General features: G+C 35.4%; 49 protein-coding genes and 4 pseudogenes (1 of these 53 running past the window's edge). 19 read left to right on the top strand and 34 right to left on the bottom strand.

The window, feature by feature from the left end:
- A protein-coding gene (gene dltD / locus C1H58_RS08170) for a D-alanyl-lipoteichoic acid biosynthesis protein DltD (protein ID WP_165545893.1) crosses the window boundary here: on the top strand, positions 1 to 1,114 show its 3' portion. 35 nt of this gene lie to the left of the window's left edge; only the last 1,114 of its 1,149 coding nucleotides appear in the window; its start codon lies beyond the left edge, outside the window; the stop codon is at positions 1,112 to 1,114.
- Between the two features lie 114 nt (positions 1,115 to 1,228).
- Here the strand turns inward: dltD and C1H58_RS08165 are convergent, their stop codons facing one another.
- From C1H58_RS08165 to C1H58_RS08140, 6 genes are all read right to left on the bottom strand, one after another.
- The gene (locus tag C1H58_RS08165; RefSeq protein ID WP_165545892.1) at positions 1,229 to 2,593 is read right to left on the bottom strand and encodes a TrkH family potassium uptake protein; all 1,365 of its coding nucleotides are present in this window, start codon (positions 2,591 to 2,593) and stop codon (positions 1,229 to 1,231) included.
- An 11-nt stretch (positions 2,594 to 2,604) separates the two neighbouring features.
- Positions 2,605 to 4,269, bottom strand: a complete 1,665-nt coding sequence (locus C1H58_RS08160; protein ID WP_165545891.1) for a S1C family serine protease — start codon at positions 4,267 to 4,269, stop codon at positions 2,605 to 2,607.
- Positions 4,270 to 4,520: 251 nt separating this feature from the next.
- The gene (locus C1H58_RS08155) at positions 4,521 to 5,324 is read right to left on the bottom strand and encodes a TerC family protein (RefSeq protein WP_165545890.1); all 804 of its coding nucleotides are present in this window, start codon (positions 5,322 to 5,324) and stop codon (positions 4,521 to 4,523) included.
- A 379-nt stretch (positions 5,325 to 5,703) separates the two neighbouring features.
- Positions 5,704 to 7,266 carry a peptide chain release factor 3 gene (locus C1H58_RS08150; protein WP_165545889.1) on the bottom strand — a complete coding sequence of 521 codons (1,563 nt, stop codon included), beginning with the start codon at positions 7,264 to 7,266 and terminating at the stop codon, positions 5,704 to 5,706.
- A gap of 17 nt (positions 7,267 to 7,283) precedes the next feature.
- On the bottom strand, positions 7,284 to 7,523 hold the full coding sequence (locus tag C1H58_RS08145; RefSeq protein WP_050331432.1) for a YueH family protein: 240 nt from the start codon (positions 7,521 to 7,523) through the stop codon (positions 7,284 to 7,286).
- Positions 7,513 to 9,003, bottom strand: a complete 1,491-nt coding sequence (locus tag C1H58_RS08140) for a UDP-N-acetylmuramoyl-L-alanyl-D-glutamate--L-lysine ligase (protein WP_207554627.1) — start codon at positions 9,001 to 9,003, stop codon at positions 7,513 to 7,515. Before C1H58_RS08140 ends, C1H58_RS08145 begins: the two co-directional genes overlap by 11 nt.
- Positions 9,004 to 9,546: 543 nt before the next feature.
- On the opposite strand from C1H58_RS08140, the gene C1H58_RS08135 reads away from it, so the two are divergent.
- A complete protein-coding gene (locus C1H58_RS08135) occupies positions 9,547 to 10,722 on the top strand; it encodes a diglucosyl diacylglycerol synthase (protein ID WP_165545888.1) in 1,176 nt (391 codons plus the stop codon).
- The gene (ltaA, locus tag C1H58_RS08130; RefSeq protein WP_165545887.1) at positions 10,700 to 11,881 is read left to right on the top strand and encodes a lipoteichoic acid biosynthesis MFS flippase LtaA; all 1,182 of its coding nucleotides are present in this window, start codon (positions 10,700 to 10,702) and stop codon (positions 11,879 to 11,881) included. The genes C1H58_RS08135 and ltaA overlap by 23 nt, the downstream gene beginning before the upstream one ends.
- Before the next feature lie 219 nt (positions 11,882 to 12,100).
- Here ltaA and C1H58_RS08125 read toward each other — a convergent pair whose 3' ends face one another.
- The 3 genes from C1H58_RS08125 to C1H58_RS08115 all read right to left on the bottom strand — a co-directional run bounded on the left by C1H58_RS08125 (position 12,101) and on the right by C1H58_RS08115 (position 15,132).
- Positions 12,101 to 12,610, bottom strand: a complete 510-nt coding sequence (locus C1H58_RS08125; RefSeq protein WP_060830153.1) for a 2'-5' RNA ligase family protein — start codon at positions 12,608 to 12,610, stop codon at positions 12,101 to 12,103.
- A 53-nt stretch (positions 12,611 to 12,663) separates the two neighbouring features.
- Positions 12,664 to 13,398 carry an esterase family protein gene (locus C1H58_RS08120; RefSeq protein ID WP_050331437.1) on the bottom strand — a complete coding sequence of 245 codons (735 nt, stop codon included), beginning with the start codon at positions 13,396 to 13,398 and terminating at the stop codon, positions 12,664 to 12,666.
- A 165-nt stretch (positions 13,399 to 13,563) separates the two neighbouring features.
- Positions 13,564 to 15,132, bottom strand: a complete 1,569-nt coding sequence (locus C1H58_RS08115) for an alanine/glycine:cation symporter family protein (RefSeq protein WP_165545886.1) — start codon at positions 15,130 to 15,132, stop codon at positions 13,564 to 13,566.
- A gap of 215 nt (positions 15,133 to 15,347) precedes the next feature.
- On the opposite strand from C1H58_RS08115, the gene cozEa reads away from it, so the two are divergent.
- Positions 15,348 to 16,445 (top strand): lipoteichoic acid biosynthesis protein CozEa, encoded by a 1,098-nt coding sequence (gene cozEa, locus C1H58_RS08110; RefSeq protein ID WP_165545885.1) that lies wholly within the window; start codon positions 15,348 to 15,350, stop codon positions 16,443 to 16,445.
- Positions 16,446 to 16,655: 210 nt separating this feature from the next.
- On the opposite strand, the gene fabI is transcribed toward cozEa, so the two are convergent.
- Positions 16,656 to 17,426: an enoyl-ACP reductase FabI gene (fabI, locus tag C1H58_RS08105; protein WP_050331983.1), complete on the bottom strand. Its 771-nt coding sequence runs from the start codon at positions 17,424 to 17,426 to the stop codon at positions 16,656 to 16,658.
- A gap of 260 nt (positions 17,427 to 17,686) precedes the next feature.
- Positions 17,687 to 17,841 (bottom strand): annotated as a pseudogene (locus C1H58_RS12370) (permease); the annotation flags it as partial.
- On the opposite strand from C1H58_RS12370, the gene C1H58_RS08095 reads away from it, so the two are divergent.
- The 6 genes and pseudogenes from C1H58_RS08095 (at position 17,829) to C1H58_RS12565 (ending at position 21,379) form a co-directional block, all read left to right on the top strand.
- Entirely contained in the window at positions 17,829 to 18,119 is a 291-nt protein-coding gene (locus tag C1H58_RS08095; RefSeq protein WP_241415594.1) for a recombinase family protein, read from the top strand. The pseudogene C1H58_RS12370 and the gene C1H58_RS08095 sit on opposite strands and share 13 nt — an antisense overlap.
- A 43-nt stretch (positions 18,120 to 18,162) precedes the next feature.
- Entirely contained in the window at positions 18,163 to 18,477 is a 315-nt protein-coding gene (locus tag C1H58_RS08090) for an ArsR/SmtB family transcription factor (protein ID WP_165545883.1), read from the top strand.
- Complete coding sequence (arsB, locus tag C1H58_RS08085; protein ID WP_165545882.1) at positions 18,474 to 19,766, top strand: arsenite efflux transporter membrane subunit ArsB; 1,293 nt, start codon at positions 18,474 to 18,476, stop codon at positions 19,764 to 19,766. The genes C1H58_RS08090 and arsB (C1H58_RS08085) overlap by 4 nt, the downstream gene beginning before the upstream one ends.
- Positions 19,767 to 19,783: 17 nt before the next feature.
- Positions 19,784 to 20,176 (top strand): arsenate reductase (thioredoxin), encoded by a 393-nt coding sequence (arsC, locus tag C1H58_RS08080; RefSeq protein WP_165545881.1) that lies wholly within the window; start codon positions 19,784 to 19,786, stop codon positions 20,174 to 20,176.
- Between the two features lie 36 nt (positions 20,177 to 20,212).
- Positions 20,213 to 20,487, top strand: a pseudogene (locus C1H58_RS12570) (chromate transporter).
- Positions 20,488 to 20,914: 427 nt separating this feature from the next.
- Positions 20,915 to 21,379 (top strand): chromate transporter, encoded by a 465-nt coding sequence (locus tag C1H58_RS12565; RefSeq protein WP_481864909.1) that lies wholly within the window; start codon positions 20,915 to 20,917, stop codon positions 21,377 to 21,379.
- A gap of 435 nt (positions 21,380 to 21,814) precedes the next feature.
- Here the strand turns inward: C1H58_RS12565 and C1H58_RS08070 are convergent, their stop codons facing one another.
- The 6 genes from C1H58_RS08070 to C1H58_RS08045 are packed head-to-tail and all read right to left on the bottom strand — an operon-like array spanning position 21,815 to position 27,730.
- Positions 21,815 to 23,647 (bottom strand): monovalent cation:proton antiporter family protein, encoded by a 1,833-nt coding sequence (locus C1H58_RS08070; RefSeq protein ID WP_165545880.1) that lies wholly within the window; start codon positions 23,645 to 23,647, stop codon positions 21,815 to 21,817.
- Between the two features lie 10 nt (positions 23,648 to 23,657).
- Entirely contained in the window at positions 23,658 to 25,049 is a 1,392-nt protein-coding gene (gene mgtE / locus C1H58_RS08065) for a magnesium transporter (RefSeq protein ID WP_207554628.1), read from the bottom strand.
- Between the two features lie 12 nt (positions 25,050 to 25,061).
- The gene (locus C1H58_RS08060; RefSeq protein ID WP_060830159.1) at positions 25,062 to 25,916 is read right to left on the bottom strand and encodes an RluA family pseudouridine synthase; all 855 of its coding nucleotides are present in this window, start codon (positions 25,914 to 25,916) and stop codon (positions 25,062 to 25,064) included.
- A complete protein-coding gene (locus C1H58_RS08055; protein WP_016424660.1) occupies positions 25,913 to 26,722 on the bottom strand; it encodes an NAD kinase in 810 nt (269 codons plus the stop codon). Before C1H58_RS08055 ends, C1H58_RS08060 begins: the two co-directional genes overlap by 4 nt.
- Complete coding sequence (gene yjbM, locus C1H58_RS08050; RefSeq protein ID WP_165545878.1) at positions 26,722 to 27,366, bottom strand: GTP diphosphokinase; 645 nt, start codon at positions 27,364 to 27,366, stop codon at positions 26,722 to 26,724. Before yjbM ends, C1H58_RS08055 begins: the two co-directional genes overlap by 1 nt.
- A 16-nt stretch (positions 27,367 to 27,382) precedes the next feature.
- A complete protein-coding gene (locus tag C1H58_RS08045; protein WP_050331446.1) occupies positions 27,383 to 27,730 on the bottom strand; it encodes a UPF0738 family protein in 348 nt (115 codons plus the stop codon).
- 132 nt (positions 27,731 to 27,862) lie between these two features.
- Between C1H58_RS08045 and C1H58_RS08040 the strand changes: the two genes are divergently transcribed.
- From C1H58_RS08040 to yjbH, 3 genes are all read left to right on the top strand, one after another.
- On the top strand, positions 27,863 to 28,465 hold the full coding sequence (locus C1H58_RS08040; protein WP_050331447.1) for a CYTH domain-containing protein: 603 nt from the start codon (positions 27,863 to 27,865) through the stop codon (positions 28,463 to 28,465).
- 162 nt (positions 28,466 to 28,627) lie between these two features.
- A complete protein-coding gene (locus C1H58_RS08035; RefSeq protein ID WP_016424656.1) occupies positions 28,628 to 28,999 on the top strand; it encodes a truncated hemoglobin YjbI in 372 nt (123 codons plus the stop codon).
- 16 nt (positions 29,000 to 29,015) lie between these two features.
- The gene (yjbH, locus tag C1H58_RS08030) at positions 29,016 to 29,804 is read left to right on the top strand and encodes a protease adaptor protein YjbH (protein WP_016424655.1); all 789 of its coding nucleotides are present in this window, start codon (positions 29,016 to 29,018) and stop codon (positions 29,802 to 29,804) included.
- A gap of 472 nt (positions 29,805 to 30,276) precedes the next feature.
- Here the strand turns inward: yjbH and pepF are convergent, their stop codons facing one another.
- Complete coding sequence (gene pepF, locus C1H58_RS08025; protein ID WP_165545877.1) at positions 30,277 to 32,085, bottom strand: oligoendopeptidase F; 1,809 nt, start codon at positions 32,083 to 32,085, stop codon at positions 30,277 to 30,279.
- Positions 32,086 to 32,157: 72 nt separating this feature from the next.
- A complete protein-coding gene (locus C1H58_RS08020) occupies positions 32,158 to 33,123 on the bottom strand; it encodes a competence protein CoiA (protein ID WP_165545876.1) in 966 nt (321 codons plus the stop codon).
- A gap of 253 nt (positions 33,124 to 33,376) precedes the next feature.
- On the opposite strand from C1H58_RS08020, the pseudogene arsB (C1H58_RS08015) reads away from it, so the two are divergent.
- Positions 33,377 to 34,457 (top strand): annotated as a pseudogene (arsB, locus tag C1H58_RS08015) (arsenite/antimonite efflux transporter); the annotation flags it as partial.
- A gap of 143 nt (positions 34,458 to 34,600) precedes the next feature.
- Here arsB (C1H58_RS08015) and mecA read toward each other — a convergent pair.
- Complete coding sequence (gene mecA / locus C1H58_RS08010) at positions 34,601 to 35,290, bottom strand: adaptor protein MecA (protein ID WP_050345878.1); 690 nt, start codon at positions 35,288 to 35,290, stop codon at positions 34,601 to 34,603.
- Positions 35,291 to 35,594: 304 nt separating this feature from the next.
- Positions 35,595 to 35,990 carry a transcriptional regulator SpxA gene (spxA, locus tag C1H58_RS08005; RefSeq protein ID WP_016424649.1) on the bottom strand — a complete coding sequence of 132 codons (396 nt, stop codon included), beginning with the start codon at positions 35,988 to 35,990 and terminating at the stop codon, positions 35,595 to 35,597.
- Between the two features lie 309 nt (positions 35,991 to 36,299).
- On the opposite strand from spxA, the gene trpS reads away from it, so the two are divergent.
- Positions 36,300 to 37,292: a tryptophan--tRNA ligase gene (trpS, locus tag C1H58_RS08000; RefSeq protein WP_165545875.1), complete on the top strand. Its 993-nt coding sequence runs from the start codon at positions 36,300 to 36,302 to the stop codon at positions 37,290 to 37,292.
- A gap of 80 nt (positions 37,293 to 37,372) precedes the next feature.
- On the opposite strand, the gene C1H58_RS07995 is transcribed toward trpS, so the two are convergent.
- The 5 genes from C1H58_RS07995 to opp3b are packed head-to-tail and all read right to left on the bottom strand — an operon-like array spanning position 37,373 to position 43,073.
- Entirely contained in the window at positions 37,373 to 39,004 is a 1,632-nt protein-coding gene (locus C1H58_RS07995) for a peptide ABC transporter substrate-binding protein (protein ID WP_165545908.1), read from the bottom strand.
- 52 nt (positions 39,005 to 39,056) lie between these two features.
- Positions 39,057 to 39,998, bottom strand: a complete 942-nt coding sequence (locus C1H58_RS07990; RefSeq protein ID WP_165545874.1) for an ABC transporter ATP-binding protein — start codon at positions 39,996 to 39,998, stop codon at positions 39,057 to 39,059.
- Positions 39,998 to 41,071, bottom strand: coding sequence for an ABC transporter ATP-binding protein (locus C1H58_RS07985; protein WP_165545873.1), 1,074 nt, complete (start codon positions 41,069 to 41,071; stop codon positions 39,998 to 40,000). Before C1H58_RS07985 ends, C1H58_RS07990 begins: the two co-directional genes overlap by 1 nt.
- 14 nt (positions 41,072 to 41,085) lie before the next feature.
- Positions 41,086 to 42,147 carry an oligopeptide ABC transporter permease gene (opp3C, locus tag C1H58_RS07980; protein WP_165545872.1) on the bottom strand — a complete coding sequence of 354 codons (1,062 nt, stop codon included), beginning with the start codon at positions 42,145 to 42,147 and terminating at the stop codon, positions 41,086 to 41,088.
- Positions 42,147 to 43,073, bottom strand: a complete 927-nt coding sequence (gene opp3b / locus C1H58_RS07975) for an oligopeptide ABC transporter permease (protein WP_165545871.1) — start codon at positions 43,071 to 43,073, stop codon at positions 42,147 to 42,149. The genes opp3C and opp3b overlap by 1 nt, the downstream gene beginning before the upstream one ends.
- A 248-nt stretch (positions 43,074 to 43,321) precedes the next feature.
- Here opp3b and C1H58_RS07970 point away from each other — a divergent pair, with 248 nt between their 5' ends.
- Positions 43,322 to 43,699, top strand: coding sequence for a DUF3899 domain-containing protein (locus tag C1H58_RS07970; RefSeq protein ID WP_165545870.1), 378 nt, complete (start codon positions 43,322 to 43,324; stop codon positions 43,697 to 43,699).
- A 578-nt stretch (positions 43,700 to 44,277) separates the two neighbouring features.
- Here C1H58_RS07970 and fabF read toward each other — a convergent pair.
- Complete coding sequence (fabF, locus tag C1H58_RS07965) at positions 44,278 to 45,522, bottom strand: beta-ketoacyl-ACP synthase II (RefSeq protein WP_060830170.1); 1,245 nt, start codon at positions 45,520 to 45,522, stop codon at positions 44,278 to 44,280.
- 17 nt (positions 45,523 to 45,539) lie between these two features.
- The gene (locus tag C1H58_RS07960) at positions 45,540 to 46,481 is read right to left on the bottom strand and encodes a beta-ketoacyl-ACP synthase III (RefSeq protein WP_165545869.1); all 942 of its coding nucleotides are present in this window, start codon (positions 46,479 to 46,481) and stop codon (positions 45,540 to 45,542) included.
- A gap of 149 nt (positions 46,482 to 46,630) precedes the next feature.
- Between C1H58_RS07960 and C1H58_RS07955 the strand changes: the two genes are divergently transcribed.
- Positions 46,631 to 46,813, top strand: a complete 183-nt coding sequence (locus tag C1H58_RS07955) for a DUF2929 family protein (RefSeq protein ID WP_050331461.1) — start codon at positions 46,631 to 46,633, stop codon at positions 46,811 to 46,813.
- A gap of 272 nt (positions 46,814 to 47,085) precedes the next feature.
- On the opposite strand, the gene C1H58_RS07950 is transcribed toward C1H58_RS07955, so the two are convergent.
- The 4 genes from C1H58_RS07950 to C1H58_RS07935 all read right to left on the bottom strand — a co-directional run bounded on the left by C1H58_RS07950 (position 47,086) and on the right by C1H58_RS07935 (position 54,034).
- Positions 47,086 to 47,982: a 5'-nucleotidase, lipoprotein e(P4) family gene (locus C1H58_RS07950; RefSeq protein WP_165545868.1), complete on the bottom strand. Its 897-nt coding sequence runs from the start codon at positions 47,980 to 47,982 to the stop codon at positions 47,086 to 47,088.
- Positions 47,983 to 48,210: 228 nt separating this feature from the next.
- Positions 48,211 to 50,829: an ATP-dependent chaperone ClpB gene (gene clpB / locus C1H58_RS07945; protein ID WP_165545867.1), complete on the bottom strand. Its 2,619-nt coding sequence runs from the start codon at positions 50,827 to 50,829 to the stop codon at positions 48,211 to 48,213.
- Positions 50,830 to 51,125: 296 nt separating this feature from the next.
- Positions 51,126 to 52,964 carry an acyltransferase family protein gene (locus tag C1H58_RS07940; protein ID WP_165545907.1) on the bottom strand — a complete coding sequence of 613 codons (1,839 nt, stop codon included), beginning with the start codon at positions 52,962 to 52,964 and terminating at the stop codon, positions 51,126 to 51,128.
- A 761-nt stretch (positions 52,965 to 53,725) separates the two neighbouring features.
- On the bottom strand, positions 53,726 to 54,034 hold the full coding sequence (locus C1H58_RS07935; protein ID WP_016424635.1) for a metal-sulfur cluster assembly factor: 309 nt from the start codon (positions 54,032 to 54,034) through the stop codon (positions 53,726 to 53,728).
- Positions 54,035 to 54,148: 114 nt separating this feature from the next.
- Here C1H58_RS07935 and C1H58_RS07930 point away from each other — a divergent pair, with 114 nt between their 5' ends.
- Complete coding sequence (locus tag C1H58_RS07930) at positions 54,149 to 54,970, top strand: Cof-type HAD-IIB family hydrolase (protein WP_165545866.1); 822 nt, start codon at positions 54,149 to 54,151, stop codon at positions 54,968 to 54,970.
- Positions 54,971 to 55,009: 39 nt separating this feature from the next.
- Positions 55,010 to 56,335, top strand: coding sequence for a CoA-disulfide reductase (locus C1H58_RS07925; protein ID WP_165545865.1), 1,326 nt, complete (start codon positions 55,010 to 55,012; stop codon positions 56,333 to 56,335).
- Between the two features lie 250 nt (positions 56,336 to 56,585).
- Here the strand turns inward: C1H58_RS07925 and C1H58_RS07920 are convergent, their stop codons facing one another.
- Together C1H58_RS07920 and C1H58_RS07915 are read right to left on the bottom strand one after the other, a co-directional pair.
- The gene (locus C1H58_RS07920) at positions 56,586 to 56,975 is read right to left on the bottom strand and encodes a YisL family protein (protein ID WP_165545864.1); all 390 of its coding nucleotides are present in this window, start codon (positions 56,973 to 56,975) and stop codon (positions 56,586 to 56,588) included.
- Positions 56,976 to 57,319: 344 nt separating this feature from the next.
- Positions 57,320 to 57,671 (bottom strand): annotated as a pseudogene (locus tag C1H58_RS07915) (transposase); the annotation flags it as partial.

Below are 57,671 nucleotides of genomic sequence, written 5' to 3'. Positions count from 1 at the left end.
AACAAGTATCGTATTATTTGTTGTCTTTATATTGTTACCAGCAAAATGGTTTGTTCCACCTCACCTCTCAAGCCAATTACCTAAATATCAAGTTGCTAATGACAGTAACATGTTAAAAGGTGAATATTTACAAACTGACATGCTTAAAGACTCACATTATTACCCTGTATATGGTTCAAGTGAACTTACAAAAGATGATCCTTTTCAACCAGCATTATTACTTAAAGGACATAAAAAAGATTTATTTTATATGGGTATCGGCGGTTCGACGGACCTGATTCAAGTGATGACATTGGGCGCTCAATATGATCATTTGAAAGACAAAAAAATGACAGTGATTGTTTCACCTCAATGGTTTACTAAACATGGATTAACTGAGTTAAACTATCAAGGGCGTTCTTCTAAGTTACAAATCAACAGTATTTTTGAAAATCCACATATTCCAAATGATATCAAAGTGCGTTTTGCAAAACGCTTATTGCACTTTAAAGATAATAAAGATAATGAGTTTTTAAAAAATATGGCTACTCAACATCATTCAGATGGTCATTTCTTAAATCCTTTATATGAGAACCATCTGGAAAAAATGGAAGCGATACGTGCTTATTTACCGATTCATCACACGAATAAACTTCCACAACTGTTAGAAGAACACAAGAAACAACCATTAAACTGGAATAAATTAGACGAAAACGCTTTAGAATATGGAAAAAGTCAAAGTCAAACAAATCCATATCACATTAAAGATAAATATTGGAAAAAATTACAGAAGAAAAAATCTGTAAGCCGTCAACATGAATTCCATACAAATTCAGTTGAATATGACGACCTCGCTTTACTCGTAGATACGTTAAACCACTCAGGTGCAGACGTGCAATACGTACTCTTACCTGTTAATGGTAAGTGGTATGACCATATCAATCTTCCAAAAGAAAGAAGATTGCCGGTTACTCAAAAAATAGTAAAAACAATTGAGGCTCATCATGGTCATGTCGTAGATTTATCAGATAAAGATTATGAACCTTACTATATGAGTGATGCCGTTCACGTTGGTTGGCGTGGTTGGGTTGATGTGACACGTCACATTGACGAACATATTCATTCTAAAAATTAATCATACTTCCTTAAAAGTATGAAACATAAAAAGGACCTCCAAAATAAGATGGAGGTCCTTTTTATAGATTAAAATAGATTGCTACTTTCAAAGAAATAATGCAAAGTTATCCTTTTAACCAATCTGAATTCTTTCTTTTGGATAATGATATTTTGATGGTTCACGGTTACCACTAATCATGATGATAAATGAGATTAAACCTACACGACCGATAAACATTAAAACCATCAACACAACTTTTGAGACATTGCTTAACTGCGAAGTAATCCCCGTAGATAACCCACACGTACCAAAGGCAGACATAATTTCAAAATAAATTTTAACAAATTCAATATGACTTCCTTCTGACAGAATGATTATAAACATCCCTAAAAACGTGAGCATTATCGCGATACAGAACACTGCAAATGAGCGTTGAATATCTTGATTATGGATTTCTCGATTAAACACTTTAATTGAGGATTTCTCAGCATTCGGCTTGTAATTAATCACAAATAAAATAATAATCGCAAAAGTCGTTGTACGTATACCGCCACCAACAGAACTTGGAGAGGAACCGATAAACATCAATGCACCCATTAATAAGTTGGTTGCATCTGAAAATTGAGAAACGTCGAATGTCTCTAATCCCGCACTTCGCGTTGTCACAGACTGAAACATGGCATAAAACAAAGTTTTGTGCCAAGATTCGTGTGCAAAAACACCACGACCTTCAATCATTAAAATACCGAGTACACCAGCGATCAATATCATTAAATAAGTGACGGTCGTAACTTTCGTAAATAAAGAGAATCTAAAATTAGGTATTCTATTTTTAATATAAGCTTTAATCTCCAATAACACAGGAAAACCAATTGAGCCTAATACGATCAGAAACATAACAATCGTTTGGACAAAGTAGTCATTCGCGTATGGAATGAGTGAATCACCTGTTATATCGAGACCTCCGTTCGTTGTTGCTGAGATAGAAACAAACACACCTTGTAAGATAGCCTCTTTGATGTTATGAATATCACGATAAAAATAAAATGCTAACAGTGTTGCCCCTACTAACTCAATCACTAAAATTGCTCTTACAATATCTAAAATTAACTTAACTGTCCCACTCATCGATTCTCTGTTATTATCCAACATAATGAGTTGACGCTCTCGAATTCCAATATGCTTTCCTAATACAACCCATAATAATGTACCAATCGCCATTACACCGATACCGCCAATGTTAAGGATAACCAATAAGACAATGTAACCAAAGGCAGAATATGTTTCTGAAATGTTTATCGGTGTTAACCCCGTTACACTTACACCCGAAACAGCGACAAACAAAGTATCGATGGGTGCTACTTTGACACCAGGTTTATGTACACCCGGCAAATTCAACAGTAAAAACGCACCAACGATAGCGACAAGGTAATATAAGACAATCCCTTGCTGTGGGCTTGATCTTTTCAATAAAAATTTGACTATGGACAAAGCCATTCACCCCAAAGCTAATTCAATTTATATGAGATTTGCTTAACCTCACCTTCACGTATCACTTTTAATTTTAATGCTTCTTTCAAGTTTGTATGTTCAAATAATTTTTGTCGATAGGCCAATTTATCTTTAACCGGCTTACCATCTAATTCTACTATGACATCACCCTTTTTCAACCCTGAATTTTGGGCAGAACTGTCATCGTCAATATTACTCACCATTACGCCTTCTGTTAAACTTTTATTCACGTTATAATCATCTTTTGTTGCATCTGTCACATCGATGACATTATCTAACTGAAGATGTGTATTTGGATGTTTGATTTCACCATCTTTTTCGAGCAATTTTGCTGTATGTATCGCTTGATTAATAGGAATCGCGAAACCCATACTTTGTACATTCGGCATACTAATTTTTAGTGATGCTATCCCGATCAGTTCACCATTTTGATCAACAACGGCACCGCCAGAATCACCTGGATTAATCGGTGCATCCACTTGAAAGGCACTTAATAGTGTATCGTATTCATTATCTTTATCGATGTCAACAGGTACATCTCTATTGAGACCCGATACGATGCCTTCTCCAACTGTATTTTGAAAATCTAAACTTAAAGGATTTCCTACTACAATCACAGGCTCACCTAAAATTAAAGCACTTGAATCGCCTTGTTTAATTGGCTTTAAAACATCGCCTTTAGGTGCATGAACGGTCATGACTGCAAGATCAGACCATTTGTCTTTTCCTATTACTTTACCCATTGCGGTTTGATGGTCGCCAAATGTTAATTCATGCTTTTCTCTATCACCGACGACATGGGCATTCGTCAATATATAAAGGGTGTCGTCCACTTTTTTGTAGACGACACCTGATCCGCTTTCTTTTTCTTCTTGCGTTTGTTGCTTAGCATCTTGAACTGTATCTGGTGTACTCTTACTATTATTTTCTATAGATACCACGGATTTAACTGCGAGATTCGCGTTTTCCATCGTTTTAGTAACCGTTTTGTTTGTACCTTTTTGATGTTGCTGTTCTTGAATCGCTTGTTTGACATTGTCATTTTCACTTTTATTCACATTATTAAATATTGCAAATAATAAAATGACCACTAAAATAATCGCTAATATAATGAGAATTTTAGCCCATTCTCTAGAAAGAAATTGTGTGATTTTTTCAGTCCAATCGCGCTTCGTTGAGTACTGATGCTTCGGAGGATGTTCTTGTTGATGTTTGTCAGATGTTTTAGTCATTGCGCCTTGATGATCATCTTGATTTTCATTATGATACGCCTGTTTTGATAATTGCCCCTGTTCTGACCTTTCTTGTTGTACCTCTGCATCTTTATGATTTGATTGCTCTGCTTCACTGCCATTAATTGACACAGACGATGTTTCCTGAATCGGTCTTGAAGCTTCTTTGTTTGGTTCTGTTTCGTGCTTCACTTTGTTTTGGGACTTATCACCATCATCATGAGTAATTTTTTCAATGCGTGCTTTGCGTAGATTGTCTTTCACACGCTCTTCATTATTTTTAACTTGAGCCTTTTCCTTTTCAGCTTTGAGCGCATTTTCTTCTTTTTCTGCTTTCAATCTGGCTTCACGCTCTTCATTATGAAAAAACTCACGTCTTTTTCTTTTATATAGATGTCTCGGAATCACATGTTTTTTATCCTGATCCATTGCACGCCCTCCTTATGTTGCTCTTACTCTATTATGACATATCAGCGCTTAAATTTCTGTAAAATTCACTTTTTAATATTAAAAATCCTAAATCTGTCGTTACAAAATTCATCATCAAAGCGACATGAGATTGTTGCGTTCAAGGCTCTAAAAGTAAATTTCTTTCTTTCATGTCATAACCCTTTTAATAGGAAAGGGTCCGAACAATCCTTTGTTCGAACCCTATATATCACTATTTGATTTTTAACATATTAATGTTTTTGATCTTTTTTATTTTTAACCATTGATGTGAACCATCCGATAACGACAAGTCCAATCATAACTGTCCAGAATATAATTTGCCATGTTGCTGAGTGTGGGAAATCGTGTGGAATTAATCCGATGTCATCATGTGCAAGTACTAAGATGACAAGTTTAATACCAACCCAACCTACAATTGCGAAAGCCGCACCTTCTAGGCCAGGATATTTATTTAATAACTCAACAAAGAAAGAGGCTGCAAAACGCATTAAGATGACACCAATTAATCCGCCCACAAACATAACCGCAAATTGACCGGCATCCATACCACCGAAGTGGACACCGATTTTTGGCAATGTCACGGCAATTGCTAATGCTGCGAGCATTGAATCGATGGCAAAAGCAATATCCGCAAATTCAACTTTAGCCACAGTTAACCAAAACGCTTTAGCACTCACTTTTTTCTCTACCCCCTCAGAGTCATAATGATGATCATCATTGTCAGGGTACTCGTGGCCTTTATCTTTAGTTTTGAAAAACTCATATAGATTTTTAGCGGACATATAAATTAAATAGGCTGCACCTAATGCTTGAATCCACCAGAAATTAGCTAAAATACTAATCAAGAATAAAGCAATAAAACGAAATACAAAAGCACCTAGTAAACCATAGAAGAGGGCTTTTTTACGCTGTTCTGGTGGCAAGTGTTTAACCATAACAGCCATTACGATGGCGTTGTCAGCTGCTAATAAGCCTTCTAAAAAGACTAAAACCAATATAACCCATCCGTACGTTAATAACAAACTTGGATCCATTGCAAGATCACTCCTTTGACTTTTATCAGTAATTGAAATATGACAAAAAGTTTTTATAAACACTCAATATATCAATAGACATTTGATTAAGCGTCTCTGTTACTGTCTTTATGTCACAGACATAATTAAAGAGACCCATGCTAAATCAATAGCAAAGGTCTCACTTAGCACAAACAGATGCCCGCTTCACCGGAAGAATCATTGTTCTTCGTAATGACGACAAAGCGTTATTAACGATTGACACGTTAATCAAGTTACTCCCCTCTGACCAAAGTCAGTCACAGGTATTTAATTATGATGTAAACATTATACCCAATTTTCTATCAAAATAACAATACAAAAATAATTTTTTCACTCTTTAAAGTACACGTCCCACTTCTTACAGTAAACTATACAGTTTAATTTCTGGGAACTTTTCTTCAAACCAACGTGTCGCAAAATCATTTTCGAATAAAAAGACTTTATTGTCGTAACGATCATTAACAAGAATTGAGCGACTAGTACTCATCTTGTCTTGAACATCTTCTTCGTTTTCAATCCAACGTGCAATCTTTTTACCTACAGGCTCCATGACCACGTCAACATTGTATTCATTTTTCATACGATGCTCAAACACTTCAAATTGAAGTTGACCCACAGCACCTAAAATAATTTGATTGGTATGCGGAGATTTATAATATTGAATTGCCCCTTCTTGTACCAATTGTTCAATCCCCTTATGGAAATGTTTTTGTTTCATGACATTTTTTGGCGATACTTTCATAAATATTTCTGGTGTGAATTGCGGTAATGCTTTGAAATGGAACTTCTGATTATCGGCCACTAACGTATCTCCAATTTGGTAATTACCTGTATCATATAAACCGATAATATCTCCTGCTACAGCGTGGTTGACTGTCTCTTTGTCATCTGCCATAAAGCTTGTTGAACGTGTGATTTTCTGCTTTTTACCTGTTCTTTGGAGTGTGACATCCATGCCTCTTTCAAAAGCACCACTTACTACGCGCATAAAAGCGATGCGGTCTCGATGTTTAGGATCCATATTGGCTTGAATTTTGAAAATAAATCCAGAAAATTGTGAGTCGAAAGGACTCACTTCAACTTCTTCTTCAGTTTGACGCGCATGAGGCATTGGCGCATGATCGACATACGCATTTAAGAAGTTTTGCACACCAAAATTCGCAAGGGCAGAACCAAAAAATACTGGTGTTAAATCCCCTTTCATAAGTGCTTCTTCATCGAATGTTTCGCCTGCTTCATCTACTAACATAAGTTCTTCAATCGCTTGTTCAAATAAACTATCATTCGCGATAGGATGTGACTCTTCAAGTTCATAATCTTGATTGATGTGTAACACATTTTCTTCATCTCTGAAAGGCTCAATTGTACGTGTTGCACGGTCAATAATACCAAAGAACCCTTGTCCCATACCGATTGGCCAATTCATTGGATAAGTTTCAATCCCTAGCGTCGTTTCTATTTCATCTAACAATTCAAAAGGCTCTTTCCCTACACGATCGAGCTTATTAATAAATGTAAAAATAGGAATACCTCTCATTTTACAAACTTTAAAGAGTTTCAAAGTTTGTGGCTCAATTCCTTTCGCACAGTCAATAACCATCACTGCACTATCTACGGCCATTAATGTACGGTAGGTATCTTCTGAAAAATCTTCGTGTCCGGGTGTATCGAGAATATTGATTTTAAAATCATCATAATCAAATTGCATGACTGAACTTGTTACAGAAATCCCACGTTCTTGTTCTACTTTCATCCAGTCACTTGTCGCAAATTTACCTGTTTTTTTACCTTTGACTGTACCTGCCTCTCGAATAGCACCACTAAAATATAATAATTTTTCTGTTAATGTCGTTTTCCCAGCGTCCGGATGCGATATAATCGCAAAGGTCTTCCGAGACGTCACTTCTTCTTTAATACTCATCTTAAATCTCCTTTTAATTATACTTCTTGTATCCAACGTGTGATGCGTAAAGCTAAAACTTCCGCTTCTTGTTCATCAATAACATTAAATAAATGCATCAATAAGTGTTCTGTTAGCGTTTCTCCAAACATTGTATCGTCAACTTGAATTGACCAATGTAAGTCAGGTATAGAAACGAGAATATAGCCTTCACCTTTATTATGATAAAGCCATACTTTTACTGAAAGATGCTCACTATGGCTTTCTCTAATCTTCACTTGGACCACCACCAAATTTTTGATAAGCTGCCTCTAATCCAATCAAGTCATCTCGATGCGGTACTTTGATATGACCTGGCATAATTTGATAAGGCTCTCTTCCTTTCGAAGCAAGTACAACGGTATCTCCGGGTTCAGCAACTGCAATCGCATGCCGGATGCCTTCAGCGCGATCTGTAAATTCTACGTAATTATCATGCGTTGCGCCTTTTGCGAGCTCAGCTGTTAACATTTTAGGGTCATCATTTGCTGGATTGTCAGGTGTAAAAATGACATAATCCGCTCGAGATGCGACACGTCCCATTTCAGGAGTCTTCGTCAAATCACGTTCTCCTGCCATACCTACTAGAAATATTAATTTTTGTTTTACAAAAGGTTGCACGGCATCGATAAGTTTAGACATGCCGTCAGCCGTATGCGCGTAATCAATAATTAAATCGATAGGTAATGAAGGATCTAATACTTCTAATCTGCCTTCTACAGGTTCAAGGTCAGCAACGATTTTAGAAATCGTGTCGAGGTCTGTGCCTTTAACCCAAACGCCTATCATCGCTGCCATTAAATTTGAAATATTAAAGCGTCCAACATAAGGTGATTTAACAGGATATGTACCGAAAGGCGTTACAAAATCAAACGTCACCCCTTGCAACGTTTCAACAATATTTGTTGCCATAAATTGTGCCTCATTGTCTATGCCATATGTCATACTTTCATATGGCGTTACCGATTTTAAATAGTTTGAAAAAGCGTCATCTGCATTGATAACAGCATATTTATCACGGCTAAGGTCTTGACCGAGTTGACTAAATAATAATGATTTAGCATGTCCATATGCTTCCATCGTGCCATGAAAATCTAAATGATCTTGCGTTAAATTAGAAAAAATAGCAACATCAAATTCCACACCACTTAAACGCCCTAAACTTAAGCCATGTGAGGATACTTCTAAAGTCATTGCTTCGGCGCCAGCTTCAACAGCTTCGTGTATTTTCTTAGTAAGTACAACGGTTTCTGGCGTCGTATTTTCACCTTTTGTTAATGTTTCATTAATTTGAAAGCCGTTCGTACCGAGATAGGCACTTCCTTTTCCAAGCTTTCTATAGATGTGATGAATCATTGTCGCAATTGAAGTCTTTCCATTTGTCCCTGTCACACCGATTGTTGTTAAATGTTGACTTGGAAAATCATAAATATGATGTACGAGATGACTCGCAACACGTAACGTATCCGGTACAATTACTTGTGTGACATCACCTTCTAGCTCTAATAATCTATTCACCACGACCACTTGACATCCTTGATCAACAACATTTTGTGCAAAACGATGGCTGTCAACAGTATAGCCCTTAGATGCTACAAAAATACTTCCGGCTTTCGCTGTCCGAGAATCAGTCGTAATATCATTTATGTCTCTATCTAAACTTCCTATGACTTGTTTTATTAATATATTTTCGAACAATTGTTGCGCGTTCACAGACATCTCTCCTTTTTTGATATACGCATATATTATACACTTTTCTCTCGTGAGAATGAGAATGAAAAGTTAATTTCATTTGAGATTTCTTCTTAGACAATACAAGGTTATCACTTCATGCTCAACCGTTTTGAGGCCATACTCAGCGTACATTATGATTTCAGCGCGTGAGTTAGTTCACATCGTGTTAAACATTTTAAGCGATAAAAAAGATTACCTTCTACATTTTAAGGGTAAATAAAGTTAACTTTAGTCATTGATTTTAATACGTCCGCAGCCCTAAATCTTTAAATTACTATTGTGCCGAGTTTTGTTGTATATTAAGATAATATAATGAAATTGTCGCCAATTTTAGGTGTTATTTGTTTTTTCTTTCTATTATACTATGTATTAAAAAATAACATTAAATATTTTATGGGCATACATACTGTTTATTTTAACATTTTAAGGTTTTTGTAATTAATCTTTTAATTTTTTCACAAATAGCCCAAATTGCGATACACTTACATAGAAAAATAATAAGTCTGAATATCTCGGAGGGTGGCTATCATGGTAGCTCAAAAGAAAAAAATATTGATTATCACGGGATCATTTGGTAATGGTCATATACAAGTGACAAATAGTATTATTGAAGAACTTAGTCATATGAATCTTGAACATCTTACAGTAATAGAACATGATTTATTTTTAGAAGCACATCCTATTATGACATCAATCTGTAAGAAATGGTATATCAATAGTTTTAAATATTTTCGTCGTATGTATAAAGCATTTTATTATAGCCGCCCAGACCAGTTAGATAAATGTTTTTATAAATATTACGGTTTAAATAAATTATTAAACTTACTATTAAAAGAAAAACCAGATTTAATTTTGTTGACGTTCCCAACACCTGTCATGTCAGTTTTAACAGAACAATTTAATATGAACATCCCTATTGCCACTGTTATGACAGACTATCGCATGCACAAAAACTGGATTACACCTTATTCTGCACGATACTATTTAGCAACAGAAGATTTAAAAGATGAGTTTGCGAGTGTTGGCATTCCAAAAGAAACTCTTAAAGTCACTGGTATCCCTATTTCGGCACGGTTTGAAGACCGTATCGATCGAGAAGCATGGCTGACTCAACATCATTTAGATCCAAAAGCACAAACAATTTTAATGTCTGCGGGCGCCTTTGGTGTATCTAAAGGGTTTGAACAAATGATTCAACGTATCATTGATGAAAGTCCAAATGCCCAAGTAGTCATGATTTGTGGTCGAAACAAAGAATTAAAACGTCAATTAAGTAAAGCATTTAAAGGGAATCGCCATGTTTTAATTTTAGGTTATACGAACAATATGAACGAGTGGATGGCGTCAAGTCACCTCATGATTACGAAACCTGGTGGTATTACAATTTCAGAAGCACTTACTCGAAAAGTGCCAATGATTTTCTTAAATCCTGCACCAGGTCAAGAACTCGAAAATGCTTTATACTTCGAACAAAAAGCATTTGGAAAAATTGCAGATACACCTTCTGAAGCGATTGATATCGTCACACATCTTACACGTCATCCTAATGAAATCAACGCGATGATTCAAAATATGGCAGAAGCACGTCAACCTAATGCAACACAACGTTTATGTCAGGATTTACTCGACCTACTTTATAACGCATCACAATGTGAAACTGTTTATGGAAAGGTGCCTTTATATGCAAAACTACTCGTCAAATAAAATGACTATGAGAAATTTTTATATTCTCTTAGTTATTTTATTTTTGATGGAATTTGCGCGAGGAATGTACGTACTGAGTTATTTACCCCTATTGCCAACAGCAACATCGATTGCAGTCAGTATCACTTCAATTGCAATTTCCATACATTTTATATCAGATTCTATTAGTAACTTTTTTGTTGGCTTCGTTTTAAAGCGTCTTGGACCAACAATCGTGCTCACTTTAGGTTTTATATTAGCCCTTGTGAGCCTGTTTTTAGTTATCTTTATGCCTACTTCACCTGTAGTGCTCATTTTAAGTTCTATTATGCTCGGTATTGCTGTGTGTCCAATTTGGGTGATTATGTTGGCAAGTGTCGATGAACGAACACGAGGAAAACAGATGGGCTATGTCTATTTTTCTTGGCTCTCCGGGATGCTAGCCGGTATGATTACGATGAACCTTATATTCAAATCTCACCCAACACATTTCAATTTTTTAATGTCGCTATGTGTCGCAATCGCGTTCGTCTTGTATTGGTTTGTAAAAGTTAAGTTGACCGATTACAATACGAAAAATGTGAAGCAGCAATTACGTCAAATTGTGAGTGTATCTAAACGTCATTTGATTTTATTTCCAGGTATCTTATTGCAAGGGCTCGCAATCAGTGCATTAGTCCCTGTGCTCCCGCAATATGCCTTGGATATAGTCGGTGTGACGACGCTTGAATACACGCTTGCAATTGTTATTGGTGGCGTAGGTTGCACCATTTCAATGTTATTTTTATCAAAAATCATAGATGCCCATTCGACACGTTTCATGTACTTCGTTATCTTTTTAGGGTTTGTAATTTACGGTACTTCTATTTTTATTTTAACGTTCTTAACACATATTGTGGTCGTGTGGATAATCGCCTTTTTCATTGGTGTGCTTTATGGTATCCTGTTGCCAGCTTGGAACACTTTCATGGCAAGTTTTATCCATCCAAGTGAACAAGAAGAAACTTGGGGCGTGATTAATAGTATACAAGGCTTCGGTGCTATGATAGGGCCTTTATTTGGTGGACCACTATCACAATTTTTTGGCAGTCCTATTTATACTTTTTATTTTGCAGCACTGATTATCTTTTTCTTAGCTATTTTTTATGGTAGCTATTTTGTAAAACGTCATCAGTCATAAACAATCATACTTACTTCAAGGGCCAATTTTGACTTAAAAACACATATTAAAATAATTCAACATGCTAGGGTTGGATCTAATCAAATAAAAACTGTCAATCGCCATATTCAAGGCAAATCGACAGTACGAAAAAACCTTTTAAAGTGTTTGCTTTAAAAGGTTTTTATTATTTAAGTATGCGTGATGAAGGGCCATCTTCAAAAACGCTCATAACGCGTTCTACCCCAATGAATATGTTTCAATTTCTTTCCATTCATCTTCTGTGTCATCATATTTCATCAATGAAATTTGCTCAATTGTTTCTTTATGATCAACACCTGCTAAACGAACTTGACCATAAATGTCTTCGAACTCTTGGCTCGTTAAACCTTGAGCAATTGTAAAGTGCGGAACAAATGGATGCTCTGATTTCCCATAAAAATCGTCTCCATCAAAGCGGTTAAATAAATCCACTAACGCTTCTGTTTTTTCAACTTTGAAATAGATTACATTCGTGATTGGCGCAAAATTAGAAGCTTTTGTTGCATGCATATCAACAACTTTAGCCCCTTCTAAACGTTTTTCAATTTCAGCTTTTACACTATCAATTTCTTGATCATCAATTTCAAAATGACTTTTAATAGTAATATGAGGTTTAATCTTTGTGTAGTGTTTATCATAACGTTTACGATATGCATTAACCTCATTTTGGAAATCTTTTGATGGAATTAACGCTAACCCTAGAATCATTTCAATTCCTCCTTTGTTTTCGCTTGCCTCTATTATAGCAAATTTTCTAATAATTAGTTACTTAAAAAGTGTGCGAGTATTTTTGGTAGTTCTTTTTGCCAAGTTTTCCAGTTATGTCCACCATCCAATTCCTCGTAATAATAAGTCACTTGCTCGCATTCTACTAAATCTCTGAATGCACGATTCGGTGTTAAGAAATCTGCTTGTTTCCCTGTAGTCGGTAATTTAAAATCACATTCTTCTTTGCCGATCGCATGCCAAATATTTAAATGTGATTTAAACTGACATCTTTCGAAAATCTGTTTCACAATGTCGTCATAATAAGGGCTCAAAATCCCAATTTGACTCATCACACGTGGATAACTTAAGCCAGTTAAAAGTGCAATACTACCAGCTAAACTATCTCCTAATAATAAGCGCGCATTGCCAACCTTATACGTTGCAAACTGACGATCTATCCATGGAAGTAACTCTTTAACTACGGCTTGAACCGTCTTCGCTGCTTTTTCCCCTTGTGGATGAAATTCAGTACTTCTATCTTTCACTGATTCATAATGAAAACCAATAATAATTGCACGCTCAACTTCACCTTTTTTCCTCAGCTTTTCATATACACGATGAAGTTGACCATATCTAAAGAAGTCTTGGCCATCAAAACATATGATTACTTTTGATTTATATAAATCCGAATAATCTTTCGGTAAATAGACGGATAATGTGATTTCTCTTTCTAAATAATCACTTTTAAATTGTGTTTCTGTTATTTGTCCTGGCGTAAATGATGTCATAAAAAGACACCTCCTCATACGAATTAATCTCATTGTATCAGGAGACGTCTCATGTGTTAATCTAAAAAACTTAATTTTATTATATAATTTGAATTTATCTATCAAATGATGTGCGACTTATTTGGTATGTTATTAAACGAAAGACTATATAAAATATTATATTATTTACTCAAGTTGATTCTCTTTCAATCGCTTAGGATAGTCTTCTAACCAAAATGTAGCTGTTGGAATCTCTTTCGGATCGGGTTGATAGGTTGCTGTTTTGCCCGTTCCTTTTTCTTTTTTCTGTCTTTCAAAGTCTTTTAATGCATGCATTGCAGGTTTATGCAGAATCCAAATGGCAATAATATTTAACCAAGCCATCATACCGACACCTAAATCCCCCATTGCCCAAGCAGTATCAGCAGTTTTAACTGCACCATAAGCTGTCGCAGCAATGAGTACAAGACGTGTGACATTTTGCCAAAACTTATTCTGATTTTTAGCAATTCGATTCGTTAAGAAACTTACATTCGTCTCGGCAATATAATAATAAGCGAGAATCGTTGTGAATGCGAAAAAGAACAGTGCAATCGCTATAAAGTATGAGCCGAATCCTGAAAAACTTGGGTCAAAATGATAACTTGATCCTTGAATCGCCTTATCAATCCCTGCTTGTGCATACATCGCAGTTCCAGAGTAATCTTTACTGCCATCGGGACTTTGTACGAAAATACCACCATCTTTAATTAAATTCGGCATCCCATTTTTAGCCATTGACCCATCCGTAGTATTATATGTGCCAGAAATAAGAATGATTAATGCTGTTGCTGTACAAACGAATAACGTATCAACATAAACAGAGAACGCTTGAACCAAACCTTGTTTCGCTGGGTGAGAAACTTCTGCCGCAGCAGCTGCATGGGGGCCTGTCCCCTGGCCCGCTTCGTTCGAATAAAGCCCTCGTTTCACACCAATTTCAATCATTGCACCGATAATGCCTCCAAATGCAGCTTCCATACCAAAAGCCGATTTAAAAATCAGTGCGAATAATGCAGGAACTTCTTGGATATTTAACACAATAATAACAACAGCCATTAAAATATAAATAATTGCCATAAAAGGGACAACAGCTGTTGCTACATTGGCAATCCATTTGACACCACCAAAAATAATTAATGCTAAAATGACCGCTAGTACTACGGCGATAATCCATGACGGTATTCCAAATGCATTATGCATGGAACTTGCAATTGCATTGGATTGAACACCTGGCAATAATAAACCAACAGAAATAATCGTGACAATTGCGAATATCAACCCATAAATTTTGCCGAATTTTCCTTTGATGCCACGTTCGATATAGTAAGCTGGACCTCCTCGATACTCTCCATCTTCTTCTTTTTTATAAATTTGGCCTAATGCTGATTCAACAAAAGCTGTGCCTGCCCCTAAAAATGCTGTAATCCACATCCAAAAAACGGCTCCGGGGCCTCCAATAAAAATTGCAGTAGAAACACCCACGATATTCCCTGTACCGACACGACCCGCTAAAGACAAGGCAATCGCTTGAAAGCTTGAAATCCCTGTCGGTGACTTTTCACCTTGAAACATTAATCGAATCATTTCTTTAAAATGTCTAACCTGTAAAAAACGTGTCATTAAACTAAAAGCGATACCTGTAAGTAACAAACCATAAACGAGCGGTTTACTCCACACCACTTCATTTAGCCATCCCACAATCACTTCTAACATACACATGCCCCCTATCATCCCGTTAAATTTTTAAATTTTCTGATAAATCTGCTATCAGTATACACATTTAATAAATTCCGTGCAACTTATTATTAAAATTCACATACTAAATAAAAATTGAAAAGATTTATTGTCGAGATTTCATTTTTTTCTTTTAACACGTATTCAGTTGGGCTATACTAAAATATAAGTGTTTACAAAAGGAGGAACAATTTATGACGAATAAAGTGTGGTTTCGTTCAGGCATCGCACTGTTGCTTTTATTTTTACTCATTAAATTATTCATAGATGTCAATCATATCTTTATGCCGATCGTTATCATTATTCAATCTATCCTATTGCCCTTACTATTAAGTGGCTTTTTATTCTATATTTGTTTGCCTTTTCAAAAGATGTTAGAAAAACGGCATATTCCACGTTGGGCAAGTATTACAATTATTTTACTTGGTCTTACAGCCCTTATTGGTGCTGTCATTGGTGTTATTGGACCTGTCATTGCAACACAAATTGAGAATCTGATTCACCAAATCCCGTTTATACAACGTGAAGCTGAACGTCTTATTAATTTTGCATTAGACCAACGTGATCGACTTCCATCACAAGTCACTGACAAAATTAATGATATCGTTTCTTACATTAGTGAAATGGCATCAAATATTTTATCTAACTCACTCAATATTGTAACAAGTATTGTGTCCACACTTTTCTTGTTAATTTTAGTTCCGTTTTTCTTAATCTATATGTTGAAAGATCACGAACGTTTTATTCCAGCAGTTGCACGTTTTTTTAATGGTGAGCGTAAAATATTTGTCGTTACACTTTTAAAAGATTTGAACCAAACATTAAAATCTTATATTCAAGGTCAAGTTACAGTGAGTTTAATCCTCGGAACAATTTTGTACATCGGCTATAGTATCATTGGTCTAGAATATACATTATTACTCGTCATGTTCGCCATCGTAGCAAATATGATTCCATTTCTAGGACCATGGATGGCATTTTTACCAGCAGGTATCTTAGGATTGATTCAAAGTCCTTCAACCTTTATATGGGTCTGTGTTGTCACTTTAATAGCGCAACAATTAGAAGGTAATGTTATCACGCCTAACGTAATGGGTAAATCTTTAAACATCCACCCATTAACAATTATTATTGTTATTTTAGCTTCTGGTAGTTTAGGCGGTTTCATGCTTATCTTGGTAGCTGTTCCGTTATATGCTGTCCTTAAGACAATTGCACGAAATGTTTACAAATATCGTCATCAAATTTTACACAAAGCACAAAGTAATGTAGATGATAACAGTATTCTCTAAGTCTTTTTAAAAGATATAAATGTCATATGGCTTTATAAAGAACGATTAAAAACGCCTCGAATTTCAGTTTTGAGATTCAACGAAAAAAGCAATTTCCCTCTCGATGAGCGAAATTGCTTTTTTATCACTTATTAGATTAGCGCGCTAAACTGTCAACTCAATTACGTAGGAGAAACCTGTTTAATCGCTTTTCTTCATCCTATCAATGACTTAGCGAATCGCGTGGAAACCAGCGTCCACGTGAATGTTTTCTCCAGTAACGCCTGATGAAAAGTCACTTAATAAATAAGCTGCAGTTTTACCTACTTCTTCTTGATCAACGTTACGTTTCAATGGTGCACGTTCTTCAATCTCTTTTAAAATTGTAGTGAAGCTACCGACACCTCTCGCACTCAACGTACGAATAGGACCAGCAGATATCGCGTTGACACGAATATTATCCTGACCTAAATCTGCTGCTAAATATTTCACTGACGCTTCGAGGCTAGCTTTAGCGATACCCATCACATTGTAGTTTGGTACAGCAAACTCACCGCCAATATAGGTTGAAGTCACGATACTACCCGCTTCATTCATAATTTTTCTTGCTTCACGCGCAACAATCGTGAGTGAGTATGCACTAATATCTTGTGCAAGTAAGAAACCATCACGAGATGTATCTGAAAAACGACCTCTTAACTCTTCTACACGTGCAAAAGCGATGGAATGGAAAACGCCATCAATTTTCCCCACATCTTGACCGATTTGTTCAAAGCCATTCACAACATCTTCATCGCTTTGAACGTCGATTTGATAAACGTGTTTTTCAGATTGATTTAACTGATCAATTAATTTATCTAGCTCTTTAAAGCTTCTTTCTTTTCTGTATGTAAATACTAACTTCGCCCCTAGTTGATCCAATACTTTTGCAACACCGAAACCGATGCTTCGTTTGTTCGCAATACCCATCACTACAAAAGTTTTACCTTCAAGATTCATCAATGTGATTACTCCTTTATCTTTTAATAACATGATACTTTTAATTTTACCATCTGGTCTTAAATTTTAAAACTATATCACATATTCTGCCCTACTTTGTTGTCAATTATCAAGTGGACGATTTGGCACTTTTGCTAAATTACTAACTGCTCTTACTAATTTTAAATTCTTTAAATAACATTCAAGTATATGATACCTTCCCATAGTTTTTTGACATTCTGCTTCAGGGAAAGTCAGCTACATTTCCAACCATTTAAGTACCTCCATAAAAAAGGAAACATTGGGTATGAAAACGCCCATCCATCATTTAATACTTGTTTTAAACGCAATCCTGTTTTATTAGCAAAAAGTCATCCCCTTTAACATTAACGCCTTTATAACTGTCAACAAAATTCATTTCAGAAAATACTAGAAAAGTTGAATTTCGTGAGAATGGGAGACCGTTTAGTGGTGGAATCAATTGTTAGATTAGGACGAAATTATGATGAGATTATTCAAACCGTTAACTACTTAAAAGAAAAAGGTATTTATAAGGGGCGTCCTGTACTTTATTCTCCTCGTGCTAAAGATCCATACAAACGTTTAGTTTATTATCGTGCTGTTGCATTACTTAAACTGAGCAAGTCTATTAGCGCTATAGCAAAAGAAGTTGTTATGACTCGTCAGACGATATATAGAATAGAACATAGACAGTAATCTATATAGATGTTAATCTATTTATTATCAAGGAGGTAGATTAATGTCTTATAAAGAACTATCAGCACTATTAAAAGTTTTATCAGATCCAAGTCGGTTAGAAATACTAGACTTACTATCTTGTGGCGAATTATGCGCTTGTGACTTGCTGGAGCATTTTCAATTTTCGCAACCTACATTAAGTTATCATATGAAATTCTTAGTAGAAAGTGAGTTAGTTACCTCACGAAAAAAAGGTAACAAACACATGTATCAACTTAATCATGTTATTTTAGATGATATTATTCAAAACTTAAACACCATTAATACATCTAATCAACGTTGTGTATGCAAAAATGTGAAATCAGGTGAGTGTTGATGACCATTTTAGCAATTGTGATTTTTCTTTTAACTTTAATCTTTGTAATATGGCAACCTAGAGGATTAGATATTGGTATTACAGCTTTAATTGGAGCTATCGTTGCTATCATTACAGGGGTTGTAAGTTTTTCCGATATATTAGAAGTAACAGGTATTGTTTGGAATGCTACCTTAACTTTTGTAGCTGTTATTCTCATTTCACTAATATTAGATGAGATTGGCTTTTTTGAATGGGCTGCGATACATATGGTTAAGACTTCAAACGGTAACGGTTTAAAAATGTTTGTTTTAATCATGCTATTAGGAGCGATAGTAGCTGCGTTTTTCGCAAATGATGGTGCAGCTTTAATTTTAACGCCTATTGTATTAGCAATGGTAAGAAATCTAGGATTTAATGAAAAAATGGTTTTCCCTTTTATTATTGCTAGCGGTTTTATAGCGGATACTACATCATTACCTTTAATTGTAAGTAACTTAGTTAATATCGTTTCTGCAGATTACTTTGATATTGGATTTATTGAATATTTTAGCCGAATGCTTATTCCTAATCTATTCTCTCTCATTGCTAGTATTCTCGTTTTATGGTTATATTTCAGAAAATCTATACCTAAAACGTTCGATACACAAGATCTTACAGAGCCTAAAAATGCAATTAAAGATCCTAAATTATTTAAGTTTTCGTGGGTTGTATTAGCAATACTGGTCTTAGGCTATCTTATTAGTGAGTTTATACAGATCCCTGTATCAATTATTGCTGGCATCATTGCTTTCATCTTTGTATTGTTAGCCCGTAAATCTAAAGCAGTTCATACTAAAAAAGTAATTAAAGGTGCTCCTTGGAATATTGTTCTATTTTCTATCGGTATGTACTTAGTTGTATTTGGTTTAAAAAACGTAGGAATCACAACAACTTTGGCTAATGTACTATCAAACATTTCAAATCATGGATTATTCAGCAGTATCATAGGCATGGGCTTTATAGCTGCTTTCTTATCTTCAATTATGAACAATATGCCAACTGTTTTAATAGATGCGATAGCGATTGGTCAATCCAGTGCTACAGGAATATTAAAAGAAGGTATGGTTTATGCGAATGTCATCGGTTCTGATTTAGGGCCTAAGATTACACCCATTGGTTCTTTAGCAACATTATTGTGGCTACATGTTTTAACTCAAAAAGGTGTAAAGATTTCTTGGGGAACATACTTTAAAACTGGAATCGTTATTACTATCCCAGTATTATTTGTAACACTCTTGGGTTTATACCTTACACTAATCATATTTTAAGAAATGGGGAATGAATTATGGAAAAGAAAACAATTTATTTTATATGTACTGGAAACTCATGTCGTAGTCAAATGGCTGAGGGTTGGGGAAAGAAAATATTAGGTGAAAATTGGAATGTGTATTCTGCTGGTATTGAGAAACATGGTGTTAATCCTAAAGCAATAGAAGCTATGAAAGAAGTAAATATTGATATCTCAAATCATACATCCGACTTGATTGATGATGATATCTTAAAACAATCGGATCTAGTCGTGACCTTATGTAGCGATGCAGACAATAATTGTCCTACACTACCACCAAACGTAAAAAAAGAGCACTGGGGATTTGATGATCCAGCAGGTAAAGAGTGGTCAGAATTCCAGCGTATTAGAGATGAAATTGGCAAAAAAATTAAAGAATTCAATAGTTAAGTAAAGGATGAATCTGCCAAATACAAGGAGGGTTTTATGTATAAATATATAAATATATTTTTTGTTGCATTAAAACTTGGTTTATTATCATTCGGCGGACCTACTGCCCATTTAGGCTATTTTTATGATGAATATGTAAAAAAAGAAAATGGCTTGATGAAAAAGAGGATTCTGATTTGGTAGCACTTTGCCAGTTTTTACCCGGTCCTGCAAGTAGCCAAGTAGGTATTGGTATAGGAACTATAAGAGGTGGCGTCGGTGGAGGTATTATCTCATTTATCTCATTTATCGGATTTACGCTCCTTCTGTAATTATACTAATGCTTTTTTCATCGCTATTTACGAGTAGTGATACAAGTTTTACTTGGATACAAGGTTTAAAACTCGTAGCTGTTGCTGTTGTAGCTCAAGCTATTATAGGAATGGGTAAAAAATTAACCAATACCAAAACCACTATTGTATTAGCATTGTTTGTTCTTATGTTATCATTAGTAATAATCTTTATGTACAGGTTATTGCTCTATCAATAACCTGTGTATATGGTCTCATCTTTCTAAAGCAAAGTTCAACAAATAGAACTAAAATAAAAAACAATTCATTCAAACTATCTAAAAAGTTAAGTGTTTTTTCATTATCATTATTCTTTTTACTATTAACCTTATTACCTTTAGCCAGTTCTATGACAAATAATCTATGGTTAAAAATGTTTGATAGTTTTATAGATCAGGGTCTTTAGTTTTTGGGGGGAGGTCATGTTATCTTACCTTTATTGAAAAATGAGTTTGTACCATCAGGATTAATATCGCCCGATAACTTCATAACAGGTTATGTTGCTGCTCAAGCTGTACCCGGACCGTTATTTACATTTGCTTCATATATTGGGATGTCTATAGAAGGTGTTGGAAGAGCAATATTGGCTACTATTGCCATTTTTCTACCAGCATTTCTTTTGTTATTTGGAATTTTGCCATTCTGGGATAATATTAAATCTAATATTTATGCTGAAGGATTTTTGAAAGGGATAAGTGCAGGTGTAGTTGGTATACTTATTGCTACTTTTTATAACCCGATTTGGACATCAACGATTAAATCCGAATTAGATTTTGCTTTAGTCAGCTCATTATTCATATTATTAATGTATTTTAAATTGCCTTCTTGGTCTATTGTTTTGATAGGTATAATCTTAGGTATTCTATTTTATTAATATAAATCAATGAATATACAAATAATCAAAATACTTATACTCTATATACAAAATCCCTTGTTTGCTAATTAAAGGGATTTGTATTTTATATCTAAATGTTTATATAATTCGGCCCAGCCTATGTTGTTTTTTGCTTTTATCTCTTCTAAAATTTCTTACTCATATATATTTCTGTTCTACTATGTACCATTTAAAATGCAAAATTTTTGTCATATCACTCCAAAACAGATACTCCCATGGAACAGAACGAGCCGAAGACTACAGGCTGAGGCTGTCTCCTCGGAAAGTAGAATTATTCAATACGAAGTTTTATCATAAAAAAGAAGCGCTAAGACGATGCTTATAATCAATCATCTAGCGCTATTTATTTTGGAATTGATCACGGCCTCAATGAAAATGAGACTGTGAGAACTGAGTCGTGTATATCTTCGTAATTTAAAACATCTCCAATTCAATTTTAAGTTGATCAACGTACTCTTTCGTACCTGTAACAATAAGACGATCGCCATATTGAAGTTGAGTATCCCCGTGCGGTACGATAGATTCATTATTGCGGATAATTCGTACAAAGATAATATCGCCACCAAATGGAAAGTTACGCAATTGCATTTGATCAAATGCATAATTGTACATTCCAATTTCATAAAGCGATGTTTCCACATTGCTTAATAAGTTCAGCATGTTTGGTGTTTCAATCATACCTTTTAATAAAATCTGATTACTTTGGAAATTACTGAACAACTCAATACCTTTACTACTTAATGTTTGTGCTTCATCACTCGCTTCAAGGCGACATATCACGCGCTCTACGCCATGATCTTTTGCCATTAATGCGACGCGTCGGTTGATTTCATCATCATTAGTCGAACATACAACGATATCACTATCAAAAAGACCTAAACGTTCTAATATTGCAGGGTGATAATCTGCCATCTCAATCATCGTGATATCATCTGATAATGTGCGATGATCTGTTAAATCTTTTCGGTAATAAAGTGAAATCTGATATAACTGAGATCTTAAACCTTGTGCAATTGGAATAGAAAGTTGGTTTTTACCTATCATTGCGACTTTAATAGAACGTTGCATCTCATCTGGAATAGGTATAAGTTTTTTAAACACTATAGGTACAAAAACACATGTGATAACCGCACTTAAAACAAGGACACCCGAAGTTTCTTTACTAATCGTGCCCAGCTTTTCTGCGATTTTAGCTGCTGCAATGACGAGTGATAATGTTGAAGTCAGTAAAAAGGCAGATGCAATGGTTGTTTTCATATCAAACCATTTTTTAAGTAATAATACAGGAATCAGTTTTGAAATAATAAAGGCCCCTATTAACACAGGAATAATTAATAAAATCATAGGATCCTTAATCAAAGATGGAATATTTAAATCGACACCGACCATGATAAAAAATATTGGAATAAAGAATCCGTAACCAAATGAATCTAACTTCTCAACAAGATCTTGTGTCGGTCCTAATAAAGAAACGACAACACCCGCTAAGAAAGCCCCTAAAATATTTTCTGCGCCGACACCTTCAGCAAGTGCCACGAGTAAAATAATAAGCGCAAACACGGCACGAATACCAATTTGCGTCGTTCCATCCATCAGTTTTTGTAAAAATGGTGCTTTTTTGAACAATCCGCCTAAGAAGTAAAATACAACTGTAAAGACGACTAATATTCCTATAAGCCAAAGCGTTTCAGCACCTGATGCATGTACGGCCCCATAAACTGTAAGTAATAACATCGTCGCTAAATCTGCAAGCACAGCGACTAACAATATCAATTGTCCAATAGTCGTACTCATCAAGTTCATTTCTTTTAAAGTAGGAACGACAACACCAAGTGAAATGGTTGATATAATAATCACCATTAATAGCACATCATCAATAAGCCCCATCCATTTGAATGCGAATGCAAGAGCTATGGAGATAATCATGATAAGCAAAAACACAGACAAAGCGATGCGTAAATGGTTCGGAACCTTTGCATCTTCTTTCTTTTTATTCGATTTATCTTTTTTAAATGCATTGAAATCAATTTCTAAACCACTTAAAAACATAAGAAAAATAAAACCTAATGTGGATAGAATGTTCAGTACTTCGTCACGATGAACAAGATTTAGAAATGAATTACCTATCACGATACCCATTAAAATTTCAGCTACGACGACAGGTAAAAATGAAATTTTCAATCTGTTAATCAATATTGGTGTAATCATAGCCGCAACTATGACAATGACTAGTGATACAAATTCCATGAGTACCCCCTTAGGTTAAAAATGACGTTGCTAATCCGAAATAGATTAACATACTTACTATATCATTAATTGTAGTAATAAAAGGTCCGCTTGCAACTGCAGGGTCAATGCCTATACGATTCATTACAAGTGGAATGACAGACCCAATCGTTGTTCCTACTGTCATCGCAATCGTTAAACTCGTTCCAACAATGAGGGCAAGATAAGGTTGTCCGTATAAAATGATAATAATAAAGCATAAACTCGTTGCGCAAGTAATACCGGTTAAGAAACCACTCCCGGATTCACGCAAGGCGAGTTTGATTTTACTTTTTTCTTTAATATCACCCGTGGAGATATTACGTACAGCTACGGCTAAAGACTGCGTTCCAGAATTCCCAGACATCCCACTAATAATTGGTATAAAAGCAGCAAGTAAAGCCACTTTTTCAAGCGTTTCTTCAAAAGAACCTAAAATAGATGCTGTAATCATCCCTAAAACTGTTAAAATCAGCAACCAAGGCAACCGTTTAAATGCGGTTTGAAAAATCGAATCATCTGTAGAGTCAATGTCCGATACACCGGCTAAACGAGAGTAGTCTTCACTTGCCTCTTCATCCATAACGTCCACGATATCATCGATAGTAATAATCCCTAGTAAATGATTTTGATAGTCGAGTACGGGCATAGCAATAAAGTCATAGTCTCTCATTGTCTGTGCGACGTCTTCTTGGTCATCAGCAACATTAGCACTGATGACACGCTCATTCATAATATCTTCAATATAAGTATCATTTTCAGCTATAATTAAATCCCTTAATGATAAGACACCGACAAGTTTTTTCTCTTCGTCTACAACAAATATCACGTAAATGGTTTCCGCATCTGGCGCTTGTTCTTTTACCCTCATTAACGCTTCGTGCACCGGGGTATTGATTGTCAAAGAAATAAATTCCGTTGTCATGATACCGCCGGCAGTATCTTCATCATAATGAAGTAACGCTTTAATTTCTTTAGCGTCCTCACGATTCATCAACATTAATAAGCTTGCAATTTTCTTTTTCGATAGCTGATTTAAAATATCTACCGCATTATCGTACGACATATGTTCAAGTACTTTACTCGCATAGGCCGCGTTCATTTCTTCAAATAAATCTTCATATTCTTCTTCATCAATTTCTAAACTCTCGAAAAACTCAGCCACTTCTTCGGGAGATAAATATCGATACATTTTTTGACGTATATCGTCATCACTCACTTCAAAGTATTCACTTTGTTCATATGAGTGCAGTGCTAAAAATTCTTCTCTAAAACCATCAATATCCTCATTAGCTATTAAGTCATCCAACAAGTCTTTGTCGAATATTTCTTCGTCATCTAAAATGATTTGTTCATTTTCATTAGCCACATTTGCCACCTCCATCAATCCGTATATCTACAAAGTGGTTAAAACTTGCTCGAAGTTTGGATGTTGATTCCTGATGTTTATTTCTTTATTTGTCAATGGATGTACAAACCTGACTTCTGCGCATTTCAATAATTGTGTTTGATAAGTAGGGTGTGCTCCTCCATATAATGTATCCCCTACTAATGGTGCATTGATGTATTCGAAATGAACACGAATCTGATGCGTTCTACCCGTTTCAAGTTTAACACGGCACCATGTATAAGTCTTGAAATTTTTAATAGGTGCATAATATGTCAGTGCGGACTTACCGTCTTCAGAAACCATACGTTTAATAATGCTTTCTGTATCCCGAGCGATGGGTGCATCAATGAAACCATTTTGTTCTAGCACCCCATGACAAATACACTCATAGTATTTTTCAATCTCAATATGACTCATTAAATGATGCACATGACGTGATTTCGCAATAATAACAATTCCTGTTGTATTACGATCCAACCGTGTAACAACATGAGGGATGCCCCGTTCATTGTGTAGCTGCATATACGCTAAAACCTGTTCAACTAAACTTTCATGAGGATGTTCTCGTGAAGGTGCCGTATTTTGTTGTTGTGGCTTCACGACAACAAGTAGCCATTCATCCTCATACAAAATATCCAGCGGTGCTAGAAAAGGCTGAAGATACGGACTCGGAAGCTCTTTAGGAAGATGTACTTCTAAAGTATCATCACTTTGTAACGTATAACGTACAGTCTTCGGATCACCATTAACAAGTAAAGCGCCATTTTGTTTAATGGCGCTAATCGTCTTTTTAGAAAATTGTTGTGCATATAAGAATGACTTTAGTGTCATAGACGTTTGGATATGATATTTAAATATCACGATTCATCACCACTAGAAATAAATGAATCGTGGACACGTTTCCAGAATGGGAAAGGTCTAAAGCGTGCAAAACGAATCTTTTCGTTAGCAACACGGTATTGAATCGCATTAACATTTTTATGTTTAACACTCACATGATCAATGGTCGTTAAAATGCTATCGTGATTGACCGGTTTCACATGACATGTATGATGTTTAGGTAACACTAAGGGAGAGCCAACCGTACGGAAAACTCGGTTATTGATTGATGCAATTTCAGCAATTTGAATTGCTTCTAATGAAGGATGAATCAATGCACCGCCTAATGCTTTATTGTAAGCGGTCGAACCAGAAGGCGTAGAGATACATAACCCGTCCCCTCTAAATCGTTCAAAGTGTTGACCACGAATGTCTAAATCTACAACAAGCGTTGTTCCATTTTCCGTTTTCATAGTGGCTTCATTAAGCGCGAGGTAGCGTGTTTCATAACCTTTATCATTGTAGCGAATAACAATCTCTAGCAATGGATATTCAATGACTTGGAATTCAGAGTTATTAATCTCTATAATTAATTTTTCTACCTCATGTGGTAACCAATCCGCATAAAATCCGAGATGACCTGTATGTATCCCGACAAACGCACATCGAGACAACATATGACTATAATGATGAAAAGCTTGTAATAAAGTTCCATCACCGCCTACTGAAATAACGATTTCAGGATTTTCTGGATCCTCGATCATTTTAAAATCTTCCATATGGCACATCATTTTATGTTTCAGTGCTTCAGATTTTGAATCTCCTTTAGATAATATAACGTAGCGCATCAATCCACCCCGCGATCCTCATGCTTGTTTGCACGTTTTTTCGAATAATATTTTTGAGCTTCTTGAATCTCTTCTTTAATTTCTGACATTTCTTCATCTAATAAGAAAGCGGCTTCAGCTGCACGTTCTAATCTCGTTTGAATTTCGGGTGGGTAATCCCCATCATATTTATAACGTAGCGTATGCTCAATCGTTGCCCAAAAATTCATGGCTAAAGTACGAATTTGAATCTCAGCTAAAATTGACTTTGAACCATCCAATGTTTCAATTGGGTACTCAATAATCACATGATATGAACGGTATCCACTTTGCTTAGTATTACTAATATAATCACGCTCTTCGATGACCTTAAAGTCTTGACGTTGACGTAGTAAATCAACCACAATGTCAATATCATCTACAAATTGACACATCATTCGTAAACCGGCAATATCATACATTTCTTCACGTAAACGATCGAATGGAATACCCCTTTTATTCGCTTTATCAATAATGCTCGTAATGGGTTTAACACGCCCTGTCACGAATTCGATTGGTGAATTATATTCTGCAACTTCATATTGCTTTCTTAAGCCTTTCAGCTTTACTTTTAATTCGTCAATCGCTTGTTGATATGGTGCTAGAAAAATTTCCCATTGGTTCATCTCACTTCACTCCGCTTCATACGAGTTCAAATGTTTCTTCTACGGCAGTCACAAATTCTTTTCCATAATTGGAATTACCTTCTATGTTTTCTAATAAGTAGTCCAACTCAGGAGAAAATTGCGTTAACGTTAATTCATCGTTAATCACAACTTCTTTGCCCCGATGTTCATGAAGCATTGGCCAAGTTTCTTGTACAAACAATAAGTACGAGAACGAAGATCCATCATCTAATAAATAAACAAAGGCGTGACGATCACTATCAGCAAGCATTTGTCCCGCTTCAGTAAAACCTTTCGTAGGTTCATCCGTATAACATAAGATACGATTATCTTGAATTTTAACTTCGTTGACATAAATGCGCATATCTTTTCCTCCTCATCACGTAACATTTTAACATAATTTAACGTGACACTCATCGTTCAAAACAAACTCATGTGAATTACTTTCAAAACATCACATACTTCGGCATAATAAGTCAATAAGGAGTGATCATCAATGTCAATTGAACGAGAAATTGAATTTAAACAACGACTCAATAAAGCGCATTACGAGAAGATTAAGGCGCATTATTTTTCAAAGCAATCCCCTTTTAAGCAAGTTAATTATTACATTGATACACCAGACTTTCAAATTCAATCACAGAAAATGGCTTTAAGAATACGAGAAAAGCAAAACGCTTCTAATGAGATGACGTTGAAAGTGCCCGATCAAGTTGGTTTATTAGAACACAATGCACAAGTGACTTGGTCACCTAAACAAGATAAACGTGTCCCTGTTGATATCATTGACTCATCCATACAAGAAGTTCTCGAACTACGTCACGTAGCTGTGCAAGATCTACTAGTTCTAGGCGCATTAACAACCTATCGTCTTGAAACTGAAACAGCACACGGTTTACTTGTCTTAGACCATAGTACGTATTTAGATACTGAAGATTACGAACTAGAGTTTGAAGTATCAGATTTTGAAACAGGAAAACATGCATTTCATCAACTATTAGACCAACTACAATTAGAACCGGATACGCCAAAAAATAAAGTACAACGCTTTTTTGAATACAAAAAACATAATCAAAACATAAATAAGAAGAAAAGATGATTGTAAACTATACAAGCGTTGTTTCATTCAATTGATGAAGAATCCATTCACAAAATTCAATAGTATGACATGTAAACAGTTTATGTACAAGTGTTTTTGCTTTGAAATGTAAAAATTCATGTTATCATTTATATATAATACGAAACTTGAGCGGTGATGAAGATGGCACAGACACCTTATGAAGTGATTGGGCAAGAAAAGTTATACGCCTTAATTGATCATTTCTATAGACTAGTAGAACAAGATAATAGAATTAATCATTTGTTTCCTGGCGATTTTGCAGAAACGGCACGCAAACAAAAACAGTTTCTAACGCAATTTCTAGGTGGACCGGACTTATATACGCAAGAACATGGGCATCCGATGTTAAGAATGCGTCACATGTCTTTTCCGATAGACCATCAAGCAAAAGCCGCATGGTTGGAAAACATGCACATTGCTATTACAGAAGCACAACTTCCGTATGGCGTGGGCGATTACTTGTATGAAAGACTAAGTTTAACCGCAAATCATATGGTCAATATAGAAAATTAATTGTAGGTGAAATAACATGACGAAAGAATTGAGAGCTATCGTGAATACTTGTCGTGAAGATTCAAATCTTTCACCTGTAAGTAAGATTGAAATTTACTCTTTTTTTGATCCATTTAGTATGGACAGCTTTAAACTTTCTGCGATTTTGTCAAAGTTACGCATTGAATACCATCAATATATTCGTATTCGTCATATATTAAACCCTTCTTTGCGTGTTTTAACAAAATGTCAAGCACAAAGCACTTCAGATCGGGATAACATTGCACTTGCATTTAAAGCTGCCGAATTACAAGGACGTGCACGTGCACATCGTTTTATGCATTTAATTCAAAATGAGATTATCCCCAAGCCCGACATTGTTACAGAAGAAATGATACGTAAATGTATAATTAATGCAGGTTTAGATTTAGACGTTTACAAAGATGATTTAAAGAACGGGCAGTTGCGTGAAAGTTTAAAAGTGGATCTCCATATCGCTCGAGAAATGGAAGTTGAACAAGCCCCTTCTCTTGTCTTTTTTAATGAAGATATTCAAGAAGAAGGTTTAAAAGTAGAAGGCCTGTACCCATATCATATCTATACGTATATTATTAATGAAATGATGGGAAGCCCTATCGAAAAATCTTTACCGCCGAATTTAGCTGATTATATTCAACAAAAACAGTTGGTGACAGAAGAAGAGTTATTGACAATTTATGAATGGCCAGAGAAAACTTTAAAAAAAGAATTAAAAAAATTAATGTTGCAGCAGAAGATTACGAAAATGACTTATCCTGAGGGCGTCTTTTGGAAATCAAAGATGTAAATATGACTATTATTAATAAACGAAATGACACTAGACAAATTTAACGTTTATAGCTAGGAGCTAGTAGGCGACAACACTTGTCTAGTGTTTGTTTTTGCTTCACGCTATCAGTGTTGATGACGCTTCATTTTGTCGATTGCTATCGCAAGACAGACTTTAACCCTATCGGTGACGAACTCCTGAATAACGTTAACATGACACGCTCTTAGTTAATGAATATGTAATAAAGGCATAGTACAGAATTTAGAATAAGAACATAGCTAAAAAAGGACAAATAAAAAACGCCGTGTTTCGACACGGCGCTAAACAAAGGGGATGGGAGAAATTTTTCACTTCAAACAAAGGGGTATGTTTGTTATGTGATTAATTTCATGCTCATAATATAACACGAGTGTTTTATGGTTTCAACCATTTAAGGACTAAAAATTAAAAATTTCACAAAACCGTCATATTGTAAACGAATTCATATCTATCAAGCTTTCATTAATTTTTCAAAGGCATCCAATTTTTGTTCAAAGACTTTACATGCATCCTCAATCGGTTGTGGTGTTGTCATATCTACACCAGCATTTTTTAAGATTTCAATTGGATAATTTGAACTTCCTTTTTTCAAAAATTCATTGATGTAACGTTCAACGGCTGGTTGACCTTCAGTTAAAATTTGGTGACTTAAACTTTGTGCAGCGCTATAACCTGTTGCGTACTGATAGACATAATAGTTCATATAGAAATGAGGAATTCTAGACCACTCTTTACTAATGTTTTCATCTGTTTCTACTGTGTCACCAAAGTATTGACGATTCAATGTAGCGTATTCTTCATTCATACGATTAGCTGTTAATGGCTCCCCTGCTTCCTCAATTTGATGAATTTTATGCTCAAACTCTGCAAACATCGTTTGACGGAAAAGCGTGGCTCTAAAGCGCTCTAATTCTTGGTTTAATAATAATAGACGGCGTTTATCATCAAGGTGTTTATCCATGTAATGGCTCATTAATGCTTCGTTACATGTTGAAGCCACTTCAGCTACGAAAATAGAATAATCACTCATGTTAGATGGTTGATTTTGACGGCTAAAATAACTATGCGCTGAATGACCAAACTCATGGACTAACGTATATAAATCAGAAACAGTATCAGACCAGTTCAATAAAATAAACGGATTCGTTTTATGCGCACCTGATGAATAAGCACCTGAACGTTTTCCTTTATTTTCATATACGTCTACCCAGCGATTGTTTAAGCCCTCTTTAATCACATTTAAATATTCTTCCCCCATTGGTTCCAAACCTTTTAACATCCAATCAACCGCTTCATTGTAAGGCATTTCGAACTTGATATCTTTAACCATTGGTGTATACATATCGTACATTTTTAAATCGTCTACACCTAACAATGATTTTCTTAATTTTGTATATCGATGTAATAACGGCAAATATTCATGGACTGTTTTCACGAGGTTATCATAAACTTCTTCAGGAATATTGTTATTTCCTAAAGCTTGCGCACGGGCACTCTCATAATGATGTGATCGTGCATTAAATACATGTTTTTTCACTTCTCCTGCTAGCGTAGCACCTAACGTATTGTTGTAGCTTCCATAGGCTTTATATACATTTTCAAAAGCAGATTTGCGTAGTACACGATCATCAGACTCTAAATATTTAATAAATGTACCTTGCGTTAATGGGTGTTTTTGACCCTCTTTATCCGTTACATCTTCAAAAGTAAGGTCTGCATTATCAAACATACTAAATACATTGCTTGGGGTTGATAGTGCATCTTGTGCCTCAGTTAGTAATTTTTCCTGCTCAGCATCTAAAATATGCGGACGCTTTTCGTTGATTAATTGTAAATCGAACTCAAAGCGTTTCAATCCTTCATGAGAGGCAACATAAGATTCAATTGTTTTCTCATCTATTTGAAGTAATTCAGGTACTAAAAAGCTCCAAGCTGAACTTATTTTAATTGCTAATTGATGTGCACGTGCTTCAAAACCAGTATATTGATCGTTTGCTGTATCTTGGTCTTGCTTTAAATGTGCATAGACGTATACAGATTCAAGTTCAGTTTCAATTTCATCTTCGAGTGATAAAGCTTGATATAATGTTTCTGCGTCATCACCTAAGTGACCTTTAAATTGAGCTTCTTTTCCTAAATAGCTTTCAACTGTTTTAAATGCTTTTTCCCAAGCTTCATCACTTTCAAAAATAGTTGTTAAATCCCATGAGTATTCAGGATATTTTTGTTCTTGTTGTTCTCTTGTGAGTTGTTGTGACATTATTTTTCCTCCTCTTGGTGTTAATATTAATCTTATTTTCTCATTTTTCTTACAATAATGCACACTATTCACTTATAAATTTAAAAATTTAATATATCGCGCTATTATGCTATTGATTAATTTTAATGAATTCACTTCTTTCAGAGCAAACTGACGCAATTTTATGTTTTTAGCTAGAAGTGCGTGGCTTGGTATTTGGCTTTGTATACTCTTCAATATCCATAACTGCCATAAAACAGGATGCGTACGAATATAAATTTGTTCTGGAAATAAAAATCCAGTTAATTTAATAACTTGTTCATCTGTTAATTGTAATTGGTACATTAACGATATTGTAGGTTCTCGCACATTGTTTTTTTGACGACATTGTCTTATATAGCTTAAGATTGTCGCAGTCGATAATTTACGAACAACCATTTCTTCAGGCGCTTGATGACTTAAATATTGGCAAAGCTGTGCGACAGGAATCATGGTCATTTCTCCATAAAATTGTGTTGCTGTAAGCGGAACAAGTTGTGAAATTCGATAAATACTATCTGTCTTCGTATTGATACAAAAGAGTGAATAAGACTCTGGTAAAATTGCTTGTTGATGAAGTTGTGTCAGAATGAAGCGACCTTGTTTAATTTTAGGCAATGCTGTAAGCCATAAGACACGATAGCCTAGCTGCGTTAACCCTATCGTACGTTGTCTCATTAGTTCGTAAGAAATCATACTTAATTGTATTTCTAATGCCCAATGTCCTACAATCAAGTCTGGAATTTGGTTAATTGCTTTCAAATAGGGTTCTAATTTTACATCAGCATGGCTCTTTTTTAATTGAAGATATAAATGAGATTTGCAACGATGATGTTGTTCAGATTCACCTTGCATCTGACGTGTAGAATGGAGATTGGATTGATGGGCAAAGTGGGCGCTTTTAGTGGCCCCTTGTTTTAAAATGACAGCCGCTTTACAAATTGGACAAAAATACTGCTCTTGTTTGGACGCATGTTGTGCGAAAACTTGCTCTAATTGCTCATTGTATGCTGTTAACATCTCGTCACCTCAATTACATACACGTACAAATATTAAGAATTACTTCAAATATTTTTTCAGCGTCATCTTTTTTAAACTCAACTCGTTATAAATAATCGTGTTATCTCTGATAGTAAATCATTACAAGTCATACAGATTGACTCGATATATTAAACGCATCTTATAAACCAGCGTGCGGCATAAGTTTTAAACACGTTCAAATAGGTAATTAAATTCATACTGTGGTTTAAAATTTGAAGTCAGGTGAAGGAACATGCTTACATTTTTAGCAATTGCGATTTTCGTTTAACTTTAGTTTTTGTCATATGGTAACCGAAAGGATTAGACATTGGTGTAACTGCTTTAATAGCGCGGGTATTGCGCTGCTTACAAGTGTTGTTCAATGGGGCAATGCAGGACAAGTGACGCATATCGTTTGGAATGTGACTTTAGCTTTTATCTCGGTTATGATCATTTCACTTATGTTAGATGAGATTGACTTTTTCGAATGTGCAGCCATTCATAAGGTAAAGGCTTCAAACGGCTATCGTTTAAAAATGTTTGTGTATTCATCATGTTATTAGGTACTGTTGTCGCTGCTTTCTTTGCAAATGACGGTGCAGCCTTGATTTTGCCCCCCATTGTATTAGTGATGGTTAAACATTTAGGTTTTAAAACTAACATAATCTTTCCATTTATTATCGCCTGTGGCTTTGTCTCAAATACGACATCTTTGCCTTTAATTGTCGGCAATTTAGTGAATATTATTTCTGCTGATTACTTTTGCATAGATTTCTTACAATATTTAGGTCGAATGTTCATCACTAATCTTTTCGCATTAATTGCAAGCATTTCTTTCCTGTGGCTTTATTTTAGAAAGTCTATTCCTCAAACTTTTAATATTTCTCATTTAAAAGCGCCTAAAGATAATTATAAAAGATTCAAGATTGTTCATACTGGCATGGTTCATCTTAGTCGCATTGTTAGCTGGCTATCTCTTTGGGGGCCTTATCCATTTTCCAGTCTCCATCATCATCGGGATGATTGCACTCATATTTCTGGGTTGCACACATCAATCTGAAGCTGTTCATGCTAAGCAAATCATTCTAGGCGTGCCTTGGAATATTGTGCTGTTTTCAATAGGGATGTACCTGGTCGTGTTCGGTTTAAAAAATGCCGGAATTACATCCCTCTTAGCTCACGCGTTATCTTATATTTCAAATTATGGCTTATTCAGTAGTGTCATAGGTATGGGCTTTATAGCTGCGTTTTTATCCTCAATCATGAACAATCTGCTAACAGTTTTAATAGATGCAATTGCTATAGGACAATCTGAAGTAACCGGCTTCATAAAGTAAGGCATGATTAATCCAGATGATTAAAGTTTGATACAAACTCTGACCATTCTTAGTGCCTATTGTCATTGTAATATTTAAAAAAGTTCTCGATGATTTAATCGAGAACTCTTTTGATAAACAAAATAATTTTTAGTTATTAATTAGTCACTTAAAGGAAAATAACGTTTCACTTGTTCTGTTACATTATGACTCATTATAATTTTACCATAATCATTTAGATAGTACGCTGTTCGATCACTCGGCATTGCAAATTCTAATATTTGACCATAGAAATCATGAATTTCTTCTTCTTGAACAGATTCATCAAAATGAACTGCGTAATAATACGTTTGATCTATCATATAAAGTAAATCTTCAAAATCAGTCAATTGTTGATCGTTACGATGTGCGTATTCAATGACATTTTCTAAATCTTCAAATTTAAAAATCGCAGTACGAGGTGTCGGCGCTTTAGTCTTATGCGTACGTTCTCTTTCATTTTGACTATCTGATGTTTGGTCATCTTTCAACGACTGTGATAATAATTCGTTCAATTGGCTATCGAATTCATCAAAGGTACTATCTTCTTCAGACATTTGCATCAAATCATCATTTTTAGATTTTGAAATCGTTACTTCGACGCCTTTTTCAAAGGCATGTACTTGTATCCATAACGGTCCTTCAACGACAAAATCTTCTTCTTCATTGATTTCTTCCATAACAGACCAGAAAAATTCTTCGCCTCGTTTACGGTTAGTCCAAAGATCTTCACGCTTAAATCCACGCGCCTCAATATCTGTATATGTGATAAAAAGTTTTACAGTCATATCGTCTATACGTTCTATTCTCATATCATCTCACTCCTTACAGTCGATGAATAGTAACCCTATTGTATTAGACAACCAATAAAAACACAATCTATTTGACTGTATCAAATAAAATTGTGTACCTTAGCACTTTCAGTATAACATATCTCCCTTACATGACACCTGTTAGGCACACACATTAAAAATGGAGGAATATATGATGGTTTATAGTTAGCTGCAATCCTTTTGACACTTCTCAGTCATCATAATTAAAAGGACTGGAAGTGATTTTCCAGTCCTTTTAATATGCTAACGCTCGCCTCACATTAGTGATTACAAACGCTTATATTTAATCAACCATACGTTGTGCTTCTTGCAATTGGAACGTACGTACTTTACGTGGTAAGAAACGACGAATTTCGTCTTCGTTATAACCTACCTGTAATCGTTTATCGTCTAAAATAATTGGACGACGTAAAATACCAGGGTTGTCTTGAATAATTGTGTATAAATCTTGAAGTGGTAATGCATCAATGTCCACATTTAATTTTTGGTAAGTTTTAGAACGTGTAGAAATAATTTCATCCGTTCCATCTTCAGTCATTTTCAAGATTTGTTTAATTTCATCTAAAGTTAAATGTTCAGAAAAAATATTACGCTCCGTATACGGAATGTCATGTTCTTGTAACCATGCTTTCGCTTTACGGCAAGATGTGCAACTTGGTGAAGTAAATAATGTTACCATACATCTCACTCTCCTAATTTAATGAATGTTATTCATTGTAATTTAACGCTTCAAGATTAACTGCTTAAACATATATAAACAAGTCTAACCTTAATTTATCTTTGCTTCTAACGCTTATGTTTATATTATACACCCGAAACATTAAAATTAAATGAGAAATCTGTAAAATAATCAAATGATTGCAATAATCAGACTTTAGTATGATTTTTTTCAATTTGGTTACTTCCTTAATATTAACATAACTTACAAACAAAGAAAATACTGTTACAATAGTATTGAATAACCAAGAAAGAAAGTAGGCTAGTCATTATGAAAACATTATTTTCGGGAATTCAACCGAGCGGTATTCCAACAATCGGTAATTACATTGGGGCGCTTAAGCAATTTGTCGATATCCAAGACGATTATGAGTGTTACTTTTGTATTGTCGATCAACATGCGATTACAGTTCCTCAAGATCGATTGAAATTAAGAAAGCAAACACGTCAACTTGCTGCCATTTATCTTGCTTCCGGTCTCAATCCAGATAAAATCACTTTATTTATCCAATCAGAAGTGCCTGCACATGTACAAGCAGGCTGGATGTTAACAACCATTTCTTCAATTGGTGAGTTGGAGCGTATGACTCAATTTAAAGATAAATCACAAAAACAAACGGAAGGTATTCCTGCAGGACTCTTAACTTATCCACCTCTTATGGCTGCAGATATTGTGTTATACAACACTGATATCGTTCCCGTGGGTGATGATCAAAAACAACATATGGAGTTAACACGTAATCTTGTCGATCGTTTCAACTATCGTTACAACGATATTTTAACTAAACCAGAAGTCCAAATGCCAAAAATAGGCGGACGCGTTATGAGTCTTCAAGATCCAACGAAAAAAATGAGTAAAAGTGATGACAATCAGAAAAACTTTATTTCATTACTCGATGAACCTAAAGTCGCAGCTAAAAAAATTAAAAGTGCGGTCACAGATTCTGATGGTATAATTCAGTTTGATCCAGAACAAAAGCCAGGTATTTCTAATTTATTAACCATTTACTCTAGTTTGACTGGAGAATCTATTTCTAACCTAGAAAAACGCTATGCTAATGAAGGCTATGGGACATTTAAAGGTGATTTGGCCGAAGTGGTCGAAAACTTTTTAGTCGACTTCCAAGAAAAATATCACCACTTTTTAGACTCAGACCGCTTAGATGAAATATTAGACGAAGGACGCGACAAAGCACATCGTGTTTCATCTAAAACATTGAAAAAAATGGAAAAAGCAATGGGACTAGGACGTAAACGTAAATAAGAAGTGCTTCATTCCTTACGAAAAAAAGACGTCTGACAAAGACTGTATGCACAGTCTGTCAGACGTCTTTTTCTATTCTATTAATCTTTTTTCTTACCTGTTTTTCTATCAATATCTTTGTCGATGTAGACATATTTCAATGTCGTATCGCCACCGATATTATGATATTGAAGATTTTTAACTTGAGGGTTTGTTAAGTGCGCTTCCCCTTTTTGATAAATAGGCGCTATTGGCGCTTCGTTTAACAATAATTCTTCAGCTTTCACTAACGATTCATTACGTTTTTCTTCATCTTTCAATAATACGCCGTTTGCATCTTTCACCATTTTATCGTAGTCTTTATTACTCCATCCCGTTTTATTCGATGCATTACCCGTAGTCATAATGTTTAAGAATGTTAAGGCATCAGGGTAGTCTGGTCCCCAACCGGATAATGAAATTTCATAGTTTTGACTTTGTTCACGTGCGACACGTTGTTTAAACGGTAACTGCTGAATTTTCACTGTGACACCCGGCAAGTTCTTTTCGATTTGTGCTTTAATAAATTCTGCAGATATTTTAGATGCTGGCGTATCCTCTGTATTCAATGTAAACGTAAATTCCTTTTGACCGAGCGCTTTCTTCGCTTTGTCATAGTGTACTTTCGCTTGTTTAGGATTATAGCCTAACGGTGATTTAATTTGATCCGCAAAATCTTTACCTTCTGGTGTTTTTGCTGTGGCTTTCGCTGTAAACGCATCACTCGGTGCAGAACCATTATTAAGCACTGAATCTACATAAGCCTTTTTATCAATCGCTTGTGAAAAAGCGATACGCATATCTTTATTTTTAAAAGCTGGTACTTTATCTTGGTTGAGCTTCAAATAGAACGTCGATGCGAGCAAGCGTTTTTTTAATGCAGGCGAATCTTTATATTTATCGACTTGTTCAGATGAAATACCTGTATCATCAACTGAACCAGTATCGTATAAAGAAGCGCCAGCTTGACCATCTTTTAAAATTTTATAATTCACTTTATCAAGTTTGACGGCTTTTTTATCCCAATAATCATTATTTTTCACTAATAAGATTTTGTCTTCAACTGCCCAATCTTTTACTTTAAATGGCCCGTTGTAGACTGCCTTATCTGCTTTCGTACCGTATCGATCGCCATACTTTTTAACGACTTTTTCATTTTGTGGCATAAACGTACCAAATGCTAACATTTCTTTGTAATATGGTATTGATTTTGTAAGCTCAAACTGTAATGTATGGTCATCTAAAGCTTTCACACCTAATTCTTTCGGTTTCTTTTTGCTCATGTTAATTTCTTCAGCATTTTTCAAATCATACATAATATAAGCATACTCAGAAGCTGTATTTGGATCTAGAACACGACGCCATGCAAAGACGAAATCATGTGCCGTTACCGGATCACCATTGGACCATTTCGCATTTTCTCTTAACTTAATCGTCCAAGTCTTACCGCCATTTGTAATTTTCGGTTCTCCTTTTGCAACACCAGGTACCGCTTCATCTTTACCATCTAAAGTGTAAAGCCCTTCATAAACTTGATTAAATTTATCAAAGCTAACACTATCTGTAACTTTAGCAGTATCCAATGATGTCATATCCTGTGGTATCACTTTTCGAAAGACTTGTCCATCACCATCATAAACACTTTCAGCATTCCCACAAGCTGATAACACAAGTACTGCTGCAATAGCTGTCATTAATAGTTTCAATGTGCTTTTAATATTCAATTGTCATTCCCCCTTCCCGCCATTATAAGCCGACTAAACCGTGTGCTTCACGGTATTGTTCAAATTCTTCATCTGTTGCAAAAACATAATGACCTTCTGTAAATTCTTTTAACGTACGTTGATCATTTTTAGAAGCATCTTCTTTATATTCAACACGTTTTCTTGTCCGTTCACTATCAGGATCAGGCTGCGGAACAGCTGATAGCAGTGATTTTGTATATGGATGAATAGGATGACTATATATCTCATCTGCAGTCCCTAATTCGACAATACGCCCTAAATGCATAACAGCAATACGATCTGAAATATATTTTACCATCGACAAATCATGGGCAATAAAGAGAAATGTGATGTTACGTTCACGTTGTAATTTTTGCATTAAGTTAACCACTTGTGCTTGAATCGATACGTCTAATGCTGAAATCGGCTCGTCCGCGATGATGAATTCTGGTTCAACTGCTAATGCACGTGCGATACCGATACGTTGACGTTGACCTCCTGAGAACTCATGTGGATAACGATTCGCATGACTTTTTCGCAGTCCTACTGTTTCTAACAAATCATAAACACGCTTTTTGCGATCTTTTCGATCTGATGCTAAACCATGAATATCTATCCCTTCAGCGACGATATCCATGACTTTAAGTCTTGGATTGAGTGAAGCATAAGGGTCTTGGAAAATCATTTGTATTTTCTTATTAAATTTAAGTAAGTCTTTATGCTTTTTAATATCTTGAATATTAACCCCTTCGTATAGCACCTGGCCATCAGTTACATCATTTAATTTAATTATTGCTTTACCTGTCGTTGACTTACCAGAACCTGACTCTCCTACAAGGCCAAACGTTTCACCTTTAAATACTTTGAAAGAAATATCTTCAACAGCACGTACTTCATTACGCTTGCCATGGTTGAAATACTGTTTTAAATTTTTAACTTCTAATAATACTTCTTTTTCAGCCATTAAAACGACACCCTTTCTACACGTTCTGGTTTATCAAAATTGTTCGGCATTGGACGTTGCTTACGTTTTACCATTTCTGGCGGTTCAACGTGAGGTGCACGTTCATCTAACAACCAAGAACGAACATAATGCGTCGGCGAAACTTTGAACCATGGCGGCGCTTCTTTAAAGTCAATCGCTAAAGCATATTCACTTCTCGGTGCAAATGCATCGCCTTTCGGTGGATGAATCAGATCCGGTGGTGAGCCAGGAATCGCTAATAATTCTGTGTCGTTCCCTGTTTTTAAATCTGGCATTGACGAAAGCAATCCCCATGTATAAGGATGTTTAGGATCATAGAATATTTCATCAACATTCCCTGTCTCAATCATTTGACCGCCATACATCACAGCCACACGATCTGCAACATTAGCAACAACCCCTAAATCGTGTGTAATAAAGATGATAGACGTATCAATTTTTTGTTGTAATTCTTTCATCAAATCTAAAATTTGAGCCTGCATCGTCACATCTAATGCGGTAGTTGGTTCATCCGCGATTAACACTTTAGGTTCACAAGCAAGTGCCAATGCAATGACGATACGCTGTCGTTGACCACCTGAAAATTGATGCGGGTATGCATTGAAGCGTTCTTCCACACGCTTTAAACCTACTAACTTTAATAATTCGATAGCACGCTTTTTCGCTTCTGATTTACTTAGGCCAATATGTTTAATAATGGGCTCCATGACTTGCTTACCAATTTTCATAGTTGGATTAAGAGATGTCATAGGATCTTGGAAAATCATTGAAATCTCTTTCCCACGTAATTTCATTAATTCTTTTTCTGATTTTTGTGTGAGGTCTTCACCGTTAAAAATAATACTTCCATTTTTAATTCTTCCAGATTTCCCTTGGAACAATTTTGTAATAGCTTTAGTAGAGACAGATTTTCCTGAACCTGATTCACCTACAATTGCCAACGTTTCTCCTTTATTTAAATAAAAGTCAACGCCTCTTACCGCTTGCACTTCCCCTGCTTCAATATCGAAGGAAACATGCAAGTCATTAATTTCTAATACACGTTCAGACATTGTAAATTCCTCCTTTATTTACGCATTTTAGGGTCAAATGCATCACGTAATCCATCACTAAAGAGATAGAAGAATAAGATTAATAAACTTAAAATGATTGCCGGAATAAATAATTCATGCGGGTGAATGAGTAACATTGCTCGCCCTTCATTTACTAGTGAACCGAGTGAAGTTCTAGGTGCAGGGACCCCAATACCAATAAAGCTTAAAAACGCTTCGAAGAATATCGCATTCGGCACTGTAAACATCGATGTTACAATAATTGCACCTAATGTATTAGGCAAAATATGTTTAAAAATTAATCTGAAATCGGATGTTCCAAGTGTACGAGACGCCAATACAAACTCTTGATTTTTCAATTTTAAGAATTCGCCACGTACCACACGGCTCATTCCAATCCATCCCGTAATGGTCATCGCTAAAATAATTGTCCAAATGGATGGTTCAAAGATTAATACGAATAAAATAACAACGATTAATGTTGGAATAGATGAAATAATTTCGATAATCCGTTGCATAATATCATCGACACGACCTCCAAAATAACCAGAAATCGCCCCGTATATGACACCAATAAAAATATCTAAAAAGGCAGCTACAAAACCAATAAATAATGAAACTTGCGCACCTTGCCAAGTACGAGACCATAAGTCACGACCTAATTGATCTGTACCGAACCAAAAATTTTCTTTAACATGTGCTTTATCGTATGCGTTACCGTCGACACCTTCACCATTGAATGGTAAAAATGGCACTTTATCTAATACAGCAATTTTAGGTGGTAAGTTACGACGTTGAACATCTTGTTCAGAAAAATCATGACTATTTAATAAAGGACCAATTAAGGCAAATAAAATAATGATAATCAGACCAATCATACCCACAACGGCTAATTTGTTTCGAGTGAGTTGTGCCCAAGCATCTTGCCAAAATGTACGTCCTTCTCTTTGAAACTCTTGCTCACTGCCATCAGGTGCACCTGTACGAACAAAGTCTTCACTCATTATGCCTGATGTTTGAGCGACTGTCGCACCTGAATGATCGTCTTGTGGTAAATTGCGTTCTTCATTTGACATCATTTCTTACCTCCTTGCAAACGAATTCGTGGATCAATTAAACCGTACAAGACATCAACGATAAAGATTGATGCGATGAACAATGTACTGAATAGTAGTGTAATCGCCATGATGACAGAGAAGTCATTTGTTGTAATTGATCGAACGAATTGGTCCCCTAGTCCAGGTACACCAAAGATATTTTCAATTGTTAATGTCCCAGTTAAAATACCTGCTAACATCGGTACAAGGATAGTAATGACTGGAATCAATGCATTTCTAAGTGCATGGCCAAATAAAACTCTACCAGTTGAATTCCCTTTTGCTCGGGCAAGTAATATGTAGTCTGAACTCAACACTTCTATCATTTCTGCTCGAATATAACGTGCTACTGTTGCTAAAACAACAGCTGATAAAGCTAACGACGGTAATATTGCTGTGGAAATACCTTCCCATCCAGCAACTGGAAACCATTGCAAACGTACAGCAAATACATATTGTAATAATACTGCCAATACAAACGATGGCACTGATATCGCAATAACCGAGATAAAGGTTGCTAAATAGTCAACCCACGTATTTTGCCGGGTGGCTGCTGCGACCCCTAAAATAACACCTGCAATGACACCAATTACCATTGCAAATAGCCCCATTTGCAATGAAGGTACTAATCTCGGTTTAATTAGATCCCAAACCGGTTGGTTATCGTATTGAAACGAGTTACCAAAATCTCCTTTGACAACATTTTTCATATAGTTTGCATATTGAACAGGTAATGGATCATTGAGTCCATATTTTTCATTCAATATTGTTTTTTGCTCATCGCTTAACTTTTCGTCATTAAATGGTGAGCCTGGCATTAACTTCATTAAGAAAAATGTAATGGTAATGATAATAAACAACGAAATGACCATATACAATAAACGCTTCAAAGTATATCTAAGCATCAGCGTAAACCCCCTAATCTAAATTAACATTCCCTTCTAAATTTTCAGAAATATTAATTTCATTATAGACTTTTCGCAAAATTTAATCAATAACATTTTGATTTAACACAATAAAAATTTTTAGATTAAACTCGACTTTTCATTGTGCTTTATAATGATATTCACACTTTCAGAATAGATCTATAGGTGTATATTGAAGGGAATTAAGTTACAATGATTTCAGTAAATACTAAATAAGGAATGAAACTATGAAACGTATAAACAAAAATGCTTTAATTTATATCTTATTTACACCCCTTGCAAGTTTAATTATATGGCTTTTATCTATCCATACATGGACACACTTCATCAATATCTTTTTCACCATAACAATAATGGTCTCGATATTACTATTCACATTCTTAATTATTCAAGAAGGCATACTCGACGTCACAAGTTATGGATTTAGAAAGTTTCGCTATCAAATGATGCGTAAAAAGAATCGCTCACGCTTTGAAGATGACGCTTTTTTTAATCCAAAGCATGCTAAAAAATCGGAATACTTTGTATCACCTTGGATTATGCCTGCGCTTCTTATTCATGTCGCTTACTTTGTCATCGCTATTGTACTCGCATATCTCGCATAATAAAAAATGAATAAATTTAAGGCGAGTGTTCTCCTAGGAAATACGATGATTTCAGATTATTCAATTATTTTATGATGAAAATTTCAGTTCAAATTGATCATTTATTCTGCAGTCAGTTTTATCTCATGTAACAATTTTATACTTTTGCTTTAAAACCGTTTACTTTTAATCAATGATTAATATTTTACAGATACATTTATTTGAAACGTTTTGAACCTTTTAAATAAACGTATACAATCATTTTGAAAATATCTATAACTTTTCCAATCTTTACATATATTAGCATAAGGACATTATCTTTCTTAATTGTTATATTTTATTATTGCTGACAATATATCGTACGTAAGTATAGCTCTTTGACGTGTTTCTTCTATTATATATAGTTAGATAATATGAACACTGTATTTGTAGAAAAAACATCTTTGAATAAGTATTCGGCATCATTTTATGTTGCTTGTTGATTATTTTCTTATTATATTCATAAATTAGACGACACCAATAAGAGAGAAAATTAAAAAATGCGTTCACCCATCAATGATTTTGAGAGTAAACGCATTTTTTGATTTAAATTCTCTATTTTATTCGCTATATTTTTTGAAAATGAGTACTGCGTTATGACCGCCAAAGCCAAGGCTATTACTCATCGCGTATTCAATTTCATGATCTACAGCTTCATTTGGCGTAATATCTAAATCAATTTCAGCATCCGGTGATACAGCGTGAATAGTCGGCGCAATTTTACCATCACGAATTGATAAAATTGAGAAAATCGCTTCAATACCACCTGTTGCACCTAAAAGATGGCCCGTCATTGATTTCGTCGAACTAATTTTCAGTGATTTAGCAGCGTCACCAAAGGTGTTTTTAACCGCTTGAATTTCAGATAAGTCACCAACAGGCGTACTTGTACCATGTGCATTCAAGTATTGAATATCTTGAGGCTGAATGCCTGCATCTTGAATCGCTGCTTCCATTGCACGAGAACCACCTTCACCTTCTGGCCCCGGTGCAGTAATGTGATATGCATCTCCAGTAGCACCATAACCAACAAGCTCAGCATAAATTCGAGCACCACGCGCTTGTGCTGACTCAAGTGACTCAAGTACTAGAATCCCTGCACCTTCACCCATTACAAAGCCATCGCGGCCTTCTTGGAAAGGTCGACAAGCTGTTTCAATATCGTCATTCGTTGTTAACGCACGACTCGCACTAAATCCAGCAATAGCCATATGTGTAATTGGTGCCTCTGTTCCACCAGCAATCATTGCATCAGCGTCGCCACGTTCAATAAATTTAAAAGCTTCACCGATAGAGTTTGTTGCTGTCGCACAGGCTGTAACAGTAGCACCATTAGGCCCTTTTGCACCTGTATCTATTGAAACTTGACCTGAAGCCATGTCCGGAATTAACATCGGTACAAAAAATGGACTCACACGACGTGGACCACGTGCTTTTAATTGATCATAGGCTTGTTCAAAAGTTTCCATACCACCGATGCCAGAACCAATCCAAACGCCTACACGATCTGCATTCTTTTCATCAATAGTTAAACCAGAGTCTTGTAATGCTTCGCGTGCCGCTACAACGGCATACTGTGTAAAACGTGCCATTTTTCGTGCTTCTTTTTTAGGAATAAAATCTTCCACGTTAAAATCTTTTAGTTCTCCACCAATGTGCACCTGATAAGGTTCTGTATCAATTCTAGTGATTTTATCGATACCATTTACGCCATTCAGGGCGCTGTCCCACATTGATGGGACGTCATTTCCAATAGGTGACAAGGCACCAAGGCCTGTAACTACAACACGATGTTTTTTTGTCATGTTCATTTCCTCCTCTGTTATTTACCCCATCTGAGTACAATCGAACCCCAAGTGAGTCCGCCACCAAATCCAACAAATACAACAATATCATCATCTTTAATACGTCCATTCTCTAATTCCTGCTTCACACTGAGCGGAATAGACGCTGCAGAAGTATTCCCGTATTTATCAACTGAGACACTCATTTTTTCTTTTGGCAAATCTAAACGCTGACGCGCTGATTCCATAATGCGAATGTTTGCTTGATGTGGTATAAACATATTAATATCTTCCGCATTCAGATGTGCTTTTTCAACTGCACGTTGTGAGGATTCTCCCATTACGCGTACAGCAAATTTAAAAACTTCACGTCCATTCATACGGATAAAATTCGTCTCTTGGTCTTGATAGAGGTATTTTCCTCCAATGCCATCAGAGCCTAACTCATAGCTCAGAATACCACGATTTCCGGATACTTCGCCAATAATAACTGCTCCAGCGCCGTCACCAAATAAAATAGCTGTTGAACGGTCGTTTAAATCTGTAATTTTAGAGAGTTTATCTGCACCCACAACAAGTACATTTTGATATTCTCCAGAAAGTACGAACGAACGTGCTGTCACAATACCATGCATAAATCCAGAACAAGCTGCTAATTGATCCATAGATGCAACTTTATTTAATCCTAAACGTTGTTGTAACATATTTGCTACTGTCGGGAATCGGTGATCGCCTGTAGATGTTGCAACAATAACCATGTCTATATCTTGCGCATTAATACCTGCATCTTCAATCGCCCTCACACTTGCCTCGTAAGCTAAATCAGAAGTATCTTGATCTTCATTAGCCCATCTACGTTCTTTAATCCCAGTCATTTGAGAAATCCATTCATCAGATGTATCTAGGTACGATTCAAAATATGCATTATCAACAACTCGATCAGGTGCATAAGCGCCAAATCCTTTAATACCTACATTCATGGTTTGAACACCTTCTTTTAAATTTTTTAATACCAGGTATTAATTTACCACAATGTGATAAAAAAAGACAAGCGAGATGCTAGGATAGCTATACAAATCACTACAAGAATATTATAATGAAAATATCAATCATATGGAGGCAATATAAAATGAAATACTTCATCACATTGATTTGGGCTATTTTACTTTTAGAAATGGTCAATTTTGTTTTAAATAGTCTTAATGGTGGAGGGCCAATTAACCTTATCACACCAATTTTTCTTGCTGTAGTTATGGTTATTGTTATTGCACTCTTGGATGCCGCTGGTAGACCAAACCACGATTCGCATTAGCGATAACCTTATTGAGTAGGGCATTGAATTTGCCTTTACTATGCAAGAGACCAACGTTCTCAATCATCGATAAAGCCCGAGTTTTTCGTATTCTATACGAATTCATCTCGGGCTTCGTTTTTATCTCTTTAATATTATGAAGTATGTTGAATTACTCAGTCTCCATCGTTTAACCTCAACCATACAATCGTAATTTGTTTAAATATAAACCGAATAAAAATAGCCATGAAATCATCTTATTCACGATTTCTAATGGCTATTTTTTTCTATACTTATTTCATATCAATTGTTTTAACTTTGTTTGTTTTTTGATCGAAATATTTAAGTGATTGTTTACGTTTTTCTAATTTTTGTTTCGCGCTGATACTGTAGTCATTGTTGTACAATGTTGCTTCCCAGCTACCATACATTGGGTTAGGGAAAATAATGTATTTGCTTCCAAAATCGTCTTCATGTTGTCTTACAAGTTCTTCACGTGATTTTGCTGTCGGTTGTTTTGGCTCATCAAAATCAAGCAAGTTATCACCAAATAACATCACTAAGTTGTAATCAGTGCGTACTTTATCACGACGCTCTGTTTTACCCTTTTCGCCTTCTTTTTTCAACAATACATGTTTTTTGTCAGCTTGTGGTAATTTTTCTTTTTTCAAGTTTTTAATCGTAGCGTCAAGCTCTTTTTCATGTGAACGGTCAGAGACATAGAATATTTCTACATCATGCTTGTCCGCATATTTCAAGAAGTCTTTAGCGCCATATACTGGTTTTGCTTGTGCGCTTTTTACCCACTCTTGCCAACCTTCTGGGAATGTTTTACCATTTAAAACACTTGCAGCTTGGTAAGGTGAATTATCAAGTACCGTTTCATCAATATCAAGAACGATGGCTAATTTTTTACCACCTTTATGATTTTTAATTTTTTTGCTCAATGTTTCTTTAGCTGTATTATAACCTTGCGCATATAATGCTTTAGCTTCAGCAGAATTTTGATACCAAGAAACACTCATCATATTTTGTTGTGCTAGTTCTTTTGTCGCTTGAGTTTCTGCTTGTGTTGCCGTTTGTTGTGCTTGAGTCGCTTGGCCACCTCCTGCATACGCTTGATAAGGTACGCTTGAAGAAGCAATACCTAAAGCTAAAAGTGCTGCAGTCGTCTTTGTCCATTTATTCATGTATTTTGTCACCTTTTTCCTATGTATTATGTGCGAAACAGAAATAAAAAGTCATTATCTTATCCACACATATATATTATATGCTTTTATAGTAAATCTCAATATTTCTATAAAATTTTTAACATTTTTTATAATACATCTGTGCACAATTAAAAAAATAAGAGTAGGACATGAAAATAAAATTACTTTCAGTCCTACTCTTACGTTTCAGTTATATTAGATGACGCTTTATGCTTCTACTTCATTCGTCGGTTTTTCTACTTTAAATTGTATTTCATTGTTTTCTAAATAACCATACACTTTTGTACCTTCTGGAAGATGATCTTTAATCATCATTCTTGCTAAAGGTGTTTCGACATGTCTTTGAACAAAACGTTTTAATGGACGCGCACCAAACTGTGGTTCGTATGCTTCTTCACCCATCCATTTTTCAGCTTCATCACTCATTTCGAGTTGGATGCGTTGATCCATCAAGCGCATGTTTAAATTGTTGAGGATTTTATCAACAATCATTTTCATATCATCAATAGAAAGCGGTTTGAATAACACAATATCGTCCATTCGGTTTAAAATTTCTGGTTTAAAATATGCATTCAAACTGCTAGTGACTGCTTTTTCTGTTTCTTCAGTAATAACACCTGTATCTTTTACATTTTCTAATAAAATTTGTGAACCAATGTTACTTGTCATAATGATGATTGCATTTTTGAAATCTACACTACGACCTTTAGAATCAGTAAGTCGACCTTCATCTAAAATTTGAAGCAACACATTAAATACATCCGTATGTGCTTTTTCTATCTCATCTAACAAAATAACTGAATAAGGGTTCCGTCTCACCGCTTCAGTTAATTGTCCACCTTCATCGTGTCCAACGTATCCCGGAGGTGCTCCAATTAACCTTGAGACAGAATGTTTTTCCATGTATTCACTCATATCGATACGAATCATATGCTTTTCTGAATCAAACAATGACGAAGCCAATGCTTTAGCAAGCTCTGTTTTACCAACACCCGTAGGTCCTAAGAACAAGAATGAGCCAATTGGTCGGTTAGGATCTTTAATACCTACTCTCGCACGTACAACGGCATCTGATACAAGATCAACGGCTTGATCTTGTCCTACCACTCGACGATGAAGGATATCAGATAAGTGCAATAATTTTTCACGTTCTGTTTCAACAAGTTTTGAAACTGGAATACCTGTCCATTGACTTACAATTTCTCCAATTTCTTCATCAGTTACAACTTCACGTATAATGCGATCTGAATCTTCACCTTGTGCTTCTTGAAATGAAGCTTCGAGCGCTTTCAATTCTTTTTCAAGTTCTGGTATTTTACCGTGTTGTAACACCGCTGCTTTTTCCAAGTCATAATTATTTTCTGCATCTTCTAAAGCTTTACGACTTTCATCAAGTTCTGCCCGTTTTTCTTGTACTTTAGCAATTTTTTCTTTTTCATTTTCAACACGCGCTTGTAAAGCCGCTTGTTTTTCTTTTTCTTCAGCGAGTTCTTCTTGTAACTCTTTCAAACGAATACGACTTGCTTCGTCTGACTCTTTTTTCAATGCGTTTTCTTCAATTTCTAATTGCATCACACGACGGTTCGCTTGGTCTAATTCAGTAGGGTTAGAGCCCATTTCAGTTCTGATTGTTGCTGAAGCTTGGTCGACAAGGTCAATAGCTTTGTCTGGCAAGAATCGATCCGTAATATAACGATCAGATAGATCTGCAGCAGCAACGAGTGCACGGTCTTGAATACGTACACCATGATGCACTTCATAACGTTCTTTTAAACCACGTAAAATAGAAATCGTATCTTCAATATTAGGCTCAGCAACATTCACTTTTTGAAAACGTCGTTCTAAAGCTGAATCTTTCTCAATATATTCTCGATATTCATTCAAAGTTGTGGCACCGATACAGTGCAACTCTCCTCGTGCTAACATTGGTTTAAGCATATTACCTGCATCCATAGCACCGTCTGTTTTTCCTGCACCTACCAGCATATGAATTTCATCTATAAATAACAGAATACGCCCGTCTGATTCTTTGACTTCTTTTAATACTGCTTTTAATCTTTCTTCAAATTCACCACGGTATTTTGCCCCAGCCACAAGTGCGCTTAAATCGAGCTCGAATACCGTTTTATCAAGCAATGAATCCGGAACATCTTTTTTTACAATTCGTTGTGCTAATCCTTCAACGATTGCTGTTTTACCTACACCAGGTTCTCCGATTAATACTGGATTATTTTTTGTTTTACGACTCAAAATACGGATTGTGTTACGAATTTCTTCATCTCGTCCAATAACAGGATCCATGTTACCTTTACGTACCTCTTCCACTAAGTCGCGTCCATATTTTGATAATGCTTCATAGTTAACTTCAGGGTTTTGTGTAGTCACATGATTCCCTCCTCTTATCTTTTTAATAATTTCGACAATCACTTCTTTTTTATGTTCTACAAAACGTTTCATCGTTTCATCAATATCTATCGCTGCTAGCAAAATGTGCTCCATTGATATAAATTGATCATCATACGTTTTCATATATTTTTCTGCAGTTGTAAAAAGTTGATTCGTTTGTGGCGAAATATACTGACCATATTGTACTTGATCGCCTTTCATCGTTGGATAACTTTTCAATTTATTATCTAAAGCGCGTTCTAACTCTTCTATATTAATATTTGCACGCTCTAATACACTTTTAAATAAACTATCTGGTTCTTCGAGAACTGCTTTAAGTACAGCTTCTACTTCTATATTGGTTAATTGATAGGTTTTCGCATAATCAATTGCTTTCTGAAGTGCATTTTGAATTGCATGTGTCATTTGATTAATATCCAAAATGGCTCACCCCTCTATTAAAATAGGTCAACGTTGACTTTGACTTTCTTTGACCTTAGTTATATTATAACCCTCACTATCGAAAAAATCAATGCTTAGTTTGACTTTTTTTGACCTTTTTAAAAATTAAATTTACAGTGCTTTGAATGCTACATCTATGCATTTGCCTGATATTTTGAATTTAAAACATTAATACTGGTTACTTATAAAATAAGTCGCGACAAAACCCACCTGATAACTAGGCGTTTCATCGCGACTGTATTACAGCACTCTGTTTTATCATCCTTTTTTCGATCCTATTTTTTATCTGTAGGATGATTTTGTTCTATTTCATGAATGATACTATGCGTTAATGCTCTCACACCCGGTGGCTCTAAATGAATGCCGTCTGGTGCAAAATATTCTGTATGATTTGCAGATTTTTGATACCAATCGACTAATGTGACGTTTCCACGTTTTTTAGCTGCCTTTTTCAATACATCATTGACATGTCCTTCATAAGAACGCGGAACTCTTGTATTGACAACATAAATATCTGCTTTATCAAATAAGTCTAATAGTGTATCAAGCTGGTCTTCTGTAAAGTCTCCGTTTGTTCCTAACTCTAAAACGATAATATCATCTTTGTTTTTATATTGCTTGTAATTCTCTTTGACTAACGGAATCGCTTGAATGAGATTTCGGCCGACCTTACCATTAATATCTGCATTGGATACATAAGATTTAAAGTAATCCCCAATATCCACCATAACCGAATCACCAATAAGTAATGGTTTCCATGAAGCATACTGACTATGATCTCCTTTAACAGTGAAACCATTGATTTCAAGTTGTGGCAGAGGTAATGGTCTGACAATAAGTTTATCTAACTCTTCAGTATTGACCTCAGTAACATGCTGTGCTTTATGGTTTGATAGTGAATTAAATGCACCAGCAAAAACGAGCATACTCGGTAATAGTAAAATAAGTACAAGCCAAGTCCGTAAAACTTTTTGTGACCGCCAGTTTCTAAGTTGTTTAAAAGTAAAAGCATGGAATCCCATTTTTCTGAAAGGTTGTTCAATGAAGCGATATGAAAATTCTGCCATGCCAAACATTAGGAGAAGCTCGATTAAATAGACAAACGTCGGTATTTGTCCTTGTACAAATTGGTGATGAATAAATACAATGATTGGATAGTGCCAAAGGTATAAACTATATGAGCGACTTCCAATATATGTAAAAACCCGATTGCCTAATAATTTAGCAAAATAGCCTGAAGGATGTACACTACTTGCAATGATGAATAAAGTGACACCTGATATAAGAAAAAAGCCACCATAATATAACCAATTACCTGCTTCTTCAACATTTTTAAAACATAAGATTAAAATCACTAAGCCGATTAATCCAATGGCATCTATCACACTTTTTAAAGTTTGATTGATTTTAGCACTCAACTTAAAAGGTGGCCATATCCATGCAAGAATAACCCCCATTAATAAAGTTTGTAGACGTGTATCCGTACCAAAATAAACACGTGCGACATTTTCTTGTGGTACATATAACACAGCCATTGTCACAAGTGATATAAAGAGTAATGTATAAAAAGTGATACGAATCCATTTTGTTCGTCGTACGAAAGTCAATAATCCTAAAAGGACAAGTGGAAAAACGAGATAAAATTGTTCCTCAATTGCGAGTGACCATAAATGTTTAAAAGGGGCAACCGCAAATTGTTCAAAATAATCTACATTCTGAATGATATACCACCAGTTTGAAACATAAAAAACCGCAGCAATCGCATCTGAACGAATCGGTTTGATTTCTGAAGGCTCAAAAATGAGCGTCAACAGTAAGACACTCATAATTAGAAAAAATACCGCTGGAATGAGTCGCTTAAACCGTCTCAACCAAAATGACTTTAAATCAATTTTGCCTGTATTGTAATATTCTGTTAGTAATAAACTCGTAATCAAATAACCTGAGATAACAAAAAATGTATCTACCCCTAAAAAACCACCTGGTAACCATTGTGGATTGAGATGATAAATGATAATAGCGATGACTGCCACAGCTCTTAATCCGTCTAACCCTGGCATATATCGTGATTTTAAATAACGTTTCCCTCTATGTTCAAAATCCCACACACGCATCATTCTTTCCAAATTAATGTAATATTGTACAAACTATGTATTGATTATTTATTGTATACTCTTATTTCAAATCGCGCAATTCTAATTTAGCCTTCAAAATTAAAAAATTTATATGCCAACAGAGGTTTGCACATCAACCCCAAAATAAATAGCGCTCAGATGATTTTTAATAGAAAATCATCTGAGCGCTTCCTTTTTATGATAAAACTTCGTATTGTATGACTTCACTTTCCGAGGGGGTAGCCTTAGCCTGTAGTCTTTGGCTCGTCCTGTTTCCTCAGGCGTCTCTTCAACAATACTTCGTTTATGCATGTTATAACTCACTGTTATAGTTATAAATAAATCACTTTCGCAACGTTTAATTAATAGCGACAAGAACTAAATTAACGGTGAATTGATTTATCCACTTTATAAACGTTTAGGATTTAAAATATATCCATATCGAAATAAACGATATTTATTTGAAAATACATTCACTTCGATGCTTCTCTATAATTTTTGCGGTTTTGATTTTCTAAAAAGCTTTCATCGTCTCATAAAATTGACCTCTTTATCTTCATGATTATCATAATTAACAAGAAGATTACATGAGATTTCTGTATTACACCCAAAATCCAATTTGGCTTCATCGTAGTTTGTACTTCAATTAAGTCAAATTGAGTTGAGACTTCAGCTCCTATGCAAGAACGTCCAGGAAGGCATAGTTACCTATGGCTTTATATCCAGAAGTCTTTATAATGATGTTTCACCTTAAAACGTGCTTAGCTTACACCTAGTGCAATTTTTGCGTAACGTGACATCATGTCTTTGCTCCATGGTGGATTCCAAACAATATTCACTTCTGTATCTTGAATTTCTGGAAGTTCTGCTAATACTGTTTTCACTTGATCTACAATTTGCGGTCCAAGTGGACAACCAATTGAAGTTAATGTCATCTCAACAGTACACAATCCATCATCATCTAAATCCACTTTATAAACAAGTCCTAAGTTAACGACATCTATACCTAATTCAGGATCTATTACATTTTCTAATGCACCAAGTATACTATCTTTAAGTGCCTCTTCCATCCGTATCACCTCTTTAATCTTATTACTAGTAACAATATATCAAAATCCCCACTTTTCGACAATAAAATGCTATGATATTGATACATTGAAACTTGGTATTAAGGAGAATTATGAATGAAGCAATTTTTAATTTGTTTAGATTTAGATGGGACATTATTAAATGACCAAAAAGAAATATCACCCTACACTTTCCGTGTTCTAAAAACGCTTCAACAACAGGGACACGCAATTATGATTGCTACAGGTAGACCTTACAGAGCCAGTCGCTTATATTATGAACAACTTGGCCTCAATACACCTGTAGTGAATTTTAATGGTGCCTTTGTACATCACCCGCATGACCCCCAATTCGAAACGCAACATCATCGTTTGGATGAAGGAATTGCAACAAGTATCATCGAATCACTTAAAAAAATGGAAATTCAAAATATAATTGCTGAAGTTAAAGACTGTGTATTTATAGATCAACCTGATCATCGCCTTTTTGAAGGCTTTAGTATGGGAAACCCCGTCACAAAAGTGGGAGATTTAAGAGAAAATTTAAATGAAGATCCAACAAGCTTACTCATTGAAGCAGAGGAAATGATGATTCCACGTATTAAACAAATGCTCACACGCTTTTACGCTGAAAATATTGAACATCGTCGTTGGGGTGCCCCTTTCCCAGTGATTGAAATTGTTAAAAAAGGAATTAGTAAAGCTGTCGGTATTGATTACGTTAAAGATTATCTTCAAATCGATCACGAACAGATTATCGCATTTGGTGACGAGGACAATGATATCGAAATGATAAAGTATGCTAATCACGGTGTCGCAATGGGAAATGCAATAGAAGAATTAAAACATGTTGCAAAAGAAACAACTCTATCTAATAATGAAGATGGTATAGGTTTATATTTAAATGGATTTTTTAATTTGAATATTTCGAAAGAATAAAAATTGAATTCAATAAAAAGACACAAAGGAGAAAAAAAGATGTCCAAAAAAATCATTGTTGTCGGAGCTGTCGCTGGTGGCGCTACATGTGCAAGCCAAATACGACGCTTAGACAGAGAAAGTAGCATCACAGTATATGAAAAAGACCGCGATATGAGCTTCGCGAATTGTGGTTTACCTTATTACCTCGGAAATATTGTCGAGTCCCGTTCTAAATTGTTAGCAACTAATCCGGAACAATTTAAAGAAAGCAAAGATATAACGGTAAAAGTGCATCATGAAGTCATTCAAATTAATAGTGCATCTAATAAAATTCAAGTTAAAAATCATTTAACGGGTGAAATTTTTGAAGATGACTACGATATTCTTGTTTTAAGTCCAGGTGCACGCGCGAGTCGCCTTAACTTCGAAGCGCCTCACCTCTTTACATTACGTAATATGGAAGATACAGATAAAATTGATTCTTTCATTGAACAGAATAACGTTCAGCGTGTCCTTATTGTAGGTGCGGGTTATGTTAGTCTAGAAGTGCTTGAAAACTTGTATGAGCGTGGCTTACAACCTACACTCATCCACCGTTCCGAAGCGGTTAATAAATTAATGGATCAAGATATGAACCAAGTTCTATTTGATGCATTAGAAGTACGAAATATTCCTTATCGTTTGAATGAAGAAATTAAAGATATTTCAGGAAAAACAGTCACATTTACTTCTGGTGCAGTAGAAGATTATGATTTAATCATTACAGGCGTAGGCGTGACACCGAACTCTGAATTCATTCAAGATTCAGGTGTTCAACTTGATGCGAGAGGTTATATTCCAGTTAATGAACATTTCCAAACAAATATTCCAAACATTTACGCGCTTGGGGATATTATTACGAGTTTCTACCGTCATGTTGAACAACCTGCACATGTGCCATTAGCTTGGGGTGCACATAGAGGCGCTAGTATTATAGCTGAACAAGTTGCAGGTAATGATGCGATTGCTTTTAAAGGGTATCTCGGTGCAAGTATCGTTAAATTCTTTGACTATACTTTAGCAAGTACAGGCCTTTCACCAAGAGAACTTAAAAATTATGATTATGAAATGGTCGAAGTGAATAGCCCTGCATGTGCAAACTATTATCCTCGTAATGCACGCATTCATCTTCGTATTTATTTCGATAAAAATACACGTCAACTCTTGAGAGCAGCAGCTGTCGGAGAAATGGGTGTCGATAAGCGTATCGATGTGCTCACGATGGCCATGATGCATCGTATGACTGTCGATGAATTGACGGAATTTGAAGTTGCGTATGCCCCACCTTTCAGTCATCCTAAAGATTTAATCAATATGATTGGCTATAAAGCAAGAAATCTTTAATAAGTTAATAAAAAGCGAAATAGATTCACAATTTGTCGTTTGAAGCACAGAGTAGGACAATGCAATCAATTTAATTTTGTTGGTCTGCTTTGACAAAGATAATGTGGATTGTACAAAGCTTAAAATAAGCGCAGGCGCAATCCAGAAATCTTTAGCTCTATACTTGTATAAACCTTGCGATTAAGCAAAAAAGACGCGGTTGGCATATAACGACCCATCGCGTCTTTTGTTTAATCTTTTAAGTTTCTTATTATTTAAAAAGTGCCGTAATCGGACCCCATGGTAAAATAGCACCTAAAATAATCGTAATCACTGCTACAATCCATGTCGCAATAAACAAACCACGACTTGGCATTTGTTTTTTCTTACGAGCAATCGTCACTTCCATTAATCCGACAACAGCAATGCCGCCTATCATTTTTAAAGTTAATAACATATGACTTGCGCCTGCTGTAGTAAATGCCTTAATTAAAAGCCAAAAACCAGTAATCAATACAAACACCATAAATAAACGTGTAGCCATATGTAACGATTTAAATAAAGGTGTTGGCCCTTGTTTACTCGAATAGTTTTCATAAGCCGCAAAGAATAAAATCAATAAAATAATCCAGCTAATAATATGCAAATTAACTAAAACCATATCCATGTAACCTCCTTAATTAAACAATCTTCCCCATCTCAACCTATAGATTGCTTCTATACATTTTAAATTGCCTATTTTATCAATTTCAAACCTTAGGCAAAATAAAACATTTCATCTTTTATATTAAAACGATTTAAAACAAAATACAAATAAACAGGAGGCGATGCGCTGTACGAGCATATGAGAAAAATCGGCTATTTAAACACAAAAAGAGCGAGACAAAAGTCGATTTGACTTTGTCATCCCGCTCTAACATAAGTGACTTAAATAGCGCTAGTGTGTCGTTGAAAGGCATATAATTTTGGTTCTTTGTCAACATCGGTTGGCGAGACGATAACGCATTAAGCAACGTTATTTTGTTGTTTAATGCGTTTTTTATATTCACTTACAAATACCTTGGAAATGATTAAGATTCGATTCCTAAAATTCCAGAAATTTCTATAACCATAAGAAACCCGTTTAATCAGTTTTATTTTATTATTAATTCCCTCAATTGGCCCATTCGTTAAATGTGGGTAACGCATCGTATTTGAGATATAGGGCAAGTATTTGATGAATGTTTGAATGACGCGCTTGAGGCCTTGTGAAATATCTTTTGTCTTTGAATCCTGTAAGATGAACTGTAATTACTGGATATCGTTTGCTTTTAAGGCACTTAAAAGACGATGCCCTGTTTCATATGTCTCTTTGAGC

Source organism: Staphylococcus sp. 191 (assembly GCF_011174885.1).
Classification (GTDB): Bacteria; Bacillota; Bacilli; order Staphylococcales; family Staphylococcaceae; genus Staphylococcus; species Staphylococcus coagulans.
Note: the sequence above shows the minus strand (reverse complement) of the source record. Positions and strands in the feature narration are given on the sequence as shown.

Coding starts and splice junctions, on each gene's coding strand:
- C1H58_RS08165 (WP_165545892.1), bottom strand. CDS start 2,593: ATGGCTTTGTCCATAGTCAAATTTTTATTGAAAAGATCAAGCCCACAG.
- C1H58_RS08160 (WP_165545891.1), bottom strand. CDS start 4,269: ATGGATCAGGATAAAAAACATGTGATTCCGAGACATCTATATAAAAGA.
- C1H58_RS08155 (WP_165545890.1), bottom strand. CDS start 5,324: ATGGATCCAAGTTTGTTATTAACGTACGGATGGGTTATATTGGTTTTA.
- C1H58_RS08150 (WP_165545889.1), bottom strand. CDS start 7,266: ATGAGTATTAAAGAAGAAGTGACGTCTCGGAAGACCTTTGCGATTATA.
- C1H58_RS08140 (WP_207554627.1), bottom strand. CDS start 9,003: ATGTCTGTGAACGCGCAACAATTGTTCGAAAATATATTAATAAAACAA.
- C1H58_RS08135 (WP_165545888.1), top strand. CDS start 9,547: ATGGTAGCTCAAAAGAAAAAAATATTGATTATCACGGGATCATTTGGT.
- ltaA (WP_165545887.1), top strand. CDS start 10,700: ATGCAAAACTACTCGTCAAATAAAATGACTATGAGAAATTTTTATATT.
- C1H58_RS08125 (WP_060830153.1), bottom strand. CDS start 12,610: ATGATTCTAGGGTTAGCGTTAATTCCATCAAAAGATTTCCAAAATGAG.
- C1H58_RS08120 (WP_050331437.1), bottom strand. CDS start 13,398: ATGACATCATTTACGCCAGGACAAATAACAGAAACACAATTTAAAAGT.
- C1H58_RS08115 (WP_165545886.1), bottom strand. CDS start 15,132: ATGTTAGAAGTGATTGTGGGATGGCTAAATGAAGTGGTGTGGAGTAAA.
- cozEa (WP_165545885.1), top strand. CDS start 15,348: ATGACGAATAAAGTGTGGTTTCGTTCAGGCATCGCACTGTTGCTTTTA.
- C1H58_RS08090 (WP_165545883.1), top strand. CDS start 18,163: ATGTCTTATAAAGAACTATCAGCACTATTAAAAGTTTTATCAGATCCA.
- arsC (WP_165545881.1), top strand. CDS start 19,784: ATGGAAAAGAAAACAATTTATTTTATATGTACTGGAAACTCATGTCGT.
- C1H58_RS08070 (WP_165545880.1), bottom strand. CDS start 23,647: ATGGAATTTGTATCACTAGTCATTGTCATAGTTGCGGCTATGATTACA.
- mgtE (WP_207554628.1), bottom strand. CDS start 25,049: ATGGAGGTGGCAAATGTGGCTAATGAAAATGAACAAATCATTTTAGAT.
- C1H58_RS08055 (WP_016424660.1), bottom strand. CDS start 26,722: ATGCGCTACGTTATATTATCTAAAGGAGATTCAAAATCTGAAGCACTG.
- yjbM (WP_165545878.1), bottom strand. CDS start 27,366: ATGAACCAATGGGAAATTTTTCTAGCACCATATCAACAAGCGATTGAC.
- C1H58_RS08045 (WP_050331446.1), bottom strand. CDS start 27,730: ATGCGCATTTATGTCAACGAAGTTAAAATTCAAGATAATCGTATCTTA.
- C1H58_RS08040 (WP_050331447.1), top strand. CDS start 27,863: ATGTCAATTGAACGAGAAATTGAATTTAAACAACGACTCAATAAAGCG.
- C1H58_RS08035 (WP_016424656.1), top strand. CDS start 28,628: ATGGCACAGACACCTTATGAAGTGATTGGGCAAGAAAAGTTATACGCC.
- yjbH (WP_016424655.1), top strand. CDS start 29,016: ATGACGAAAGAATTGAGAGCTATCGTGAATACTTGTCGTGAAGATTCA.
- pepF (WP_165545877.1), bottom strand. CDS start 32,085: ATGTCACAACAACTCACAAGAGAACAACAAGAACAAAAATATCCTGAA.
- C1H58_RS08020 (WP_165545876.1), bottom strand. CDS start 33,123: ATGTTAACAGCATACAATGAGCAATTAGAGCAAGTTTTCGCACAACAT.
- mecA (WP_050345878.1), bottom strand. CDS start 35,290: ATGAGAATAGAACGTATAGACGATATGACTGTAAAACTTTTTATCACA.
- spxA (WP_016424649.1), bottom strand. CDS start 35,990: ATGGTAACATTATTTACTTCACCAAGTTGCACATCTTGCCGTAAAGCG.
- trpS (WP_165545875.1), top strand. CDS start 36,300: ATGAAAACATTATTTTCGGGAATTCAACCGAGCGGTATTCCAACAATC.
- C1H58_RS07995 (WP_165545908.1), bottom strand. CDS start 39,004: ATGACAGCTATTGCAGCAGTACTTGTGTTATCAGCTTGTGGGAATGCT.
- C1H58_RS07990 (WP_165545874.1), bottom strand. CDS start 39,998: ATGGCTGAAAAAGAAGTATTATTAGAAGTTAAAAATTTAAAACAGTAT.
- C1H58_RS07985 (WP_165545873.1), bottom strand. CDS start 41,071: ATGTCTGAACGTGTATTAGAAATTAATGACTTGCATGTTTCCTTCGAT.
- opp3C (WP_165545872.1), bottom strand. CDS start 42,147: ATGTCAAATGAAGAACGCAATTTACCACAAGACGATCATTCAGGTGCG.
- opp3b (WP_165545871.1), bottom strand. CDS start 43,073: ATGCTTAGATATACTTTGAAGCGTTTATTGTATATGGTCATTTCGTTG.
- C1H58_RS07970 (WP_165545870.1), top strand. CDS start 43,322: ATGAAACGTATAAACAAAAATGCTTTAATTTATATCTTATTTACACCC.
- fabF (WP_060830170.1), bottom strand. CDS start 45,522: ATGACAAAAAAACATCGTGTTGTAGTTACAGGCCTTGGTGCCTTGTCA.
- C1H58_RS07960 (WP_165545869.1), bottom strand. CDS start 46,481: ATGAATGTAGGTATTAAAGGATTTGGCGCTTATGCACCTGATCGAGTT.
- C1H58_RS07955 (WP_050331461.1), top strand. CDS start 46,631: ATGAAATACTTCATCACATTGATTTGGGCTATTTTACTTTTAGAAATG.
- C1H58_RS07950 (WP_165545868.1), bottom strand. CDS start 47,982: ATGAATAAATGGACAAAGACGACTGCAGCACTTTTAGCTTTAGGTATT.
- C1H58_RS07940 (WP_165545907.1), bottom strand. CDS start 52,964: ATGCGTGTGTGGGATTTTGAACATAGAGGGAAACGTTATTTAAAATCA.
- C1H58_RS07935 (WP_016424635.1), bottom strand. CDS start 54,034: ATGGAAGAGGCACTTAAAGATAGTATACTTGGTGCATTAGAAAATGTA.
- C1H58_RS07930 (WP_165545866.1), top strand. CDS start 54,149: ATGAAGCAATTTTTAATTTGTTTAGATTTAGATGGGACATTATTAAAT.
- C1H58_RS07925 (WP_165545865.1), top strand. CDS start 55,010: ATGTCCAAAAAAATCATTGTTGTCGGAGCTGTCGCTGGTGGCGCTACA.
- C1H58_RS07920 (WP_165545864.1), bottom strand. CDS start 56,975: ATGGTTTTAGTTAATTTGCATATTATTAGCTGGATTATTTTATTGATT.